General features: G+C 73.4%; 58 protein-coding genes and 1 pseudogene (1 of these 59 cut by a window edge). 30 read left to right on the forward strand and 29 right to left on the reverse strand.

Going from position 1 to position 55,706, the window contains the following annotated elements:
• Both BN6_RS36800 and BN6_RS36805 read right to left on the reverse strand, forming a co-directional pair.
• On the reverse strand, positions 1–597 hold the 5' end (the start) of the coding sequence (locus tag BN6_RS36800) for a phosphomannomutase/phosphoglucomutase (protein WP_015104950.1). It extends 756 nt beyond the left edge of the window; 597 of the gene's 1,353 nt are visible here — the first part of the coding sequence; it begins with the start codon at positions 595–597; its stop codon lies beyond the left edge, outside the window.
• A gap of 78 nt (positions 598–675) precedes the next feature.
• Positions 676–1,035 carry a DUF3499 domain-containing protein gene (locus tag BN6_RS36805; protein WP_015104951.1) on the reverse strand — a complete coding sequence of 120 codons (360 nt, stop codon included), beginning with the start codon at positions 1,033–1,035 and terminating at the stop codon, positions 676–678.
• A 126-nt stretch (positions 1,036–1,161) separates the two neighbouring features.
• Here BN6_RS36805 and BN6_RS36810 point away from each other — a divergent pair, with 126 nt between their 5' ends.
• Positions 1,162–1,608, forward strand: coding sequence for a metallopeptidase family protein (locus tag BN6_RS36810; RefSeq protein ID WP_015104952.1), 447 nt, complete (start codon positions 1,162–1,164; stop codon positions 1,606–1,608).
• Positions 1,609–1,928: 320 nt separating this feature from the next.
• On the opposite strand, the gene BN6_RS36815 is transcribed toward BN6_RS36810, so the two are convergent.
• Together BN6_RS36815 and BN6_RS36820 are read right to left on the reverse strand one after the other, a co-directional pair.
• Positions 1,929–5,261 (reverse strand): glycosyltransferase, encoded by a 3,333-nt coding sequence (locus BN6_RS36815; RefSeq protein ID WP_231904840.1) that lies wholly within the window; start codon positions 5,259–5,261, stop codon positions 1,929–1,931.
• A 108-nt stretch (positions 5,262–5,369) separates the two neighbouring features.
• The gene (locus BN6_RS36820; RefSeq protein WP_041315414.1) at positions 5,370–5,678 is read right to left on the reverse strand and encodes a WhiB family transcriptional regulator; all 309 of its coding nucleotides are present in this window, start codon (positions 5,676–5,678) and stop codon (positions 5,370–5,372) included.
• Between the two features lie 271 nt (positions 5,679–5,949).
• Here BN6_RS36820 and BN6_RS36825 point away from each other — a divergent pair, with 271 nt between their 5' ends.
• The 4 genes from BN6_RS36825 to BN6_RS36840 all read left to right on the forward strand — a co-directional run bounded on the left by BN6_RS36825 (position 5,950) and on the right by BN6_RS36840 (position 9,754).
• Positions 5,950–6,705, forward strand: a complete 756-nt coding sequence (locus BN6_RS36825; protein ID WP_041315416.1) for a site-2 protease family protein — start codon at positions 5,950–5,952, stop codon at positions 6,703–6,705.
• 121 nt (positions 6,706–6,826) lie between these two features.
• Positions 6,827–7,792 (forward strand): 2-phospho-L-lactate transferase, encoded by a 966-nt coding sequence (cofD, locus tag BN6_RS36830; RefSeq protein WP_015104956.1) that lies wholly within the window; start codon positions 6,827–6,829, stop codon positions 7,790–7,792.
• Positions 7,785–9,218, forward strand: coding sequence for a coenzyme F420-0:L-glutamate ligase (locus BN6_RS36835; RefSeq protein WP_015104957.1), 1,434 nt, complete (start codon positions 7,785–7,787; stop codon positions 9,216–9,218). The genes cofD and BN6_RS36835 overlap by 8 nt, the downstream gene beginning before the upstream one ends.
• Positions 9,215–9,754 carry an NUDIX hydrolase gene (locus tag BN6_RS36840; protein ID WP_015104958.1) on the forward strand — a complete coding sequence of 180 codons (540 nt, stop codon included), beginning with the start codon at positions 9,215–9,217 and terminating at the stop codon, positions 9,752–9,754. Before BN6_RS36835 ends, BN6_RS36840 begins: the two co-directional genes overlap by 4 nt.
• A 98-nt stretch (positions 9,755–9,852) precedes the next feature.
• On the opposite strand, the gene BN6_RS36845 is transcribed toward BN6_RS36840, so the two are convergent.
• Positions 9,853–10,254 (reverse strand): hypothetical protein, encoded by a 402-nt coding sequence (locus BN6_RS36845; protein WP_063641852.1) that lies wholly within the window; start codon positions 10,252–10,254, stop codon positions 9,853–9,855.
• A gap of 156 nt (positions 10,255–10,410) precedes the next feature.
• Here BN6_RS36845 and manB point away from each other — a divergent pair, with 156 nt between their 5' ends.
• Positions 10,411–11,490: a mannose-1-phosphate guanylyltransferase gene (gene manB, locus BN6_RS36850; protein ID WP_015104959.1), complete on the forward strand. Its 1,080-nt coding sequence runs from the start codon at positions 10,411–10,413 to the stop codon at positions 11,488–11,490.
• Complete coding sequence (locus BN6_RS36855; RefSeq protein WP_015104960.1) at positions 11,483–12,373, forward strand: DNA-3-methyladenine glycosylase family protein; 891 nt, start codon at positions 11,483–11,485, stop codon at positions 12,371–12,373. Before manB ends, BN6_RS36855 begins: the two co-directional genes overlap by 8 nt.
• Positions 12,374–12,535: 162 nt before the next feature.
• Here BN6_RS36855 and BN6_RS36860 read toward each other — a convergent pair whose 3' ends face one another.
• The 4 genes from BN6_RS36860 to BN6_RS36875 all read right to left on the reverse strand — a co-directional run bounded on the left by BN6_RS36860 (position 12,536) and on the right by BN6_RS36875 (position 16,247).
• Positions 12,536–13,390: a glycosyltransferase family 2 protein gene (locus tag BN6_RS36860; RefSeq protein WP_015104961.1), complete on the reverse strand. Its 855-nt coding sequence runs from the start codon at positions 13,388–13,390 to the stop codon at positions 12,536–12,538.
• A gap of 10 nt (positions 13,391–13,400) precedes the next feature.
• Positions 13,401–13,844, reverse strand: coding sequence for a DUF4396 domain-containing protein (locus tag BN6_RS36865; RefSeq protein ID WP_015104962.1), 444 nt, complete (start codon positions 13,842–13,844; stop codon positions 13,401–13,403).
• A 161-nt stretch (positions 13,845–14,005) separates the two neighbouring features.
• The gene (locus tag BN6_RS36870) at positions 14,006–15,130 is read right to left on the reverse strand and encodes a glycosyltransferase family 4 protein (RefSeq protein WP_015104963.1); all 1,125 of its coding nucleotides are present in this window, start codon (positions 15,128–15,130) and stop codon (positions 14,006–14,008) included.
• A gap of 67 nt (positions 15,131–15,197) precedes the next feature.
• Entirely contained in the window at positions 15,198–16,247 is a 1,050-nt protein-coding gene (locus BN6_RS36875) for a glycosyltransferase family 4 protein (RefSeq protein WP_015104964.1), read from the reverse strand.
• Between the two features lie 20 nt (positions 16,248–16,267).
• Between BN6_RS36875 and BN6_RS36880 the strand changes: the two genes are divergently transcribed.
• The 8 genes from BN6_RS36880 (at position 16,268) to BN6_RS36915 (ending at position 24,084) form a co-directional block, all read left to right on the forward strand.
• Positions 16,268–17,185 carry a glycosyltransferase family 2 protein gene (locus BN6_RS36880; RefSeq protein ID WP_231904841.1) on the forward strand — a complete coding sequence of 306 codons (918 nt, stop codon included), beginning with the start codon at positions 16,268–16,270 and terminating at the stop codon, positions 17,183–17,185.
• 77 nt (positions 17,186–17,262) lie between these two features.
• Positions 17,263–17,916, forward strand: a complete 654-nt coding sequence (locus BN6_RS36885; protein ID WP_041315420.1) for a trypsin-like peptidase domain-containing protein — start codon at positions 17,263–17,265, stop codon at positions 17,914–17,916.
• 81 nt (positions 17,917–17,997) lie between these two features.
• Positions 17,998–18,435, forward strand: coding sequence for a CU044_2847 family protein (locus tag BN6_RS36890; protein WP_197540221.1), 438 nt, complete (start codon positions 17,998–18,000; stop codon positions 18,433–18,435).
• 47 nt (positions 18,436–18,482) lie between these two features.
• Positions 18,483–20,975 (forward strand): glycosyltransferase, encoded by a 2,493-nt coding sequence (locus tag BN6_RS36895; RefSeq protein ID WP_015104967.1) that lies wholly within the window; start codon positions 18,483–18,485, stop codon positions 20,973–20,975.
• The gene (locus BN6_RS36900; protein WP_084672840.1) at positions 20,968–22,059 is read left to right on the forward strand and encodes a glycosyltransferase family 4 protein; all 1,092 of its coding nucleotides are present in this window, start codon (positions 20,968–20,970) and stop codon (positions 22,057–22,059) included. Before BN6_RS36895 ends, BN6_RS36900 begins: the two co-directional genes overlap by 8 nt.
• Before the next feature lie 165 nt (positions 22,060–22,224).
• The gene (locus BN6_RS36905) at positions 22,225–23,076 is read left to right on the forward strand and encodes a DUF5753 domain-containing protein (protein WP_015104969.1); all 852 of its coding nucleotides are present in this window, start codon (positions 22,225–22,227) and stop codon (positions 23,074–23,076) included.
• Positions 23,058–23,243, forward strand: a complete 186-nt coding sequence (locus tag BN6_RS36910; protein ID WP_015104970.1) for a DUF397 domain-containing protein — start codon at positions 23,058–23,060, stop codon at positions 23,241–23,243. Before BN6_RS36905 ends, BN6_RS36910 begins: the two co-directional genes overlap by 19 nt.
• A gap of 400 nt (positions 23,244–23,643) precedes the next feature.
• Complete coding sequence (locus tag BN6_RS36915) at positions 23,644–24,084, forward strand: Imm1 family immunity protein (RefSeq protein ID WP_041315423.1); 441 nt, start codon at positions 23,644–23,646, stop codon at positions 24,082–24,084.
• Positions 24,085–24,169: 85 nt separating this feature from the next.
• Here the strand turns inward: BN6_RS36915 and rfbD are convergent, their stop codons facing one another.
• Positions 24,170–25,060, reverse strand: a complete 891-nt coding sequence (gene rfbD, locus BN6_RS36920; protein WP_015104972.1) for a dTDP-4-dehydrorhamnose reductase — start codon at positions 25,058–25,060, stop codon at positions 24,170–24,172.
• Positions 25,060–26,049, reverse strand: coding sequence for a dTDP-glucose 4,6-dehydratase (gene rfbB / locus BN6_RS36925; RefSeq protein ID WP_041315425.1), 990 nt, complete (start codon positions 26,047–26,049; stop codon positions 25,060–25,062). The genes rfbD and rfbB overlap by 1 nt, the downstream gene beginning before the upstream one ends.
• 274 nt (positions 26,050–26,323) lie before the next feature.
• Here rfbB and BN6_RS36930 point away from each other — a divergent pair, with 274 nt between their 5' ends.
• The 3 genes from BN6_RS36930 (at position 26,324) to BN6_RS36940 (ending at position 29,980) form a co-directional block, all read left to right on the forward strand.
• Positions 26,324–27,742 carry an LCP family protein gene (locus tag BN6_RS36930; RefSeq protein WP_231904842.1) on the forward strand — a complete coding sequence of 473 codons (1,419 nt, stop codon included), beginning with the start codon at positions 26,324–26,326 and terminating at the stop codon, positions 27,740–27,742.
• Between the two features lie 101 nt (positions 27,743–27,843).
• Entirely contained in the window at positions 27,844–29,019 is a 1,176-nt protein-coding gene (locus BN6_RS36935; RefSeq protein ID WP_015104975.1) for an LCP family protein, read from the forward strand.
• Positions 29,020–29,284: 265 nt separating this feature from the next.
• The gene (locus tag BN6_RS36940; protein ID WP_015104976.1) at positions 29,285–29,980 is read left to right on the forward strand and encodes a TIGR03089 family protein; all 696 of its coding nucleotides are present in this window, start codon (positions 29,285–29,287) and stop codon (positions 29,978–29,980) included.
• Positions 29,981–30,064: 84 nt separating this feature from the next.
• Here BN6_RS36940 and BN6_RS36945 read toward each other — a convergent pair whose 3' ends face one another.
• Positions 30,065–30,463, reverse strand: a complete 399-nt coding sequence (locus BN6_RS36945) for a DoxX family protein (RefSeq protein ID WP_041315426.1) — start codon at positions 30,461–30,463, stop codon at positions 30,065–30,067.
• A gap of 141 nt (positions 30,464–30,604) precedes the next feature.
• Here BN6_RS36945 and BN6_RS36950 point away from each other — a divergent pair, with 141 nt between their 5' ends.
• Together BN6_RS36950 and BN6_RS36955 are read left to right on the forward strand one after the other, a co-directional pair.
• Positions 30,605–30,943: an ArsR/SmtB family transcription factor gene (locus tag BN6_RS36950; RefSeq protein ID WP_015104977.1), complete on the forward strand. Its 339-nt coding sequence runs from the start codon at positions 30,605–30,607 to the stop codon at positions 30,941–30,943.
• The gene (locus tag BN6_RS36955) at positions 30,933–31,412 is read left to right on the forward strand and encodes an SRPBCC family protein (RefSeq protein WP_015104978.1); all 480 of its coding nucleotides are present in this window, start codon (positions 30,933–30,935) and stop codon (positions 31,410–31,412) included. Before BN6_RS36950 ends, BN6_RS36955 begins: the two co-directional genes overlap by 11 nt.
• A 96-nt stretch (positions 31,413–31,508) precedes the next feature.
• Here the strand turns inward: BN6_RS36955 and BN6_RS36960 are convergent, their stop codons facing one another.
• The 6 genes from BN6_RS36960 to BN6_RS36985 all read right to left on the reverse strand — a co-directional run bounded on the left by BN6_RS36960 (position 31,509) and on the right by BN6_RS36985 (position 36,950).
• Positions 31,509–32,672: an acyl-CoA dehydrogenase gene (locus BN6_RS36960; RefSeq protein WP_015104979.1), complete on the reverse strand. Its 1,164-nt coding sequence runs from the start codon at positions 32,670–32,672 to the stop codon at positions 31,509–31,511.
• Between the two features lie 159 nt (positions 32,673–32,831).
• Positions 32,832–33,299 carry a 5-(carboxyamino)imidazole ribonucleotide mutase gene (purE, locus tag BN6_RS36965; RefSeq protein WP_051076094.1) on the reverse strand — a complete coding sequence of 156 codons (468 nt, stop codon included), beginning with the start codon at positions 33,297–33,299 and terminating at the stop codon, positions 32,832–32,834.
• A 17-nt stretch (positions 33,300–33,316) separates the two neighbouring features.
• Entirely contained in the window at positions 33,317–34,516 is a 1,200-nt protein-coding gene (locus BN6_RS36970) for a 5-(carboxyamino)imidazole ribonucleotide synthase (RefSeq protein ID WP_015104981.1), read from the reverse strand.
• 141 nt (positions 34,517–34,657) lie between these two features.
• Positions 34,658–35,677: an ABC-2 transporter permease gene (locus BN6_RS36975; RefSeq protein ID WP_015104982.1), complete on the reverse strand. Its 1,020-nt coding sequence runs from the start codon at positions 35,675–35,677 to the stop codon at positions 34,658–34,660.
• Positions 35,674–36,549, reverse strand: coding sequence for an ABC transporter ATP-binding protein (locus BN6_RS36980; protein WP_015104983.1), 876 nt, complete (start codon positions 36,547–36,549; stop codon positions 35,674–35,676). The genes BN6_RS36975 and BN6_RS36980 overlap by 4 nt, the downstream gene beginning before the upstream one ends.
• Positions 36,546–36,950, reverse strand: a complete 405-nt coding sequence (locus tag BN6_RS36985; RefSeq protein ID WP_015104984.1) for a GntR family transcriptional regulator — start codon at positions 36,948–36,950, stop codon at positions 36,546–36,548. Before BN6_RS36985 ends, BN6_RS36980 begins: the two co-directional genes overlap by 4 nt.
• 338 nt (positions 36,951–37,288) lie before the next feature.
• Here BN6_RS36985 and BN6_RS36990 point away from each other — a divergent pair, with 338 nt between their 5' ends.
• The 3 genes from BN6_RS36990 to BN6_RS37005 all read left to right on the forward strand — a co-directional run bounded on the left by BN6_RS36990 (position 37,289) and on the right by BN6_RS37005 (position 39,277).
• Positions 37,289–37,771: a ricin-type beta-trefoil lectin domain protein gene (locus BN6_RS36990; protein WP_015104985.1), complete on the forward strand. Its 483-nt coding sequence runs from the start codon at positions 37,289–37,291 to the stop codon at positions 37,769–37,771.
• Positions 37,772–37,979: 208 nt separating this feature from the next.
• Positions 37,980–38,624 carry a hypothetical protein gene (locus BN6_RS42740; protein ID WP_015104986.1) on the forward strand — a complete coding sequence of 215 codons (645 nt, stop codon included), beginning with the start codon at positions 37,980–37,982 and terminating at the stop codon, positions 38,622–38,624.
• On the forward strand, positions 38,621–39,277 hold the full coding sequence (locus BN6_RS37005; protein WP_015104987.1) for a hypothetical protein: 657 nt from the start codon (positions 38,621–38,623) through the stop codon (positions 39,275–39,277). The genes BN6_RS42740 and BN6_RS37005 overlap by 4 nt, the downstream gene beginning before the upstream one ends.
• A gap of 128 nt (positions 39,278–39,405) precedes the next feature.
• Here BN6_RS37005 and BN6_RS37010 read toward each other — a convergent pair whose 3' ends face one another.
• Positions 39,406–40,239: a GGDEF domain-containing protein gene (locus BN6_RS37010; protein WP_231904843.1), complete on the reverse strand. Its 834-nt coding sequence runs from the start codon at positions 40,237–40,239 to the stop codon at positions 39,406–39,408.
• A gap of 146 nt (positions 40,240–40,385) precedes the next feature.
• Between BN6_RS37010 and BN6_RS37015 the strand changes: the two genes are divergently transcribed.
• From BN6_RS37015 to BN6_RS37025, 3 genes are read left to right on the forward strand one after another with little or no spacing between them, the layout of a single operon-like run.
• Positions 40,386–42,671, forward strand: a complete 2,286-nt coding sequence (locus tag BN6_RS37015) for a sigma-70 family RNA polymerase sigma factor (RefSeq protein ID WP_015104989.1) — start codon at positions 40,386–40,388, stop codon at positions 42,669–42,671.
• A 35-nt stretch (positions 42,672–42,706) separates the two neighbouring features.
• Complete coding sequence (locus BN6_RS37020; RefSeq protein ID WP_084672964.1) at positions 42,707–43,225, forward strand: GtrA family protein; 519 nt, start codon at positions 42,707–42,709, stop codon at positions 43,223–43,225.
• Positions 43,226–43,261: 36 nt separating this feature from the next.
• Positions 43,262–43,801 (forward strand): GtrA family protein, encoded by a 540-nt coding sequence (locus tag BN6_RS37025; RefSeq protein WP_015104991.1) that lies wholly within the window; start codon positions 43,262–43,264, stop codon positions 43,799–43,801.
• A gap of 44 nt (positions 43,802–43,845) precedes the next feature.
• On the opposite strand, the gene hisN is transcribed toward BN6_RS37025, so the two are convergent.
• Positions 43,846–44,682 (reverse strand): histidinol-phosphatase, encoded by an 837-nt coding sequence (gene hisN, locus BN6_RS37030; RefSeq protein ID WP_015104992.1) that lies wholly within the window; start codon positions 44,680–44,682, stop codon positions 43,846–43,848.
• Positions 44,683–44,720: 38 nt separating this feature from the next.
• On the opposite strand from hisN, the gene BN6_RS37035 reads away from it, so the two are divergent.
• On the forward strand, positions 44,721–45,386 hold the full coding sequence (locus BN6_RS37035; RefSeq protein WP_015104993.1) for a response regulator transcription factor: 666 nt from the start codon (positions 44,721–44,723) through the stop codon (positions 45,384–45,386).
• A 1-nt stretch (position 45,387) separates the two neighbouring features.
• On the forward strand, positions 45,388–46,662 hold the full coding sequence (locus BN6_RS37040) for a sensor histidine kinase (protein ID WP_015104994.1): 1,275 nt from the start codon (positions 45,388–45,390) through the stop codon (positions 46,660–46,662).
• 233 nt (positions 46,663–46,895) lie between these two features.
• On the opposite strand, the pseudogene BN6_RS37045 reads toward BN6_RS37040, so the two are convergent.
• The 8 genes and pseudogenes from BN6_RS37045 to BN6_RS37075 all read right to left on the reverse strand — a co-directional run.
• A pseudogene (locus BN6_RS37045) lies at positions 46,896–47,144 on the reverse strand (hypothetical protein); the annotation flags it as partial.
• Entirely contained in the window at positions 47,141–49,825 is a 2,685-nt protein-coding gene (locus tag BN6_RS49365) for a TNT domain-containing protein (RefSeq protein WP_015104995.1), read from the reverse strand. The pseudogene BN6_RS37045 and the gene BN6_RS49365, both read right to left, overlap by 4 nt.
• A gap of 17 nt (positions 49,826–49,842) precedes the next feature.
• Complete coding sequence (locus BN6_RS37055) at positions 49,843–50,151, reverse strand: WXG100 family type VII secretion target (RefSeq protein WP_015104996.1); 309 nt, start codon at positions 50,149–50,151, stop codon at positions 49,843–49,845.
• Positions 50,148–50,603 carry a YbaB/EbfC family nucleoid-associated protein gene (locus tag BN6_RS37060; protein ID WP_015104997.1) on the reverse strand — a complete coding sequence of 152 codons (456 nt, stop codon included), beginning with the start codon at positions 50,601–50,603 and terminating at the stop codon, positions 50,148–50,150. The genes BN6_RS37055 and BN6_RS37060 overlap by 4 nt, the downstream gene beginning before the upstream one ends.
• 119 nt (positions 50,604–50,722) lie before the next feature.
• Positions 50,723–50,893, reverse strand: coding sequence for a hypothetical protein (locus BN6_RS47155; RefSeq protein WP_158509481.1), 171 nt, complete (start codon positions 50,891–50,893; stop codon positions 50,723–50,725).
• The gene (locus BN6_RS37065; RefSeq protein WP_015104998.1) at positions 50,890–51,819 is read right to left on the reverse strand and encodes a hydroxymethylglutaryl-CoA lyase; all 930 of its coding nucleotides are present in this window, start codon (positions 51,817–51,819) and stop codon (positions 50,890–50,892) included. The genes BN6_RS47155 and BN6_RS37065 overlap by 4 nt, the downstream gene beginning before the upstream one ends.
• The gene (locus BN6_RS37070) at positions 51,806–52,336 is read right to left on the reverse strand and encodes a PH domain-containing protein (RefSeq protein WP_015104999.1); all 531 of its coding nucleotides are present in this window, start codon (positions 52,334–52,336) and stop codon (positions 51,806–51,808) included. Before BN6_RS37070 ends, BN6_RS37065 begins: the two co-directional genes overlap by 14 nt.
• A 33-nt stretch (positions 52,337–52,369) precedes the next feature.
• Positions 52,370–53,146 (reverse strand): biotin--[acetyl-CoA-carboxylase] ligase, encoded by a 777-nt coding sequence (locus tag BN6_RS37075; protein WP_041315438.1) that lies wholly within the window; start codon positions 53,144–53,146, stop codon positions 52,370–52,372.
• A 173-nt stretch (positions 53,147–53,319) separates the two neighbouring features.
• Here BN6_RS37075 and BN6_RS37080 point away from each other — a divergent pair, with 173 nt between their 5' ends.
• The gene (locus BN6_RS37080) at positions 53,320–54,951 is read left to right on the forward strand and encodes an acyl-CoA carboxylase subunit beta (RefSeq protein ID WP_041315440.1); all 1,632 of its coding nucleotides are present in this window, start codon (positions 53,320–53,322) and stop codon (positions 54,949–54,951) included.
• The gene (locus BN6_RS37085) at positions 54,948–55,160 is read left to right on the forward strand and encodes an acyl-CoA carboxylase subunit epsilon (protein ID WP_015105002.1); all 213 of its coding nucleotides are present in this window, start codon (positions 54,948–54,950) and stop codon (positions 55,158–55,160) included. Before BN6_RS37080 ends, BN6_RS37085 begins: the two co-directional genes overlap by 4 nt.
• A gap of 96 nt (positions 55,161–55,256) precedes the next feature.
• Here BN6_RS37085 and BN6_RS37090 read toward each other — a convergent pair whose 3' ends face one another.
• Positions 55,257–55,703: a hypothetical protein gene (locus tag BN6_RS37090; protein ID WP_015105003.1), complete on the reverse strand. Its 447-nt coding sequence runs from the start codon at positions 55,701–55,703 to the stop codon at positions 55,257–55,259.
• Positions 55,704–55,706 lie beyond the last annotated feature (3 nt).

The raw sequence follows: 55,706 nt of genomic DNA on the forward strand, positions 1-55,706 counted from the left end.
CATCGGGATGACCTCGATGGGCAGCCCGTCGAACACCGACGGCACCGTGTGCCCGCCCATGCCGTTACCCGCGTCCACCACGATCTTCAACGGCCGCGAGCCCGACAGGTCGACCAGTTCCCGCAGGTAGGCGGCGTACTCGGTGAGCATGTCGCGCTCGGAGACAGACCCGAGGGCGACCGCGTCCGCATCCGCCACACCCTGCTCCACATCGGCGCGGATCTGCCCCAGCCCGGTGTCCTGCCCCACGGGCGCGGCACCGGCGCGGCAGAGCTTGATGCCGTTGTACTGCGCCGGGTTGTGCGAGGCGGTGAACATCGCGCCCGGCAGGTCGAGCTTGCCGGAGGCGAAGTAGAGCATGTCGGTGCTGGCCAGGCCGATGTTGACCACGTCGACGCCCTGGCGCGTGACGCCCTCGGCGAACGCGGCGGCGAGACCGGGCGAGGACTCGCGCATGTCGTGGCCGATGACCACGGCGGGGCCGCCGACCAGCCGCGCGAACGCCGCGCCGAACTCGCGGACGACCTCCGCGTCAAGCTGTTCCCCGACGACACCGCGGATGTCGTAAGCCTTGACGATGCCGGACAGATCGCGCACAGCCACACTCCCGGTTTGGCTCTTGACGTGGGCGTCGAAAGCCTACCGGCGCTCGCTCACGAGCCGTGCTCGGTACGTTCAGTCGTCGTTCGGATCTGGCAGAACCCGCAGGTGACCACGCCTGACCGTGCCCGCGGGCACATCCGGCGGGTCCACCGGCCGGTCGGCCCGGCCCGCCTCCCGCACGGCCTCGGCCAGCGCCGTCAGGTCGTCCACGGTGGGTTCGGGGGCCCGGAACTCGCCCTGGTAGCGGACGACCTCCCAGCCGCGCGGCGCGGTGAGCCGCAGGGCGTGCTCCTCGCACAGGTCGTAGCTGTGCGGTTCGGAGTAGGTGGCCAGGGGCCCGACGACCGCCGTGGAGTCCGCATAGGCGTACGTGAGCGTGGCGACTGCCGGGTTAGCGCACCCGGTTCGCGAGCACCGTCTCACGCTCCGCACGGCGGGGACGATATCGCGTCGCGGCTGAGGTGTGTTGGATTACCTCCGGCGCGGCGGTCGAGTTCGGCAACTGCGCAGGTCGCCGACAGCCTGTCGCCCCCGCCAACTACCCTCTACCCCGTGGTGATGGCCAGAGGTTCGCGACGACAGGGCAACCCGCGCCGACGCAACCGCGACCGTCACGGCCGAGGACTGCGCGGCCCGCTCTACCCGGCGACCCTGCCGGCGGCGCGGAGCCGGGCGGAGCGGTTCGACGCGCTGGTGCTGGAAGCCCTGGAGCCCATCGAAGCCCGGTGGCGCACGGAGCTGACGCAGCTCGACGTAGCCGTGGACGACGTGCCGGACGTGCAGGCGGCGGCCGAGGACGGGGACATCGTAGAAGACGGCAACGTCCCCCTGGCCCGCCTCCTACCAGCGGGAACAGACCGTAGGGCGAGAATCGTCCTCTACCGCCGCCCCCTCGAAGCCCGAGCGAAGGACGGCGCGGACCTGGCCGACCTGGTGCACGACGTACTGGTCGAACAGGTGGCCAACTACCTGGGCCTGGACCCCGACGTGATCGACGGCGAATAACCCCCTACGCCACCGCACACACACACCCAGCACCCCCCAGCACCCCCTCACGCAGGCCACGAACACACCCGTCGAGCTGCGCTTCCTCCCGTATGGCCTGCCCGCAGGGAACCGCAGGTGTCAAGGGGATCACCGCACCACCAACCCCGACGTCACCAGATCCCCTTGACGCCTGTGGTTGTCTTTGACCAGGCCATACGGGAGGAAGCGACGCTCTTCCTCCCCGGCGGCCTGCCGCGCGGCGAGCGCCGCTCTTGCTCTTTCTTCTTTGCTCTTCCCCCGCGACTCACCACCGCCCGCGACTCACCACCGCCCGCGACTCACCGCCGACGCGACGGAACAGCCGTCAGCACCGTGAACAGCGCAGCCGCCGCCTGAACCAGCAACAACAGTTCACGCAACGTTCCCGAAGCCTCCACCCGCACTTCCGACGCCGAGGCCGGCACCGGCACCCCGACCAGGTGTCCCCAGGCCCGGACCACGGCCACCGCGCGGCCGTCCACCACCGCGTTCCAGCCCGGCTCCTCCTCGGCCGCCACCACGAGCAGCCGCCCCTCCGGCCCCTCGGACACCCGGACTCCCACCTCGGGCGGTCCGGCCTCCACCGGGGCCATCCCCGGCACGCCCAGCGAATCGGGCGGGTTCCCGCCGGTCCGGGCCCGTCGGGCCAGCTCCGGCGACAGCAGCACCGCGTTGCCCGCCGCCAGCTGCACCCGCAGCACCGGCCGGCCGTCCGACATCGGCGGCGCGACGGCCACCAGGTCGCCCACCGCGTCGCGCAACCGCTGGGCCGCCGCACGGTCGGGCACCACCACGAACGCCACCCCCGACGCCGCGGCCTGCGCCAACGCGAGCTTCGCCGAGTCCGCCGCCCCGGACACCAGGTCCCGGCTCCACCTCTCCAACCGCGAGGCGCTGGTCACCACCGGCACAAGATCGTCATCCCCGAACACCGGCAACCTCCCGGCCACCTGCCGCGTCGGCTCTCTACCCCCCACCCCCTCAGCCCCATCCCCCTCAGCCCCATCCCCGACAACCCCATCCCCCAGAGCCCCATCCCCCAGAGCCCCAGCTCCCACGCCACCAAGCACCAGCACCGAACGACCAGTACGCGGCAACTCCTGCTCCACCGTCGACGGCAACCGCGCCGCCGAAGCCGTCAACGGCCCCGACCGCAGCCCGACGAACCCCAGGCAGGCCATCCCGACCACCCCGACCACGCCCACCACCCCCACCACCCGCGCCCACGGCACCGGCACCGCGTCCCGCCGGCACGCCGCCAGGACCACCCACAGCAGCCCCCACGACGCCATGACCAGCGGCGCTCCGGTCCAGCCGTGCGACGACGCGCCCCCGACCAGCGGCGTGACCGACACCGTCCGCAGCACGATCACCGCGAAGCCCGCCAGCACCACCACCGCCACCCCGGGCACCATCGCCCGGGACGGCCGGGTCGCCAATGCCCCCAGCGCGAACAGCACCACCAGCACCCCGACGAACTCCACCGCCCCCGGCCCGCCGGGGCGCAGGGTCAGCAAATCGACCACGTCGACCTGCGGGTTCTCCAGGTACGCGCCGACCCCGTGCAGCACCACGGACGGGTTCTGCAACACCACCGCCGGCCACGGCAGCAGCAACGCCATGGGCAGCAGGACCACGGTGAACAGCCCCGCCACCCGTCGCCGCCCGTCGCCTTCCCGCCCGGGAACCGCGACGAACCCGACCAGCGCGCCCAGCACCACCACCGCGTGCATCAACGGCGAGAACGCGCCCATCGCCGCCACCGCGAGCGCCGTCCCCGACGCCACCGGCAGCCAGGAGGCCGCGCTGCCGCCGCGCAACACCGCCGCCACGCCGGCGAACACCAGCGGCGCGAGGACGTGCACGACGACGACGTCCAGCCGCCCCTGCCCGACAGCGGCGGTGGCCGCGGGCACCAGCCCGTAGGCCGCCGCGACCACCGCGCGCACCGGCCGTCGGACCGGCAACCGCCGGGAGGCCAGGTACGCGGCCAGGCCGGCCAGCGGCGCGTCACCGATGAACAGCACCGCGACCAGCGCCGGCGGCCCGCCGAACAACACCCCCACCGTGCCGAGCACGGCCAGCGCCGCCGGCGCGGGCGCGGTGGTCCCGCCACCCACCGAGTGCCACGAGGCCAGGTAGGACGACCAGGTCGCCCCCAGGTCCTGCACCGGCAGGAGCCGCCCGCCCGACAGGTCGAGCCCGATCCGCCCGGCGTTCGCCAGGATCCCGAACACCGCCAGCCCGAGGACCAGCAGCAGCGGCGGCCCGAGGACCAGCGACCACAACATCCGGGTCCGGTCGACCTCGACGAACACCACCGCGGGTGCTCCCCCGCGCGGCGACGGCGACGGACGTGGCCGCGGCGAGGGCCGCAAGGTGCCCGGCAGCGACGCCTCGACCGGCACCGCGGTCGCCGGCAACCGCAACCCGCCCGTCACCCGGACGGGTCGTCTCCGGGACAGCACGCCGGACGGCAGCGCGGACGGGCCGACCACCCGACGCTCCACTTCGGACGGTGGCGACCAGACCGCCGGCCGCACGTCGTCCTCGGGCAACCTGCCCAGCGCGGCGTCCGCCTCGACCCGCCGCCGGATCAGGTACGCCGACGCGCTCCCGATCGCGTTGCGCAGGCGGGTGATCCGACTGGTGAACAGTCCACGAACGACACCCCTCACCGGCCGCGCGGCCCGGCCCGCGCGCAGCCGCGCGCGTCCGCCGAGCAGGTACCCGACCGCGCCGAGTTCCGCGTGGGCGTCGCCGAACCGCCGCACCACGACGAAGCCCAGCGCCCGCGCCAGGCCGAGCAGCACCACCCTCGGCAGCCCGACGACGAACGACACCGTGCCGCAGTTCACCAGGAACGTGCGCAGCCCATGCGCCCGGTCGACCCCACGCAGCGCCGGACCGGGCCGCGCGGCCACGGCGTCCAACCGCCGCACCCCGCGCGCGACCGCGCGCGCGTGCCGCATCCGCGCGACGGGCACCGACAGCACGAGGTGGCCGGCCAGGTTGACCCGCCAGCCGAAGTCGATGTCGTCGCGCAGCAACGGGAGCCGCCGGTCGTAACCGTCCAGCGACTCCCACACCTCGCGCCGGATCAGCGACCCGGCCGACGGTACCGCCAACGCCTCGGTGCTCTGCTCGAACGAGCCGGACCACGCGGCCGCCACACCGCCGATGCCGGTCTGCCGGTGCCCCGACGAGTCCGTCGACACCCCCGCTTCCACCACCAGCCGCGGGTCGGTCCAGTCCAGGCCCAGCGGACCGAGCACCGCCGCGGACGGCGACACCTCGGCCGCCGTGAGCAGCAGTGACAGGCAATCCGGTTCGGGCGCGCAGTCGTCGTGCAGCAACCACAGCCACGCGCCCGGATCGCCCCACCGCTCCACGGCGTGCGCCACCGCCGCGTGCACCGCTTCCGCGAAGCCGGTGCCGCGGGGCAGCGTGAGCACGCCGTCTATCACCCGATCGGGACCTTCGGACGCCTCCGCCAGCAGCTTCGGCGTGCGGTCCAGCGAGCCCGTGTCGACCGCGATCACGTGCCGCGGTCGGGGCCGCTGCCTGCGCAGCGCGGACAACGCCGTGCCCAGCCACTGATCCCCGTCGTGGCACACCAGGACAGCCAGCACGGGCGCAGTGCGCAGCCGTGGAGTGGCACCGCTCGTCAACTGCCGCTCCCTGTTCGTCCGACTACGCCGTGGAACTCCCACGGTAAGCCGGCGCGATCACGAAGCGGATCACACGGCGCGCTTTTTGAGCTTCCTCCGCTCGCGTTCGGACAGCCCGCCCCAAATGCCGAAGCGCTCGTCGTGCTGCAAGGCGTACTCCAGGCATTCGGAGCGCACCTCGCAACCCAGACAGATCCGCTTGGCCTCCCTGGTGGAGCCGCCCTTCTCGGGGAAGAACGCCTCGGGGTCGGTCTGCGCGCACAAGGCGCGCTCCTGCCAGTCCTGCTCATCGGTCGCGTCGAACAGATCGATCAACGCCGCCGGCTCCCTTGCCGGTGCGTCCCCGTCCACGTTGCGACCCCCGTCGAATTCCTGCATACCGTCCGCCTCCTCGCCTTCCGCTCTCCCCGGTTGGCGGACACCACTCGCCGTCCCCACAACGACGAATGACACCGATGTGATTACACCTGGGTCACAACACCCGGTCAAGCCGAGTCCACAGGACGGGGGATATTCGCGCGGTTGGCCGCAAAACCCTTGACTAGCAGCACAGACGGTGATTCAGGCGACACACCGAGCGACAACCGCTGCGCGGATGGCCCAGAACAGCCCCTATGAGCCACCGGATCGGGGAGGCCACACTGGAAGGGTGAAGCGATCAGCGGTGCGACCGAGTCCACTGTTCCTCAGCCTGCTCGCGGTGACGGTGGCAGGCGCCGTGCTGACCCTGTTCGACGACTCCACGCCGCTGGTGACCACCGGCACCGTGCTGCTCGTCCTCGGCGGCTGGGCGGTTTCGCTGTGCCTGCACGAGTTCGGGCACGCCATCGTGGCCTACCGCGGCGGCGACCACGCGGTGAAGGCCAAGGGCTACCTGACGCTGGACATCCGCCGCTACACCGACCCGATCATGTCCATCGTGCTGCCGCTGGTGCTGCTCGCGTTCGGCGGAATCCCGCTGCCCGGCGGCGCGGTCTGGATCAACCACCACGCGTTGCGCAACAAGCGCGTCGAGTCGCTGGTGTCGCTGGCCGGGCCGTTGAGCAACCTGGTGCTGGGCGCGCTGCTGAGCCTGTCGGTGCTGCTGTTCGACCCGCCCGCCGGGCTGGCCGAGGCGCTGTCCTACCTGGCGCTGTTGCAGGTCTTCGCGTTCGTGCTGAACATCCTGCCGATCCCCGGACTGGACGGCTGGGGCGTGATCGAGCCGTTCATGTCCTACCAGGCGCAGCAGTTCGGCGCGAAGGCCCGGCCGTGGGCCCCGCTGGTGCTGTTCGCCGTGCTGATCGGGTTCCCGACCATCGCGCGGGTGTTCTTCCAGCTCGCCGACGCGGCGTTCGGCCTGGTCGGCGGTGACCCGTGGCTCGCCGGCTTCGGGCAGGACACGTTCATGTTCTGGCGGAAGTAGGCCGTCGCGGGCGTCGGGCGGACCGCCCGGCGTCAAGACGGTGTGTGGTGGCGCGGCGTCGGACGACGTTGCGGCGGACCGGGTACCCGGGTGTCCGCACCCGGTGGGAGGATTGCGACCCGTGAAGGTTGTCGTACTGGTGGGCGGGGTCGGCGGGGCGCGTTTCCTGGTCGGCCTCAAGGCGTTGCTGAGCGCGCCCGGACACGAGATCACCGCGGTGGTGAACACCGGGGACGACGTGTGGATGCACGGGCTTCGGATCACCCCCGACCTGGACACCTGCATGTACACCCTGGGCGGCGGCATCGACGTCGAGCGCGGCTGGGGCCGGTCCGGCGAGTCGTGGACGGTGAAGGAGGAGCTCGCCGCGTACGGGGCCGAGCCGTCCTGGTTCGGGCTCGGCGACCGGGACATCGCGACGCACCTGGTGCGCACCCGGATGCTCCGCGCGGGCTACCCCCTCTCGGCCGTCGTCGAGGCGCTGTGCGACCGCTGGCGGCCCGGGGTGCGGCTGCTGCCGATGTCCGACGACCGGGTGGAGACCCACGTCGTGGTCGAGGACGGCGACCAGACCCGCGCGATCCACTTCCAGGAGTGGTGGGTCAAGCACCGGGCCGGGCTGCCCGCGCGGTCGTTCGCGTCGGTCGGCGCGGACACCGCCACGGCCGGCCCCGGCGTGCTGGACGCCCTGCTGGAGGCCGACGCGGTGCTGATCGCGCCGTCGAACCCGGTGGTGAGCGTCGGCACGATTTTGAACGTCCCCGGCGTCCGGGACGCGCTGCGCAAGACCGAGGCGGGCGTGGTCGGCCTGTCCCCGATCGTCGGAGGCAAGCCGCTGCGCGGGATGGCCGACGCCTGCCTGACCGCGATCGGCGTGGAGACCTCCGCCGAGGCCGTCGGCCGGCACTACGGCTCGCGCAAGACCACCGACAAGGGCGTGCTGGACGGCTGGCTGGTGCACACCGGCGACCGCTGCGACGTGCCCGGCGTGGCCGTGCGCGCGGTGCCGCTGCTGATGTCCGATGTGGACGCCACCGCCGCCATGGCCCGCGCCGCGCTGGAACTCGCGGGAGTCCCGGTTGCCTGAGTCCAACCCTCGCTCCCCCCACTCACCCGAACAGCACAACCCCCGCTCCTCCTACTCCCCCGAGCAGGACACCGCTTCGCGCCCTACCCCGCCCGGTGACCACGCCGCACCCGGTTCGCTCGTGGTGCGGCCCGTCACGGGGCTGCCCGAGTTCCGGCCCGGCGACGACCTGGCCGGCGCGCTGGCCGCCGCCGCGCCGTGGCTGGCCGACGGCGACGTCGTCGTGGTGACCAGCAAGGTGCTGTCCAAAGTGGAGGGACGCCTGGTCCGGGTGCCCGCCGACCCGGACGAGCGGGACGAGGTCCGGCGCGCCCACGTGGAATCCGAGGCGGTCCGCGTGGTGGCCCGCCGGGGTCGGACGCTGATCACCGAGAACAAGCTCGGCATCGTGCAAGCGGCGTCCGGCGTGGACGCCTCGAACGTCGCGGGCGACGAGATCGCGCTGCTGCCGGTCGACCCGGACGGCTCCGCCGCCGCGCTGCGCGCCGCGGTGAAGGCCGCGCTCGGCGTCGACGTGGCCGTGCTCGTCACCGACACCATGGGCCGGGCGTGGCGGGTCGGCCAGACCGACGCGGCGATCGGCGCGGCCGGCCTGGCCGTGCTGCACCGCTACGCCGGCGCGGTCGACGGCCAGGGCAACGAGCTGGTGGTCACCGAGGTCGCGGTGGCCGACGAGATCGCCGCCGCCGCCGACCTGGTCAAGGGCAAGCTCGGCGCGGTCCCGGTGGCCGTGGTGCGCGGGCTCGCGGTGACCGACGACGGTTCGACGGCCCGCGACCTGGTCCGCCCCGGCGCCGACGACATGTTCCGCCTGGGCGTGGCGGAGGCCGTCGCGCAGGGCCGGGCCGAGGCGGTGCTGGTGCGCCGCTCGGTGCGCTCGTTCACCGACGAGCCCGTCGACACCGCCGCGTTGCGCCGTGCCGTGGGCGCGGCCCTGACCGCCCCCGCGCCGCACCACACCCGCCCGGTGCGGTTCGTGCACCTGAAGGCGCGGCGGACGGCGCTGCTGGCCGCCATGCGCGAGCGGTGGGCGTCCGACCTGCGTGGCGACGGCTTCACCGCCGAGCAGATCACCCGGCGGCTGGCGCGCGGCGACTTCCTGCGCGACGCACCGGAGGTCGTCCTGCCGTTCCTGGTCGCCGAGGGCGCGCACGCCTACCCGGACGCGGCGCGGGCGGCGGCCGAGCACACCATGTTCACCATCGCCGGCGGTGCGGCCGTGCAGGGCCTGCTGGTGGCGCTCGCCGCCGAGGACCTGGGCTCGTGCTGGGTGTCGTCCACGATCTTCTGCGCCGACGTGGTCCGCGAGGTGCTGGACCTGCCGCCGTCGTGGGAACCGCTGGGCGCGGTCGCCGTGGGGCACCCCGCCGAGCCGCTGACGCCCCGCCCGCCCCGCGCTCTGGACGAAGGGTTCCTCGAACTGTGAGCCTGCACGCCGACGCCACGTCGGTCCTGACCAACTGGCGTCCCGGTGACCACGGGCAGGAGGCCCTGCGCCAGGCGTACCTGGGCTTCCTCGCCGCGCGCGAGGACGGGTGCCGGCGCTCCTGCGAACCCGGTCACCTCACCGCGTCGGCCCTGGTGCTGGACGCGACCGGGGAGCGGACCCTGCTCACGCTGCACCCGAGGGTGGGCCGGTGGCTCCAGCTCGGCGGGCACTGCGAGCCGTCCGACGAGACGCTGGCCGGCGCGGCGCTGCGCGAGGCGACCGAGGAGTCCGGGATCCGGGGCCTGCGCATCGAGCCGACCCCGATCCACCTGGACGTCCACCCGATCACCTGCTCGCTGGGCGTGCCGACGCGGCACTTCGACGTGCGGTTCCTGGTGCGCGCGCCGGTCAACGCGCGTGCGACGCGCAGCGCCGAGTCCGTCGACCTCCAGTGGTGGCCGCTCGACGCGATGCCCTCCAACGTCGACGACCTGTGCCCGATGATCGAAGCCGCCTTGGCCCGCCTCCGCTGATCGGCCTCAGCCGTCGCCTTCCAAGCCCTCGCCTCCAGCGGAGCCGCTCGGTCCTCGCCGCTCAGCGAAGTCCGGCCCGCTCAGTGAAGTCCGGCCGCTCAGCCTTCGCCGCTGAGGCGTTGGGTGAAGCCCTGGGGGCGTTGCTCCGGGCCTCCGGACAACCGCTGCGACAACGTCGGCCGCGAGGTCTCCACCTGCTGCACCGTCGGCACCGGACCGGGGGCGACGCGCAGCTCCGGCTGCGTTTCAGGAACCGGCACCGGGACCGGGGCCTGGGGCGGGACGGCCGGTGCGGGGCGGCCGGAGGCCACCTGGGCCGAGAGGATCATGGTCGAGTCGGGGTCGGCGGTGCGCGGGTCGGCCGCGTTCACCATCGACCGGGGGATCTGCTGGGTGGCCGACGAGTCCATCGGCGACGTCATGTTGTCCGGCGTCACGACGTGGATGCCACGTGCACGAGCACGGGCGAGCGCCGCGTCGGCCCGAGCGCGGGGGTCCATCCGGATCTCTCCTGCGTGTGCCTTGGGCCGGCGGAGGGGTGCCGGCGTGCCGATCGGTGACGCTCTTCGACGCGGACCTGGGACCGTGTCGTCAAGGTGCTCATGCCAGAGTATTCGCAATCTACGGGTGGAAGTAAGCGGAGGAGGAAAAACGGCATGTCGGAGCTGCAAAGCGCCGAGGCGGTGGTCCTGGTCGGGGGGAAGGGGACCCGGCTGCGGCCGCTGACCCTGTCCGCCCCCAAGCCCATGCTGCCCACAGCCGGGGTGCCGTTCCTCACCCACCTGCTGTCCCGGATCCGGGAGGTGGGCATCACGCACGTGGTGCTCGGCACGTCGTACAAGGCCGAGGTGTTCCAGGAGCACTTCGGCGACGGTTCGGCGCTCGGCCTCGAACTGGAGTACGTGGTCGAGGAGGTGCCGCTGGACACCGCGGGCGCGATCCGGAACGTGGCCCACAAGCTGCGCGAACGCGACGTGATGGTGTTCAACGGCGACATCCTCTCCGGCGTCGACCTGCGCGCGGTGCTCGACACCCACCGCGAGTCGGCCGCCGACGTGACGCTGCACCTGGTCAAGGTCGAGGACCCGCGCCGGTTCGGCTGCGTGCCCACGGACGCCGACGGCCGGGTGACCGCGTTCCTGGAGAAGACCGAGAACCCGCCGACCGACCAGATCAACGCCGGCTGCTACGTCTTCCGCCGCGAGGTGGTCGAGGCGATCCCGACCGGTCGGCCGGTGTCCGTGGAGCGTGAGACGTTCCCGGGGCTGCTGGCGTCCGGCGCGCGCCTCCAGGGCCACGTCGACACCTCGTACTGGCTGGACCTGGGCACGCCGGCGGCGTTCGTCCAGGGCTCGGCCGACCTGGTGCGCGGGGTGGCGCCGTCCGCCGCGCTGCCCGCCGCGGTGGGTGACGCGATCGTGCTGCCCGGCGCGAACGTCGACCCCGGCGCGGTGCTGACCGGCGGCACGACCGTCGGCGCGGGCTGCACGGTCGCGGCGGGCGCGGTGGTCGACGGGTCGGTGCTGTTCGACGGCGCCGTGATCGGCGAGGGCGCGCGGGTCGAGCGGAGCGCGGTCGGGGCGAACGCGCTGGTCCAGGCCGGGTCCGTGGTGTCGGACGCGGTGATCGGCGACAACGCGGTGATCGGCGCGCGCTGCGAGCTGATCGGCGGCGCGCGGGTGTGGCCCGGGGTCGTGCTGCCCGAGGCAGGGGTCCGGTTCTCCACCGATGCCTAGGACGTGGCGTCCCCCGTTCCCGCTGGACCTGGCCGGCGTGCTCGGTCCGCTCCGGCGGGGACCGGGTGACGTCGCGTACCGCGAGTCGGGCGGTCTCTGGCTGACCGCCACCACCCCCGACGGTCCGGCCACGCTGCACGTGACCAGGGCGGACGACGTGACGGCCGAGGCGTGGGGCGACGGCGCGGACTGGCTGCTCGACCGGCTGCCGGCGCTGCTGGGCGCGGACGACGACGATTCCGCGTTCGAGTGCCACCACCCGCTGATCGCCGAGACCCGCCGCCGGCGGCCGGGGCTGCGCCTGGGCGCGACCGGGCGGGTGTGGGACGTGCTGCTGCCGGCCGTCCTGGAGCAGAAGGTCACGGTCGTCGAAGCGCACCGCTCGTACCGCGAGCTGTGCCTGAAGTTCGGCACACCCGCGCCCGGTCCCGCACCGGCCGGGATGCGCGTCCCCCCGACGCCCCGGGCCATCCTGGGCGTGACGGACTGGGAGTGGCACCGCGCGGGCGTGGACGGCGCACGCCGCCGCACGCTGGTCGCCGCCGCGCAGGTCGCGCACCGCCTGGAAGCCGCGGCGGACCTGCGTGGCGAGGAGGGTCGGGCGCTGCTGCGCAAGGTGCCCGGCATCGGCGGCTGGACGGCCGCCGAGGTGGCGCAGCGCGCGTGGGGCGACCCGGACGCGGTCAGCTTCGGCGATTTCCACCTGGCGGGACTGGTCGGCTGGGCGCTGCTGGGCCGTCCGCTGGACGACGACGGCATGGCCGAGCTGCTGACCCCGTACGCGCCGCAACGCCACCGCGCCGTGCGCTACGTGGAGCTGTCGGGCGCGCGCAAGCCCCGTTTCGGCCCGCGCTTCTCCCCGCGCGACTACCGCGCGATGTAGCTCCGGCCCACCCCGTCCGACCGGCGACGGTCACCAGCCAACCGACCTCCGGAGCAGACCGAGGTCCGGAGCAGGCCGACGTCCGGAGCAGACCGAGGTCCGGAGCAGGCCGACGTCCGGAGCAGACCGACCTCCGGAGCGGGTGTCAACGTCCGGAGCGGGTCAGCGGCGGGTGACGAGCTTGAGCCGCAGCCCCAGACCGGCCTGCACGGCGAACCGCAGCGGGGCCCACAGCGGGCCTTGGTGGCGGTCGGCGAGGTAGCGGTAGGCGCTGCTGTGGTGGGCGGCCAGCATCCGGCTGGACGCGCGGGCCGTGGAGTGGCCGCCGATGTGGGTGACCTCCGCCTCCGGGACGTACACGTTGAGCCAGCCGGCGCGGCCGATCCGGTCGCCGAGGTCCACGTCCTCGAAGTACATGAAGTAGCGCGGGTCGAAGCCGTCGACCGAGTCGAACGCCTCACGGCGCAGCAGCAGGCACGAGCCGGACAGCCAGCCGGCGGTGCGCTCCTGGATCGACGCCTTCTCCTGGCGGTACTCGGTGGTCCACGGGTTCGACGGCCAGATCTTGGCGAACACGGCGTGCCCGAGCCCGCGGCCGAGCGCGGGCAGTTGGCGCGCCGACGGGTACACCGCGCCGTTCGGCTCGCGGATCAGCGGCCCGAACGCGCCGCCGCGCGGCCACCGCTTGGCGGCGTCGAGCAGCAGGTCGAGGCTGCCGGGCCCCCAGGACAGGTCGGGGTTGGCCACGACGACCCAGCCGACGTCGTCGGGCAGCGACGCGACGCCCCGGTTGGCGCCGGCCCCGTAGCCGAGGTTGCCGCCGGTCGGCAGGAACGTCACGTGGTCGTGCTCGGCGGCCGCGCGCTCCGGCACCCCGTCGGTGGATCCGTTGTCGGCCAGCACCACGGTGACCGGCCGCGTGGTCGCCGCCGCCAACGTGGTCAGGAAGCCGTCGAGGGTCTCACCGGGCGAGTAGGTGACGGTCACGACCGCCAGTCCGTCTCCGTAGCGCGTCACGCGGGCAACCCTAGTGGTGGTGGACGTGGTGCACGACGGCGTGTCCCTTGCCGCGCGCGATGAGCCACCGGTTGACCGGGACGGTGAGCACGAACGCGACGGCGAGCGAGAACGCCAGCGCGCCCCAGAACAGCCAGGACGCGAGGCCGGCGTCCATCGCGCCGGGAACGATGAGCATCACGGCGTTGTCGACGACCTCCATCACCAGGATGGAGACGGTGTCGGCGGCGAGCGCGGTCTTCAGGGCGGCCCGGAACCCGAGGCCGGCGCGCAGGACGCCGCGCAGGGTGAGGGCGTAGCCGAAGAAGAACGCGAGCACGACGGCCAGCACGATCGTGCCCCAGTTGGGCAGGCCGAGCGCCGTGCCGATGACCATGCCGAGCACTTCGCCGATGGCGCAGCCGGTGAGGCAGTGCAAGGTCGCCGAGATCGCTGTCTTCCACGATGCGTTCATGCGCGAGAGGATACCCCCCAGGGGTATGAAGCGGCCAGTCGCCACGCCCGGTGGCACACGATCGACGATCGTTCGACGATTCTCCCCGACGACCCCGACGACCCCGACGACCGCGCGGGCCGCGCGGGCGTCCAGCCCGATCCGGAACGCGAGACCGCAGGTCAGCGGCGGTGGGAGCGGGCGGCGCGGTCGTAGGCCAGGCGGTGGCGGGCGGCCGAGGTCGACCAGGAGAAGTCTTTCGCGCGGACCAGGGCCGCCGACGCCAGCGAGTGCCGCCGCGCCGGGTCGTCCAGCAGCTCGCCCAGCGCCGCCGCGATGTCGCCGGCCCCGACGCCGCAGTACGCCACCGCGTCCCCGCCGACCTCCGGCAGGCTCAACCGGCGGGTGGTCAGCACCGCCGCGCCGCAGGCCATCGCCTCCAGCACCGGCAGCCCGAAGCCCTCGCCCAGCGACGGGTACGCGACCACCTCGGCCCCGCCGAGGAAGCCGGCCAGCTGCCCGAACGGCAGGTACCCCGCCCGGATCACCCGGATCCGGTGCGGCACGGCGTCCAGGGCGCGCTCCACCTGGCTGTCCCACCCCGGCTGCCCGGCCAGGACCAGCGTCGGCGGGTCGACCCGCCCCCGGCACGCCTGCGCGAAGCCCCTTATCAACGCCGGCACGTTCTTCCGCGGCTCCAACGCCCCCAAGAACGCCACGTAAGGCCCGCTGCCCAACGACAACGACCGCCGCACCGACGCGACCTCGTCGGCGGTCGGCGGGTGGAAGCGCTCGGTGTCGACGCCGTGCTGCGCGATGTGCAGCAGCCGCCGATCCGCTCCGGCGACCCGCGCCAGCTCGTCGGCCGTGGCCCGGCTGGGCACGACGCACAGCTCCGCCCGTCTCAGCGCCGCCCTGGTCCACGCCCGGAAGAACCGGGCCTTCACCGACGAGTGCAGCACGGCGTCGGTGAAGAACGTCGCGTCGTGCAGGGTCACCACGGAGGCCGCCCGGTTGGCCAGCGGCACGGTGTAGTGCGGGGAGTGCACGACCTGCACGCCGAGCCGGGACGCCAGCCGCGGCAACGAGGTCTGCTCCCAGGTCAGGCGCGCGGTGCGGGTGGCGACCGCGTCGGCCGCGGTGATCACCCGCGACCGGCGGGCCAGCCGCGCGTACAGCTCCGCGTCCCGGGGCTGGCACACCACGCTGAGTCTCGCGCCGTCCGCGTCCAGCGCCGCCACCAGCGAATCCACGTACCGCCCGACCCCGCCCCGGTCCGTCGGCACGGCGGTGGCGTCGATCAGCACGCTGGGTTCGACGGATGACACGCGCAGCAGAGTACGGGTGGCGGACTCGCGGTTGCCGGAAAATGACTCAAACGGCCCGCGCTCCACCGGCTGACTGGTGCACCTCCCAGACCTGCCGCGCGGCGTTTTCCCAGGTGAATGCCTTGGCCCGAGCCAGTCCCGAAGCAATTACGCGTTCCGCCACACGTTGTTCACGCCACACCGATCGCAGCGCGGCCACCAACGCCGCCCGGTCGCCGCGCGGCACCACCAGGCCGGCCCCACCGCCCACCTCGACCAGCGCCGGGGCGTCCGAGTGGACCACCGGGACGCCCGCCGCCATCGCCTCCACCACCGGCAGCCCGAAGCCCTCGGCCAGGCTCGGCGCGGCCAGCACCGCCGCCCGCCGCAGCACGTGGGCCAACTCCGCGTCGGGCAGCCGCCCGAGCAGCCGGACGTGCGGCGCGCGCAGGTCGACCCCGCCCCACCCCTGCGGCCCGACGACCACCAGCGGCACGCCCAGCTCCGCCGTCGCCGCGACCAGCACGTCGAACCCCTTGCGCGGCTCGATCGTGCCGACCGCCAGCACGTACCGCTCGGGCAGGTCCGGCACGGCCCGCTCCTCGGTGAACCCGGTCACCCCGTTGTGCACCACCCGGACCGGGGCCGTCCCGGGCGCATACCGGCGCAGCGCCTGCGCCACGGCCTCGGTCGGCACGACGATCGCGGCGGCCTTCGACACCGCCCGCAAGATCACCTTCCGGTGCCACGCAGCGCCGCGCGCGGTCAACGTCTCGGGGTGGGTCCACGGCACGACGTCGTGCACCGTCACGACCACGCGCCCGCGCGGCGGTGCGAGCGGCGTCGGCGCGTGCACGGCGTCGCCACCCGGCCAGTACGGCACGCCGTGCTCCCAGGCGGCGATCAGCGCACGCCGGGGCAGCGGCAGCACGCGCGGCCCGCCGACGCCGGGGATGCGCGCCGCGCTCACGTCGGACTGCCTGCTCACCACGCCGGTGACCTCCCACCCCGGCGGGGCGGTGGCGGCCAGCGCGGCGGCCAGCTCACGGGTGTGGCGGCCGGTCCCGCCGGGCACCGGGGCCAGCAACTGCTCGGCCAGCACGACCAGGTTGGGCATGTCGCGTACCGTCTCACGCCGTGTCCAACCCGAGCACGACGGTGGTCGTGGTGACGTGGCGCGGCCGGGACCACATCACCGCGTGCCTCGACGCCCTGGCCGAGCAACGTCCACACCGGACAGTCGTGCTGGACAACGCGTCCGACGACGGCACCGCCGCGCTGGTCGCGGCCCACCCGAGCGCGCCGACGACGGTCCGGCTGCCGCGCAACGCGGGCTACGCGGGCGCGCTGGCCGCCGTGCTCCCGCACGTGGACACCGAGTTCGTCGCCTGGTTGAACGACGACGCCGTGCCCGACGCCTCCTGGCTGGAGCACCTGGAGACCGCCCTGCGCGGGACGCCGGAGGCCGCCGCCGCGACCTCGTCGTTGCTGCTCGCGGACGGTTCGACCCAGTCGGTCGGCGTCCGGTTGACGGCCGACGGCCACGGCGCGGACCTGGTGCCGGCCGGCCGCGAGGTGTTCGGGTTCTGCGGCGGCGCGGCCCTGCTGCGCACCGACGTGCTCAAGGCGTGCGGCGGCGTGCCCAGGAGCTTCTTCTGCTACTACGAGGACACCGACACGGCGTTCCGGCTGCGGCTGGCCGGGCACCGGGTGGTGTCGGTGGGCCCGGCGCGGGTCCGGCACCGGCACGGCGCGAGCACGAACCCCGGCTCCCGGCTGTTCCACCGCTGGAACGAGCGCAACCGGCTGCTCATGCTGCTGCGCTGCGCCCCGGCCGGGGTCGCGGTCGCCCAGCTCGCCCGCTTCGCCGCGCTGACCGCCGTCCTGCCGTTGCGGAGCGGCCCGAAACCCGGGAACTTCCGGCTGCCGCTGCGGCTCCAAGTGCTGGCGGAGGTCCTGCTCCGACTGCCGGCCACGGCGGTGCAGCGGGTCGCGATCGGCCGCCGTGCGAAGGTGTCCCGCGCCGCCGTGTGGCGGGAGTGGGCCGGCCGATAGGGGAATCGGGTGGAACTCGCCGAACGGTCACTGGTCAGGGTGTTCCGGAACGGCGAACCGCACGGGATCGGCTTCTGGTGTCCGACGCCCTCGCGCTGACCTGCGCACACCTCGTACCCCCGCACAACGCCCCACCCGACAACGCCCCACTTAACGAGACCCCGCTCGGCGAGACCCCGCTCGGCGAGACCTCGGCCGGCGAGGTCGAGGTGGACTTCCCGCTGGTGGGCGAGCGGACGTCCGCGACGGTCAGGTTTCGCGACGACGCGGCGGACGTCGCCGTACTCCGCCTCGACACCACGCTGGCCGGGGCGCGGGCCGTCCGGGTCGTCGCGCACGACGGCATCCGCGACCACCGGGTCCGCACGTTCGGCGTGCCGCGCAACCGGCCGGACGGCGCGTGGTCGCAGGGCGCGGTGGTCGGCATGGTGGTAGAGGTCGAGGCGCGCCGGGAGCACCGCACCGGTTACGCGCTGTCCGGCGCGGCCCTGCACGAGGCGTGGCCGGACCTGCTCGGCCCGCTCGCTCTCGACGTGGCCCGCAACCGGCTGGTGACGCTCGGACCATCCACTGTGGAGCCGGTGCACGAATCGCCGGTGCGGCACTGGGACCGGCTGTGCAGCGCTGGGGAGCGCAACCGGCCGTGCCCGGCCACGCCAACGCGGGCGACCGGCACGGCGGGATCGAGTCCGCCGATCCGCGGGCCTCGTTCACCGCGTTGTGCGGTGTGATCGACCGCAGCGGGCTCGGCCAGGATGATCGGGAGGTGCCGGCCGGGTCGTTCACCGGCCCGGTCTGTCGGGAGGAGTGACGTGGCGGAGTACGTCGAGGTGCGCACCGAGGACGGCGACCTGGTGCCGTTCGAGCTGGACGAGGAGTACGACGGGCCGGTGCGCGCGGGTCGGCGCTGGGACGCCGCCGTGGAGAAGGTGGACGAGACGCTCGAAGCGGGCATCGAGCGGGCGAAGAAGGTGGCGCGGGCGGTGGCCACCCGGATCGGCAGCATGCCGCACCCCCGGCCGGACAAGGTGGCCGTGGAGATCGGCCTGAAGGTCAGCTCCAGCGCCGCCCTGGCGATCGCCAAGTCCACCGCCGAAGCGCACATCAAGGTCACCGTGGAGTGGCAGCGCGACAGCCTGCCCGCGCCGCGGCCCGCCGAGGACGAGGACGACAAGGGCGACCGGGACGGCGGGAACGGTGCCGGTGGGGACGACGCGAAGGGCGGCGGACAGGCCGGATCAGAGGCGTAGGCCACCTGCGTCACGTGCCCGGGACCCCGATGAGGCAGGCTTAGCGCGTGGAGCGAGCAAGCCTGCCTGACGCATCCGTGGTCGTCGTGAACTACCGCGGCGCCGACGACACCATCACCTGCCTGCGTGCCCTGTTCGCCGACCTGTCCTACCCGGCGGAGAAACTCCAGGTCATCTGCGTCGACAACGCCTCGGGCGACGGCGGCGCGGAGCGGATCCGGGCGGCCGTGCCGCAGGCCCTGGTGGTCGACTCGGCGGAGAACCTCGGTTTCGCCGGCGGCTGCAACCTGGGTGCCCGGCACGCGACCGGCACGGTGCTCGCGTTCCTGAACAACGACGCCCGCCCCCACCCGGACTGGCTGCGCGCGGCGGTGCGGGTGCTGCGCGCCGAGCCGACCGTGGGCGCGGTGGCGTCGAAGGTGCTGGACTGGGACGGCCGGGCGATCGACTTCGTGGACGGCGGCCTGACCTGGTTCGGCATGGGCTACAAGCGGCACGCCGGGGAGCCCGACGACGGGTCGCACGACGTGCCGCGCGACGTCCTGTTCGGCACCGGCTCGGCGCTGGTCGTGCGGGCCCGGCTGTTCCGGGAGCTGGACGGGTTCGACGAGCGCTTCTTCATGTTCTACGAGGACGTCGACCTCGGCTGGCGGCTGAACCTGCGGGGGTGGCGGGTGCGCTACGAGCCGACCTCGCTGACCTACCACAAGCACCACGCCTCCATGTCCACAGTGGACACCAGCCGAGAGCTGTTCCTGCTGGAGCGCAACGCGTTGGCCGCGCTCTACAAGAACGCCTCCGACGAGACGCTGGCCAGGGCGCTGCCCGCCGCGCTCGCCCTGGTGGTCCGCCGGGCCACCGCGCGCGGCGAGATCGACCCGCTCCAGCTGGAGATCACCCGCCGGCCCGCCGACCCGGCCGACGACGCCGCACCGGTGCCGGTGTCGCGCCAGGCGCTGGCCGGGTTCCTGGCGATCGACCAGTTCGTCGAGCTGCTGCCGTCGCTGGCCGAGTCGCGCCAGGTCGAGCAGGCGGCGCGCCGGGTGTCCGACGCCGACCTGGTCCCGTTGATGCGCAAGGCGTTGGAGCCCGCGTACCCGCTGGAGCGCTACCTGGCCGCGCACGACGTGCTGGTGGACGTGTTCGGCATCGAGGAGCTCTACGGGCGCCCGCGCCGGGTCCTGATCGTGACCGGCGACGCCATCTCGGAGAAGATGGCCGGTCCCGCGATCCGCGCGTGGAACATGGCCGACGTCCTCTCCGACGAGCACCAGGTCCGGCTGGTGACGTTCAACCCGCTGTGCTCCCCGCCGGACGCGCCCTTCGAGGTGCGGGGGATCAAGCCGCGCGAGGTCGACCCGCACCTGGCGTGGGCGGACGTGATCGTGTTGCAGGGCCACGCCCTGGAGCTCCTGCCGCAGCTCAAGACGCCGCAGTCGACCAAGATCGTCGTCTGCGACATCTACGACCCGATGCACCTGGAACTGCTGGAGCAGGGCCGCGACGCCACCGACGAGCAGCGCGCGAAGGACCTGGTCGGCGTCACCCGGGTGCTCAACAACCAGTTGGCGCGCGGCGACTTCTTCCTGTGCGCCTCGGAGCGGCAGCGGCACTTCTGGCTGGGCCACCTGGCGTCCATGGGCCGGCTCACCCCCTCCCTGTACGACACCGACCCCACGGTGAAGTCGCTGCTCGCCGTCGTCCCGTTCGGGCTGTCCGGCAAGCCGCCGCAGCGCACCGGCCCCGGCCTGCGCGACACGCTGGGCATCGCGCCGGAGGACAAGGTCGTGCTCTGGGCGGGCGGCGTCTACAGCTGGTTCGACCCGCTGACCCTGATCCACGCCGTCGACCGGCTGCGCGGCGCGCACCCGGACGCCAAGCTGGTGTTCCTGGGCATGAAGCACCCCAACCCCGAGGTGCCGGACATGGGCATCACCGGCCAGACCCGCGCGCTGGCCAAGCGCCTCGGGCTGGTCGGCACGAACGTGTTCTTCAACGAGGCGTGGGTGCCCTACCAGGAGCGGCAGAACTGGTTGCTGGACGCCGATTGCGGGGTCACCACGCACTACGAGCACGTGGAGACCACCTTCGCGTTCCGCACCCGGGTGCTGGACTACCTGTGGGCCGGGCTGCCGATCGTGACCACCGACGGCGACTCGTTCGCGGACCTGGTGGAGCGCGAGGGCCTGGGCGTGGTGGTGCCTTCCGAGGACGCCGAGGCGCTGGCGGCGGCGTTGGAGAAGGTCTTGTACGACAAGGAGTTCGCCGCGGGCTGCAGCGAGCGCATCGCCGCGGTCCGGGAGCGCTTCGCCTGGGAGGCCGTGCTGGCGCCGCTGGTCGACTTCTGCCGCAGCCCCCGGCCCGCCGCGGACCGGCTGCCCGGAGCGGCCCCGATGGTCCGCAACCGGCCGTTGGGGCGCAAGGAGAAGTTACAGCGCGACGTGCGCCTGATCCGGGAGTACCTGGACCAGGGCGGGGCGGCCGAGGTCGCCAAGCGCGCCACCGGCCGGGTCCTCAAGAAGCTGCGCGGCAATGGTTGAGCCGCTCAGGGTGCTCATCGACGGCACCCCCCTGCTCGGGCACCGGACCGGGATCGGCCGCTACACCTCGGCGCTGGCGGAGGAACTGGCGTCGATGGGCGACGCCGTCGACGTCCGGGCGGTCGCCTTCACGCTGCGCGGGTGGCGCGCGCTGCGGACCGTGCTGCCGCACGACGTGACCGCGCGCGGGCTCCCGGTGTCGGCGAGGTTGCTGCGGCAGTTCTGGCTGCGCGGGCCGTTCCCGCCGGTCGAGCTCCTGGCCGGACCCACTGACGTGATGCACGCCACCAACTTCGTGCTGCCGCCCGCGATCCGCGCGGGCGGCGTGGTCACGATCCACGACCTGGCGTTCCTCGACGCGCCCGGGGACCTGCCGCCCTCCGACCGCAGGCTGCCCGAGCTGGTCCGCAAGTCGGCGGTCCGCGCCGACATCGTGTGCACGCCGACCCAGGCCGTCGCGAACGTGGTCACCGAGCGGTACGAGGTCGACCCGGAGAAGATCGTCGTCACGCCGCTGGGCGTGGACCCGGCGTGGTTCGCCGCCCGGCCGCCGGGCGACGACCTGCGCGCCCGGCTGGGCCTGCCCGCCGAGTACGTGCTCTTCGTCGGTGCCGGCGGCCCGCGCAAGGGCCTCGCGACGCTCGTGGACGCCCACGCCACGCACCCCGTCCTGCCGCCGCTGGTGCTGGCCGGGCCCGGCCACGCCGGGAAGGACGGCCGGGTGCTGCGGACCGGGTACCTGAAGGACGTCGACCTGCGCAGCGTGGTGGCGGGCGCGACGGCGCTGGTGCTGCCGTCGCGCGACGAGGGTTTCGGCCTGCCGGTGCTGGAGGCGTTGGCGTGCAACGTCCCCGTGGTGTGCACGGACGTGCCGGCGTTGCGCGAGGTGGCCGGCGGCCACGCCGTGCACGTGCCGGTGGGCGACGCGGAGGCGTTGGGCCAGGCCCTGGTGGACGCGGTGGAGACCCCGCCGGAACCCGCCGAGCAGGCGGCACGGCGGGCGCACGCGGCCGAGTTCACCTGGCGCAAGACGGCGCAGAAGACCGTCGAGGCCTACCGCCTCGCCGCGTCCGCCCGCCGCTGACCCGCCGGCGCACCCGACCGGTCCGCCGACGCGGGCGGGCGGCCCGGTGCCGCGCCGTGGGCTCTGAATCGGTGGAACACAATTCTGCCAAGCTGTCCTTGCCAGTCGAATTCAGCGTCAAGACTTGGAACAAATTTCCAAAGATCACCGTGATCGGGGGACGCGATGACTCCGAAACAGCGCCGACTCGCCCGCCGGCTGCGCCAGCTGCGCACCAACGCGGGTGTCGGCATTGACGACGCCGCGGCGCACCTCGGCTGCAAGCACCCGAAGATCACCAAGATCGAGCTGTGCCAACTCGGCGCGAAACCCGACGAGGTGCGCCGGCTGTGCGAGCTGTACGGCGCGGGCCGGGCGACCGTCGAGAGCATGGTGACCCTGGCCCGCACCGCCAAGACCCGCGGCTGGTACCAGAGCTACGACGACGCGGCCAACCCCGGCAACATCGAGTTCGTCGACCTGGAGTCCGACGCGGTCAGCGTCTCGGCGTTCCAGATCGACCTGGTCCCGGGCCTGCTCCAGACCCCGGACTACTCGCGCGCGGTGATCCGCGCCGCCCACCCCGACCTCGCCGAGGACGTGCTGGCGCAGCGGGTCGAGCTGCGCGCCAAGCGCCAGGACCGCGTGCTGGACGGGAGCCTCGCGGTGTGGGCGGTCATCACCGAGGCGGCCCTGCTGCGCGCGACGGGCGGTCGGGAGGTGCACCTGGCCCAGCTCGCCCGGCTCACCGAACTGGTGGCCCGGCCCAACGTCCAGTTCCAGATCATCCCGAACCGCGCGGGCGAGCACATGGCAATGGGCGTGCCGTTCTCCTGCTTCCGATTCGACGACGGATATGGAACGGCGGTGGTCGACCACTTGAGTGGAACGTTGTTCTTGGAGGAAGAACAGGACGTCGACCGGTATAGGCTCGCCTTTCACCATCTGTGTGGTGTCGCGTCGAGCCAACCGGATTCACTGGCTCTGCTTCGCCGCTACCTCGAAGAGGAGCACAGCGAATGGGAATGCCGGAGCTGACCTCGAGAACCTGGCGGAAGTCGAGCTTCAGCGGCGGCAACTCCGACTGCGTGGAGGTGTCGCTCGCCCCGACCGGTGTCGGCGTCCGCGACAGCAAGAACCCGCAGGCCGGCCGGCTTACCGTGCCCCGTGCCACCTGGCGGATCTTCCTCGCCGCCCTCCGCTGACCCACCGGTCTCCACGGCCCCCGGCGCACTGCGGAGGGGCCGCCAATTGAGACGGCCAATGCTGCGCAGAGTAGAGCGCCGGCGACCGTGCGACAGCCGACGTGGGCGTAGCGGCGGAAGGCGCTAGGAAGTCCGCACCGGGCGCTCCCCCGCTCCGCTGGTGAGCACGCTCCACGAGATCTGCCGCGAACCGGTCACGGCACAGACACGGCGCAGAAAGCGCTGGCGCTCACCATCGGAGCGCTGCGCGGAGACATCAGGAAGTCGCCCGTGGTCGGACATGACGGAAAGGCTCCCGCATTCATTGTCCGCAAAACAGTGTGCGAGGCCGGCTCCACTCCAACGGCGCAACCCCCGCCTCGGGTGGTCACTCAGCGCGTTCACTGCGATGATGCCGCCCATGAGCTTCACCGCTGTGTGGCCGATCAACGACCCGGAAGACGCCGAGGCCGCCGACGAGTCGACCGTCGACAGCCCGCAGGACGTGGACGCGCTCCTGCGCCGCCTCGCCGAGCCCGGTGCCGGGCCCGCGGTGATCGAGCACCAGGACCGCCCGCTGCTCGACGACACCGAGGGCCTGCTGGGCGCTCCCGGCCAGACCAAGATCCCGGACCACGACGTGGCCGCCGCGATCCACGCCGGCTTCGGCTACCTCACCTACGCCGACCCGGACCACGACTACTCGACCCTCGTCGGCGACCCGGGCTCCCCGGAGTACCGCTCCGAGTACGTCGACTACCCGGCCGGCACCGGCGTGCCCGTCGAGGCGCTCGGCGCGGCGCTGAAGGACTTCCTCGCCACCGCCGCGCGCCCGACGTGCGTCGAGTGGCAGAACGCCTGAGAGGCCCCGGACCGCCGACGAGGGCCGGTCGGACGACCGGCCCTCATCAGGACGCCCCCGTGACCGGGGACCGCGAACCGGAGGGTCAGGGGACGGCGTGCGTCGCGAACGCCTCCCGCAGCGCTTCCCGCCACGGCCGCAGCGGGGTCAGCCCGGCCTCGGCCCACGCCCGACCGGACAGCACCGAGTACGCGGGCCTGGGCGCCGGGCGCGGGAAGTCGTCGGTGCCGCAGCCCCGCACCCGCTCCGGGTCGGCCCCGAGCTCCTCGAACACGGCCTGCGCGAAGCCGCGCCACGTGGTCTCGCCGCTGCCCGTGGCGTGCAGCACCCGCGACTCGGGCCCGGTCCGCACCACCCGACCGGCCAGTTCGACCAGCCCCGCCGCCAGGTCCAGCGACCACGTCGGCGACCCGTGCTGGTCGTCCACAACGGACAGCGTCTCGCGCTCGCCCGCCAAACGGGCGATCGTGCGCACGAAGTTCGGCCCACCCGCGCCGTACATCCACGAGGTCCGCACGACCCAGGACCGTTCCCACGTCCGGAGGATCCGCTGTTCCCCCGCGAGCTTCGTACGCCCGTAGGCGGATTGCGGTCCCGTCTCGTCCTCGGGCTCGTACGGCCGCGTGCCGTCGCCCGGGAAGACGTAGTCCGTGGACACGTGCAGTAGCGGCACGTTGTGGTCGCGGCAGGCCGACGCCAGCAGGCCGGCACCGACCGCGTTCACCGCGAACGCGCGTTCCTCGTCGGTCTCCGCCGCGTCGACGGCGGTGTACGCGGCGGCGTTGACCACCACGGGCTTGAGGTCGTTGTCCCGCGCCGACGCGGCGAACGACGCCACCGCGTCGGTCACCGCCGACTCGTCGGTGACGTCCAGCTCCGCCGACGACGGGGCGTGCACCAGGCCGTCGGTCGGGACCGAGGCCACCAGGTCGTGCCCGAGCTGGCCGCGGCCGCCCGGTACCAGGAGTGCGAGCATCAGCCGGCCAGCGCCGCGCGCTGCTTGAGCGGCTCCCACCACGACCGGTTGTCCCGGTACCACTCGACCGTGGCGGCCAGGCCGGTGGTGAAGTCGACCTTCGGGGCGTAGCCGAGCTCGGTGGCGATCTTGGTGATGTCGACCGAGTAGCGGCGGTCGTGGCCCAGGCGGTCGGTGACCGGCTCGACCGCGGACCAGTCCCGGCCGGTCGCGGCCAGCAGGCGCTCGGTCAGCTCGCGGTTGGTCAGCTCGGTGCCGCCGCCGATGTTGTAGACCTCGCCGCTCCGGCCGCCTTCCAGCACGAGCTGGATGCCGCCGCAGTGGTCGTCCACGTGCAGCCAGTCGCGGACGTTGAGGCCGTCGCCGTAGAGCGGGACCTTGCCGCCGTCCATGAGGTTGCTCACGAACAGGGGGATGACCTTCTCCGGGAACTGGTACGGACCGTAGTTGTTCGAGCACCGGGTGACGCACACCGGCAGCCCGTGGGTCCGGTGGAACGCCCGCGCCAGCAGGTCGGACGACGCCTTGGAGGCCGAGTAGGGCGAGTTCGGCTCCAGGGCGTGCTCCTCGGTCCAGGAGCCCTCCTCGATCGTGCCGTAGACCTCGTCCGTGGAGACGTGCACGAACTTCGCGACCTCCGCCTCCAGGGCCGCTTGGAGCAGCGTCTGGGTGCCCAGCACGTTCGTGAGCACGAAATCGGCGGACCCGGAGATCGACCGGTCCACATGCGACTCGGCCGCGAAGTGCACGACGACGTCCGTCCGGGCCATCAGGTCGGTCACCAGCTCGCGGTCGCAGATGTCGCCCCGGACGAAGGTCAGCCTGGGATCGTCGGCGACCGGCGCGAGGTTGGCCTCGTTCCCGGCGTAGGTGAGCTTGTCCAGCACCACCACCTCCGCGTCGGCGTAGACCGGGTACGCGCCGCGCACCATCTCCCGCACGTAGTGCGAGCCGATGAAGCCGGCCCCACCCGTCACCAGTACGCGCATGGTCAATGCCCTTCCACAACTGTCGTCCATCGCAGTCTGTCACGGTGTTAACCCGTGCAACCCACCCTGCCGTTACAGCGTCTCCCGTATTAAGTGGAACAGCAGGCCGGAACCCCGGCCCGCCACTAACCTGGGACAGCAGTCGCGGGACACGGGGGAGGCACCACCAGTGGACACCAGTCCGCCCAAAACGGCCGCGAGACCGGCTGCTTTGCGTGTTCTCGTGGTCACTTGGCGTTCACTGATAGCCCTCGTCTCGGCCGCGGTGCTCGTCGTGTCCTGGTACGGGTGGACCTATCTGCGGGACATCAACGAGGGCATCACCACCACCGACGTCATCCCGTCGGGGATCGCCGATCAGGGCGCGGCCCGCAAGCCGCTCGACGGCGCGATCGACATCCTGCTCGTGGGCGTGGACAGCCGCACCGACGCGCAGGGCAAGCCGCTGTCCGACGAGGTGCTGGCGCTGCTCAACGGCGGTGTGGCGGACGGCACGCTGAACACCGACACGATGATCCTGGTGCACGTCCCGCAGGACGGCACGCGGGCGGTCGCCATCTCATTCCCGCGCGACTCGTACGTGGAGATCGCCGACGGTTTCGGCAAGCACAAGCTCAACTCGGCCATGCTGCGGCAGAAGACCGAGACCTCGCAGCGGCTGCGCAACGAGGGCGTGACGGACGAGGCGCGGATCGAGCGCGAGTCGACCCAGGCGGGCCGCCGCACGCTCATCAAGACCATCGAGGGCCTGACCGGGGGCGCGGTCACCGTCGACCGGTACGCCGAGGTGAACCTGGCGTCGTTCTACGAGGTGACGCAGGCCATCGGCGGCGTCGAGGTGTGCCTGAACGCGGCCACCCGCGACTCCGACTCGGGCGCGGACTTCCCGGCGGGCCGGCAGACCATCGCGGGCGCGGGCGCGCTGTCGTTCGTCCGGCAGCGCGGCGGGCTGCCCGGCGGCGACCTCGACCGGATCGTGCGCCAGCAGGTGTTCATCGGCGCGCTGGCCCGCAAGGTGCTCTCCACCGGCACGCTGACCGACTTCGACAAGCTCGACCAGCTCGTGACGGCGGTGAAGAGGTCCGTGGTGCTCAGCGAGCGGTGGAACATCACCGAGTTCGCCGAGCAGATGCAGGGCCTGGTGTCGGGCAACATCCAGTTCCGCACCATCCCGGTGGGCGACCCGACGGACACGTGGGGCGACGGCAACGTCCTGCCGGTGAACCCGGCCGAGGTGCGCCAGTTCATCAAGGGCCTGGCCGTCGACCCCGCGCCGAAGTCCGGGTCGGCCGCGCCGACGACCACGGCCGGCCCGCCGCCGTCGGCGGTCACCGTGCAGGTGGTCAACTCCTCGGGCATCGCCGGCAAGGCCATCGACGTGCTGGAGATGTTGGTCACCAAGGGGTTCAAGCGCGGCGAGGCGATCAGCGGCGACTACCGCGACGGCACGGTCGTGCGGTACCCGGCCGGGGAGCGGGCCAACGCCGACAGGGTGATCTCCGCCCTGGGCGGTAACGCCGCGGCGACCGAGGACGACTCCGTGCCGAGAGGGCAGGTGCAGGTCAACGTGGGCGCGGACTTCGCACCCACCGGCGAGACCGATCCCGTGACGGCCGGCGGTGCCACGACGGTGGCGCGGACCTCCGCGTCCGCTCCGCCGATCACCGCCCAGGGTGTGGTCTGCGTCAACTGAGGACCGCACCGCACGCCGGTTGCCGCGGCCGACCGGCGGCAGGTGGTTAGCCTGGTCGGACAAGGCCGCCGGACCGGCCGCGCAGACTAGGAGGACCGCCCGTGAAGGCCGCGGTGATGACCGGACGCACGCTGCTGGCGCTGCTGTCCGCGGCCGTGCTCGTCGTGGCGGGGTACAGCTGGGCGACGCTCAAGCGCGTGCAGGAGAGCGTGAACACGACCGACGTGCTCAGCGAGCTGTCCGACATCCCCAACGCCCCGCCGGCCGACGACGGCGCGCTGGACATCCTGCTCGTCGGCAGCGACAGCCGGACCGACGCGCAGGGCCGCCCGCTGCCCGACCGGGTGCTGCGCGAACTTCGCACCGAGGCGACCGACACGCTCAACACGGACACGATCATCGTCGTGCGGGTGCCGCGCAACGGCGGCAAGGCGCACGCCGTGTCCATCCCGCGCGACACGTACGTGCCGATCCCGGACCACGGCGACGAGAAGATCAACTCGGCGTACGGGGTCACCAAGTTCTTCACCATGGAGCGGCTCGCGGCCGAGGGCGGCCACGACCTGGAGGACCGCTCCAAGCTCGGCGACCAGGCTGGGCGGCGCGCGCTGGTGCAGGTCGTGCAGGACCTGACCGGCGTCCGGGTGGACCACTACGCCGAGGTCAACCTGTACGGCTTCTACCTGTTGACGCAGGTCGTCGGCGGGGTCGAGGTGTGCCTGAACAACGCCACCAGCGACCCGGACTCGGGCGCGAACTTCCGGGCCGGCGTGCAGACCGTCGCCGGCGGCGACGCGCTGGCGTTCGTGCGGCAGCGCAAGAACATCCCGGGCGGCGACCTCGGGCGGATCACCCGCCAGCAGGTGTTTCTCAAGTCGGCGGTGTCGCAGCTGCTCTCCGCCGGGACGCTGGCCGACCCGGGCAAGCTCAACGGGCTGCTGGAGGCGATGTCGAAGTCCGTCGTGGTGGACGAGAAGCTCGACCTCGCCACCCTGGCGGGCCAGGTGCAGAGCCTGGCGGGCGGCAACGTCGAGTTCACCACCATCCCGGTGACCGGCGTCGGCGAGCGCAACGAGCGCGGGCAGAGCATCGTGACGGTGGACCGCGAGCAGGTGAAGGCGTTCGTGGCGCAGGTGCTGGGCGAGAAGACCCCCGCACCGGCCCCGACCACGACCCCGCCGACGACCACGTCCGCGCGCAAGTTCGCCGGCGGCAAGCCGGTGACCCTGGACGGCCCGCGCCGCGTCCTGGCCCAAGGTCCGCCCTGCGTCGACTGATCCCTGTCTTCCGCGCGGACGACCGGGCGAGCCGCAAGCCGGCCGGCGCTCGATGGGGCGGTGAACCCGCTCGGCATCCGCTGGGCGGTCCCGGCGCGGACCGCAGGGAGCGTGGCGAGCCCGTGACACCGGACGGCCCGCGCCCCCAGCGCCGGCCGGGTGGTCCTCGTGCGGACGGCGGGGCCGGCCCGTGACACCGGACGGGCGCGCGGCGTCGGCTGACCCCGGCTGGGGCGGTCGTCGCGCGGATGGCAGGGTTGGTGGCATGACCGTCACGGAAACCCTGCTGACGCCGCTGTTCGCGGCGGGTCCCGGCCGTCCGCTGATCACGCACTACGACGACGCCGCGGGCACTCGGGTCGAACTCTCGCGGGCGACCATCGGGAACTGGGCGGCGAAGACGGCCAACTGGCTGCGCGACGAACTCGACGTCGAGGCCGGCGACCCGGTGGCGGTGCTGCTGCCCGCGCACTGGCAGACCGCGGGCGTGCTGCTGGGCGCGTGGTGGTGCGGCGCGGCCGTGACGGACGACCCGGCGGGCGCGAAGGTGGCGTTCGTGGCACCGGGCGGCACCGCCGGCGGCGCGGACACCGTGGCGACGGTCTCGTTGCACCCCATGGGTTTGGGCTGCGGGGCCGAGCTGGACTACGTGGACGAGGTGCGCGTCCACGGCGACGAGTTCCTGCCGTGGGCCCCGGTCCCGGGCAGCACGCCCGCGCTCGGCAAGTCCACTGTGGACGAAGTGGTGGCGGAGGCGCGGCAGCGCGCGAACACGTTGGCGATCGGCCCGTACACGCGGGTGCTGTCGACCGTGGAGTGGGCGCAGCCGGACGGGCTGCTCAACGGTTTCCTGGCCGTGCTGGCCGGTGGCGGTTCGCTCGTGCAGTGCAGCAACGCGAACGCCGACCTGCTGCCCGCGCGGCGGGCCAGTGAGCACACCACCCTCGACCTGGTCGGCTGAGCGCTCCCCCGCGGACTCGACGGCGCGAACGCGGCGGGCGGGTGGTCACCTGGACCCCCCGCCCGCCGCGTCGACGTCGTGCGGTCAGGCGGGTTGCCTGCGCCGGATCAGCCGGTCGACGGTGAGCGAGCCGCCGTTGAAGCCCAGCGCGAGCGCGGCGACGCCCAGCGCGAGCACCAGCTCGTAGCCGCCCTGGCCGAGCAGGCCGTTGGGCAGGTGCACGATCAGCAGCGCGCCGGCCATGTCGATCGCCAGCAGGATCCCGACGACGGGCAGTGCCGCGCCCGCGATCAGCAGCGCGCCGCCACCGAGTTCCACCAGGGCGGCGAACCAGGCGGAGAGCGTCGGGAGCGGGACGCCCATGCCCTCGAAGGCCTGCGCGGTGCCGTCGAGCCCCCACTCGGTGATCTTCTGCCAGCCGTGCGCGATGAACACCACGCCGACGCCGATCCGCCCGATGAGTGCCGCCACGTCCCGAACCATGCCCGTCCCTTCGCCAGTGGATTGGTCCAGTCCGACGGTATATGAATCTTCAACGACTTCCAGGCGGTCGCCGGGGGTTGACAGCATCTCGACAGGCGCATATAAAACCAAATGGTTAGATAACCGTTGGGTTAGGTGAAGATGGCAGACGACCCGCTGAGCACCACGTTCGCCGCGCTGGCCGACCCGACCAGGCGTGCCATCCTGGCCCGCCTGGCCGAGGGCGCGGCCACCGTGAAGGAACTGTCCGCGCCGTTCGCGATGAGCGGGCCCGCCGTGTCCAAGCACCTGAGGGTGCTCGAACGGGCGGGGCTCATCACGCGTGGTCGCGACGCCCAGTGGCGTCCCCGCACCCTCGACGCGACGCCGTTGCGCGAGGTCGCCGAGTGGACCGACGGCTTCCGCCGGTTCTGGGACGACAGCCACCGCCGCCTGGACGCGTACCTGGAACGGATGAAGGAGCAGGAAGATGACCACTGACACCGCCTCCGCGTGGAGCACGCCGTCCGATGTGGAGGTCGCGGTGACCCGCCGCTTCGACGCGCCCCAGCGGCTGGTGTTCGAGGCGTTCACCTCGCCGGAGCACATCGTGCACTGGATGCTCGGCCCGGAGGGCTGGACGATGCCGGTGTGCGAGGTCGACCTCCGGCCGGGCGGGACGTGGCACATGGTGTGGCGGCGCGCCGACGGCACCGAGATGAGCATGACCGGCACCTACCTGTCGGTCACGCCGCACTCGGAGACCGTGCAGACCGAGGCGTGGGGCGACGACTGGCCGGAGACCGTGAACACCACCCGGTTCGTCGACGAGGGCGAGCGGACGACCGTCGTGCAGACGATGAAGTACCCGTCCCGGGAGGCCCGTGACCGGGCCATGCAGACCGGGATGACCGAGGGCGCGGACACCAGCTACGACCGGCTGGAGGCGTACCTGGCAACCCTCGCCTGAGCCGTGCGGGCGGTCATGGTCACCGGACAACGGCGCAGGGCCGCACCGACGAGTCGGTGCGGCCCTGCGCGGTGATCCGGCGGGTGGTCCGGCGGGTCAGCCCTTGAGCAGCGCCCGGCTCATGACGACGCGCTGGATCTGGTTCGTGCCCTCGTAGATCTGGGTGATCTTGGCGTCGCGCATCATGCGCTCGACCGGGAAGTCGCGGGTGTAGCCGGCGCCGCCGAACAGCTGCACGGCGTCCGTCGTCACCTCCATCGCGACGTCGGACGCGTAGCACTTCGCCGCCGCCGTGATGAAGCCGATGTCCGGCTCGCCGCGCTCGGCCTTCGCCGCCGCGACGTAGACCAGGTGCCGGGCCGCCTCGATCTTCATCGCCATGTCCGCGAGCATGAACTGCACGCCCTGGAACTCGGCGATCGCCTTGCCGAACTGCTTGCGGTCCTTGACGTAGGCGACGGCGGCTTCCAGCGCGCCCTGCGCGATGCCGACGGCCTGCGCGCCGATGGTCGGGCGGGTGTGGTCGAGGGTGCGCAGCGCGGTCTTCAGGCCGGTGCCGGGCTCGCCGATGACGCGGTCCTCGGGGATCGTGCAGTTCTCGAAGTGGATCTCCCTGGTCGGGGAGCCCTTGATGCCGAGCTTGCGCTCCTTCGAGCCCACGACGAAGCCCGGGTCGTCCTTGTGCACCACGAACGCCGAGATGCCCTGCGACTTCTTCGGCGCGTCCGGGTCGGTCACCGCCATCACCGTGTACCAAGTCGACTCGCCCGCGTTGGTGATCCAGCACTTGGTGCCGTTGAGCACCCAGTGGTCGCCGTCGAGCCGGGCGCGGGTGCGCATCGACGCCGTGTCCGAGCCCGCCTCGCGCTCGGACAGCGCGTAGGACGCCATCGCCTCGCCGCTCGCGATGGACGGCAGGACCTGGCGCTTGAGGTCGTCGGAGGCGGCCAGCAGGATCGGCATGGTGCCGAGCTTGTTCACGGCCGGGATCAGCGACGACGACGCGCAGACGCGCGCCACCTCCTCGATCACGATGCACGTGGCGACCGAGTCGGCACCTTGGCCGTCGTACTCCTCGGGCACGTGCACGGCCGCGAAACCGGACTTGACCAGGGCGTTGAGCGCTTCGACCGGGAAGCGTTCCTGTTCGTCGACGTCGGCCGCGTGCGGCGCGACCTCCTTGTCGGCGAGCGCCCGGACGGCCTCGCGCAGCGCGTCGTGCTCCTCGGCGAGCTGGTAGGTACCGAAACTCGGGTCCACGTTAAGTTACCTCCCGGTAGGGCCTCTACCGAGATGTTAGCGCGCGTTCACCGGCTTGAACCCCGTGCCTTGGGCAACAGGGCCCGAACCGACTACACCGGCACCGGCCGACCGGCTCAACGACGCCCCGGACCAGCCAGGACGACCCGGCCCGGACCGCTACAGCGACGCCCGCAGCGCCTCGTCCTTCTCCAGCACGAGCCGCTCCAGCGACGCCTGGAAGGCCGCCATCCGCTCCTGGAGCGCCGGGTCCGACGCGGCCAGCACGCGCACCGCCAGCAGGCCCGCGTTGCGCGCGCCGCCGACCGACACCGTCGCCACCGGCACGCCCGCCGGCATCTGCACGATCGACAGCAGCGAGTCCATCCCGTCGAGGTACTTCAACGGCACCGGCACGCCGATCACCGGCAGCACCGTGGCCGAGGCGACCATGCCGGGCAGGTGCGCCGCGCCGCCCGCGCCCGCGATGACCACCCGCAGCCCGCGGCCGGCGGCCGACGCGGCGTAGTCGAGCATCCGCTGCGGGGTCCGGTGCGCGGACACCACGCTGACCTCGAACGGCACGTCGAACTCGGCCAGTGCCTCGGTGGCCGCCTTCATCACCGGCCAGTCCGAGTCGCTGCCCATGATCACGCCGACTGACGTCACTGCTGTCCTCCGTGGATGTCGTACCCGTCCGACCACACGCCGTCGGACAGCCAGTGCGCCGCGAGCCGCGCCCGCTCCCGCACCTCGTCCAGCCGCTCGCCGAGCAGCGTCACGTGGCCGATCTTGCGCCCCGGCCGCTCCGCCTTGCCGTACAGGTGCACGTGCGCGTCGGGGAACCGGGCGAACAGGTGGTGCAGCCGCTCGTCCGGGCCCATCCCGGGCGGCTCCGCCGCGCCCAGCACGTTCGCCATCACGACGGCGGGCGCGGCCAGGTCGGTCGCGCCCAGCGGGTAGTCCAGCACGGCCCGCAGGTGCTGCTCGAACTGGGAGGTGCGGGCGCCCTCGATGGTCCAGTGGCCGGAGTTGTGCGGCCGCATCGCCAGCTCGTTGACCACCAGCCCGTCGGCGGTCTCGAACAGCTCGACGGCCAGCAGGCCGACCACGCCCAGCTCGGCGGCGATCCGCAGCGCCAGCTCCTGCGCCTGCTCCTGCACCGGCGCACCGGAGGTGTCCGGCGCGGGGGCGAGCACCTCGACGCAGATCCCCTCCTTCTGCACGGTCTGCACGACGGGCCACGCCGCGCCCTGCCCGAACGGCGAGCGCGCCACCAGCGCGGCCAGCTCGCGGCGCATCGGCACGCACTGCTCGACCATCAGCGGCGTCCCGGCGGCCAGCAGCTCGGGCACCACCCGCTGGGCGCTCTGCGGGGTGTTGAGCATCCACACGCCGCGCCCGTCGTAGCCGCCGCGCACCGCCTTCAGCACGCACGGCCAGCCGTGGTCCGCGCCGAACCGCAGCACGTCCGCGGTCTCCAGCACCGCGCTGAACGGCGGCACCGGCAGCCCCAGCTCGGCCAGCTTGACCCGCATGACCAGCTTGTCCTGCGCGTGCTCCAGCGCTTCCGGGCCGGGGTGCACCTTCACGCCGTCGGCGACCAGCGCCTTGAGGTGGTCCTGCGGCACGTGCTCGTGGTCGAACGTGAGCACGTCGCACGACTTGGCGAACGTGCGCAGCGCGTCCAGGTCGGTGTGCTTGCCGTACTCGACGTCCCGCGCGACCAGGGCGGCGGGGTCGGAGTCCGATTCGGCGAGCACCCGCAGCGACTGGCCCAGCGGGATCGCGGCCTGGTGGGTCATGCGGGCGAGCTGCCCGCCGCCGATCATGCCGACGACCGGGAGACGAGTTCGGGAGTCCACGGGAAGCGGATTCTACCTGGGAAAACGGAGGCCGCCGACCACCCCGCCGGCAAGGGCGGGAACAGGCAGGCCCCGCGCACCCCCGAAGTGCGCGGGACCTCCCTCGGCGGGGTCGGCCGCGGTGCGACCGACCCTGGTCCGTCAGGCGCCGTGCGAGCGGCGCACCCACTTGAACGCCAGCGCCACCAGTCCGGCGGCGAGCAGGACGAAGATCGTGAACTCGACGAGCTGGAACGGCACCAGCCGGTCGACGGGGTGGTAGTCGTGGAAGTACTGCACCACGCCCCTGTCCGCCAGGCACTTGTAGTAGCCGTCAGGCTGGTCGTACCCGTTGGTGCACGCCCACGGGAAGGCCACCTCGTTGCCGGCCGCGTCGGCGTAGCCGTTGTCCACGGCCATGGTGCCGTTGAGCAGCCCTACGGTGGCGTCGGTGTCGACGTTGCGGGTGTCCAGCGGCTGGAAGACCCGCTCGGCGGGCCAGTAGTACCGGCGCCACAGACCGCCCACCAGGGAGCGGACCACCACGAAGATCCCGAGCGTCCCGGCCATCGCGACCAGCGTCCGCCGGGTCACCGCGCTCAGCGCCAGGCCGAGGGCGAACCCGAACGCCGCGTAACCGGCCTGCACGAGCGGCACGGCCTCGAACGGCTGGGTGGCGAACGGCTGGAACGGCAGGTGCCCGGACGCCAGCCCGAACCTGCCCCCGGCCTCCTCGTTCATCGCCCGCAGCAGGGTCGTCACGGCCGCGCCGAACCCGGCCGACAGGCCGACCGCCGGCACGCCCAGCAGCACCACCTTGCCGAGCAGCCACCTGCTCGGCGTCAGGTCCTGGCCCCACGCCACGACGTAGGTCTTCTGCTCGTACTCGACGGCCAGCAGCGGTGCGGCCCAGAACACGCCGATGAGCCCACCCGCCGCGATCGGGGCCAGCGCGAAGAACTGCGTCGCGCCGGAGAAGCTGATGTCGACCAGCGGGAACACGTGCGCGGTGCTGCCCGAGGACCGGACGATCACCGCCATGACCAGGGCGGTCAGCGAACCCAGCACGGCCAGTGCGCCGAGGGCGAGGTATTGCCAGCGGTGCTGCCGCCAGGCCAGCCACGCGAGGTCGCCCCAGCCGACCCGGTCCCGCACCGGCGTGGGGGTGGTGGTGGCGGTCATGCGTCGAGTCCCTTCCGGGTGGCCGCGAGCTGCGCGAGCACGTAGTCCTCCAGCGTCACCGGTCGTTGCACCCACGGCCCCGCGACCACCGGCCGGGGCCGCCCCTCGGGCAGCTCGACCAGGAACGTCGACTGGGTGCCGCGGTGCCGGGCCTCGACGACCTTGCCGAGCACCGGCGGGGTCTCGGAGGCGGGTCCGGCGTAGGACACGTGCCGGGTGAGCAGTTCGTCCAGGTCGCCGCCGGCCAGCAGCCGGCCGTGGGCGAGCAGGAGCAGGTGGTCGGCCACGCCGCCGAGCTCGGCCACCACGTGGGTGGACAGCAGGACGGTCATCCCGGTCTCGGCGACCTCGGCCAGCAGTTCGGCGGTCACCTCGCGGCGGGCCAGCGGGTCGAGGTTGGCCAGCGGCTCGTCGAGCATCAGCACGTCCGGCCGGGCCCCGACCGCCAGCGCGAACGCGACCTGCGCCTGCTGGCCGCCGGACAGCTTGCCGCACGCCCGGTCCAGCGGGACCTCGAACCGCTCCAGCCAGCGCTCGGCGCGGTCCGCGTCCCACACGACGTTGAGGCGGGCGCCCAGGCGCAGCATCTCGGCGGCGGTGAAGTGCCGGTAGACCGGCTTCTCCTGGGACACGAACGCGACCCGGCCGGACGTCCCCGCCGACCCCTCGTCGGCGGGGAGCAGGCCCGCGAGCACGCTCATCAACGTCGTCTTGCCCGCGCCGTTCGCGCCGACCAGCGCCGCCACCTTGCCGGCCGGCAGCTCGAACGAGCAGTCGCGCAGCGCCCACTTGGCGCGGTAGCGCTTGCCCAGGGCCTGCGCCCGGACCGCCGAGCCGGTCGTGTCGACGGGCTCCGCCACGGTAGTGGTCATCCGACCGCCACCCCTTCCCCCTCGGTCTTCCCCGCGGTCACCACGGACCGCACCAACGCGTCGATGTCCTCTTCGTCCAGACCGGCCTCGCGCGCCTCCCGGACCCACTCGGCGAGCCGCGCGCGCAGCGCGTCCATCACCTCGGGCGCGGTCGAGCCCAGACCGGCCTTCACGAAGGTGCCCGAGCCCTGGCGTGCCTCGACCAGGCCGGACAGTTCGAGCTCGCGATAGGCCTTGAGCACGGTGTTCGCGTTCACGCCGCCGCTCCTGACCACGTCGCGCACGGTCGGCAGCCGGTCGCCCGGCCCCAACCACCCCAGCCGCAGCGCCTCGCGCACCTGCCGCACGAGTTGCAGGTAGGCCGGGAGGCCGCTGGACCGGTCGATTCGGAACTCCACCACCCGCCCCCAAAATTGTTCTAGTCAACTAAGACACTGCAACACGGTCCAGCACCGTCCGCCGGTTGTCAAGACGCCGCCGGAGCGGGCCCTGCGAGCGATCACCACGGTGGTCGACGACCGGAGTCACCCCACGGAGTCAGCCCACGAAGTCCACCCCACGGGGGCACACCGCTGTCGCACAGAACGGGGAACGGCCAACCGCGTCCGTAACCGCGCCGAGCCCCACTTCGACCTGGCCGGGTCAATTGTTGCCACCGTGGCCTTACTCGCCGCTCGAAAAATGCCGCCGGCGCTTTTAATCATCGGTGCAGGTGATCCCGAATTCGGAGGAAATGCGAATGAAGTTCGGACGTATCCTCGCCGCCGTCGCCGTCGCCGCCACGGCGTTGCTCGTCGCTCCGGCATCCCACGCCGCCACACCCGACGCCCCCCAGAACGAGTGGGAGATCGAGAGTGTCACCAGGCCAGGTGACGTGTGGGACCAGAGCAACTGGGCCTGGGACCCCGAATACCCGATCGTCGCCCACCCGCGCCACGGAGAGGACAACCAGACCTGGTACATCTCCGATGACGGCACCATCAAGAACAAGCGTTACGAGTGGTGCGCCACCGCGGTCGGCGGCGACTTGGCGGGCCGGCGGTGCAACGGCTCCGAAGACCAGCGGTGGGTCGGCCATTCCTACGACAACTACCACTCCTGGCTGTTCGAGTTGGGTGATTCCGGCCGGTGCGTCACGCACAACGGCGTCTACAAGGAACTGACCCTCGCCCCGTGCGAGCGCGAGCGGTCCGACCAGCGCTGGATCATCCACAAGCGATGACCGGGTGCGCGTCGGCCGGGTGCGCCCCGGCCGACGCGCCTGGACCGGCACCCGGGCAGGTCCTTCCGCAGTTGGGCAGGTTCTCCGCAGTTGGGCATGTCCTTCGCGCTCGCGGTGCGCGAGGATTCGGCACGTCGACGCTGCCGGGCACGGTGGCGTCCCGTGTCCGACCGCGTGCGCGGTCGCCGAGCGGTGAGCCGGGTCCCCGATGCGCGAGCTGCCCTTGGTCGCCCTGCTGCTGGTCACCGCGTGCGCCGAACCTCCGCCGGCCGGGTACCCGCCGGAGACCGGCTCGCCGGCCCAGGTCCGGGAGACCGAGGTCGAGTCGTACGACCCGTGGGGCGATGGCCTGGTCAAGATCGTCGTGGAACGGCGGGCGGTGTGCGCGGAGCCCTCGAAGGTCGCGCTCCGGCCGGACGCCTGGGAGTGCCGGGTCTCCGGTGACGACCCCTCGACCGACGGCGGCGTCCACGACCCGTGCCTGGCCCACCCGACCGAGCCCAAGGCCGCGTGCCCCGAGGGCGCGGAGGGCCGCAGCGCCTACTACGTGATGACCCTCGACGCCCCGCTGCCGCCGCGCTCGCCGCCGATCGCCGAGACCGCGCCGTGGATGGTCGAGCTGTGGAGCGGCGACCGGTGCATCCGACGCCGGGACCTGCCCGCCGGGCTGCCCACCCGGGACGGGCTCGCCATCACGATGACGTGCGCCCCGGCCGACCCCCGCCGGTCGTCGCGGACCGGTGCCCACGGCTGGGGCGAGATCGACACGACCAGCCGGCCGTGGACCCTCCGGGTGTCGGCGAAGACCTCCGAAACCCCCGTGCCGGCCGCGATCAAAGTCGCCTACCGATGAGACGGGACGTCGTGCGCACGCACCTTCTCCTGGCCGCCGTCCTGCTCGTCGCGGCCTGCGCGCCCGGCGACGCCCCGGTGGTCCCGCCGCCGAACGCCTCGCCGGGCGACGTGCGGCAGACCGAGGTCCGGTCGTACGACCCGTGGGGCGCCGGCCTGGTGACCGAGACCATCGACCGGCGCGGGGCGTGCGAGAAGCCCTCGCGGGTCGTGCAGCGGTCCGACGCCTGGCAGTGCCAGGTACGTGACGACCACCCGGCGTCCGACGGCAGCCTCCACGAACCGTGCTTCGCGCACCCCACCGAGCCGAGAGCGGCCTGCCCGGAGGGGGTGGACGAGCGCTCCTTCACGGTGGTGACCCTCGCCGAACCCCTGCCCCGCCGGTCGCCGCCGGTCGCCGAGGTCGCGCCGTGGATGGTCGTGCTGTGGACCGGAGACCGGTGCGTCCGCGTCGCCGACGTGCCGATCGAGTTCCCGAGGCGGGAGGGCCGCCCCCTCACGATGATGTGCTCCCCGCTCAACCCCCGGATCCCCTCGCCGGCGGGCGACCGGGGATGGGGTGGGGTCGACACGTCCACCACGCCGTGGACATTGCGGGTGTCGGACGGGACCGGGCCGGAGAAACCCGCGATGGTGATGGTGGCCTACCGGTGAAGCGGGCGGACCGACAGGCCGGACCGCCGGCCGTCGGCGGCAAGGGGTGAGACCCGCGACGTGGGGGGTCACGTCGCGGGCCTCAGGGGGGAGGGGAGATTTCGAGCGGGCGCTGGACAGGGGGTGGATCAGCGCCCGAACCCGGCTAGCAGTTCCGTGGCCTGCTCATAAGTGGCCGGCAGCTCCTCCAGCCAAACCTCCGCCGGTCCGGTTGGGGCCACATGGGGGTCCACGGCCAGCCGATCGGCCGTCAACAACCGGAGGTTGCCGACCGTGCGGATCAGCCGCTCGTCCCGCCTGACCAGCACCGCGGCCAGCGAGGGACCGATGGACGCGATCGTCTGCCCGGAGTCGAACACCTCGCGCAGCGCGTCGGCCAGCAGCGTCATCGCCACCACCCGCGACCAGCCGGAGGCCCGGCTCAGGTCCAGCGCCACGAGCACCAGCACGTGGTCCTGGCGGCCCGAGGTGCGCGCCTCGGCGTACACCTCGCGCAGCCTGGTGCGCAGGTACGCGCCGGTGGCCAGCCCGGTCAGCGGGTCGTCCGCCGCGCTGCCGGCCGCCTGTCTGCTCATCGCGTCGCCCCAGCCCAGCGCCGTGGCGCGGAGCATCCGGGACGGGATGGCGTCGACGTTCGGCGAGATGATGCCGGTGGAGCCCGGCGGTTCCTCGATCACCGCGTGCAGCGCGGCGAGGTCCAGCAGGGTCTCGGCCAGGCCCGCGCCCGCCTCGGCCCGCGCGCTGCCCAGCTCGTACAGCTCGGCAGCGGGGTCGGCGGCGCCCAGCACCGCCGCGCAGACCTGGTCGATCTCGGCCAGCGGCCAGTCGGCCGGGAACGACCACCCGGCCGCCATCGTCGCCGTCCGCCACCTCGACCGCAGGGCCCGTGCCTCGTCCGCGCCGGACCGGCGCGTGATCGCCGGCTTGCCGGCCTCGCCGGCGGCTGCTTCCCGCACACCCACCCGGATGCCTCCTCGACCTGGGGATTCGAATACGGGACGTCGCCGCGGCTGATCCATGACGGCACTCCGCCACCCCAGTCGGGGGGTTCCGGGTGACGGTCCGCCGGCCGGTAGGTCACACTGAGCGCGCGAGGGAGGGAAAACACGTGGCGACCGTTCCTGCTGAAGTCCAGGGACCGAGCGACGCGGAGCTGATCGACTCCGTGCGCGGCGGGGCGATCGACGCCTACGGGCAGCTCTACGAGCGCCACGTGAGCGCGGCCTACAACCTGGCCCGGCAGCTCGCCCGCTCGTCGGCCGAGGCCGACGACCTCGTCTCGGACGCGTTCGCCAAGGTGCTGGACACGCTGCGCGCCGGGCGCGGCCCGGACTCGGCGTTCCGCGCCTACCTGCTCACCGCGCTGCGGCACACCGCCTACGACAAGACCCGCCGGGACAAGAAGGTCGACCTCGCCGACGACGTCACCACCGTCGCCGGCGCCGAGGCGACCTCGGTGCCGTTCCGGGACACCGCCGTGGCCGGGCTGGAGCGGTCGCTGGCCGCCAAGGCGTTCGCCCGGCTCCCGGAGCGCTGGCAGACCGTCCTGTGGCACACCGAGATCGAGGGCCAGTCCCCCGCCGAGGTCGCGCCGATCCTCGGGCTCACCGCCAACGGCGTGTCCGCCCTGGCCTACCGGGCCCGCGAGGGCCTCAAGCAGGCCTACCTCCAGGTGCACCTGGCCGAGACCCAGGCCGAGCGCTGCCGCGCCACCGTCGACCGGCTCGGCGCGTGGACCCGGGGCGGCCTGTCCAAGCGGGAGACCACCCAGGTCGAGGCGCACCTGGACGAGTGCGCGGACTGCCGTGCACTGGCCGCCGAACTCGCCGACGTCAACGGCGCGCTGCGCGCCTTCGTCGCACCCCTGGTCCTCGGGCTCGGCGCCGGCGGCTACCTGGCCGCGACCGCCACCACCGCGAAAGCCGCGACGGCCGTCGCGGTGGGTGCTGGTGCCGGCGGCGTGGCCGGAGCGGCGAGTTCCGCGCCCCGGCAGCTGTTCGGCGTGGCGGCCTCGGTGGCCGCGCTGGCCATCGCCGTGGCGATCGGGCTGGCCTCCGGCGGCGAGAACGAGGTGCCCGTCGCGCAGGCGACGCCACTGCCGACCAGCCAGGTGCAGCCCACCCGGCCGACCCAGCCGACGCCCCCGCCGCAGACCCCGGACCCGCCGGCCACCCAGGACCCGCCGCCGCCCGCGCAGCCGCCCCAGCCGACGCCCGAGCCGCAGCCCGAGCCGCCGACGCCCACCCCGCAACCGGAGCCGACGCCCGAGCCGCAGCCGGAACCCGAACCCGAGCCCGAACCCCAGCCGGCACCGCCGTCGCTGGTGCCGACGGTGCCCAGCGGGTTCACCCTCACCCCCGGCTCGGCACCGGTCGAGCTGCCGATCACCGTGCGCAACACCGGCGGCACGACCGCGCCGCCGGCGAGCGCGTCGCTGCTCCTGCCGCCCGGCGTGCGGTCGGTGGGCCCGGCCGCCCGGCTGGTCGGCGAACGGCTGGTCCGGATCGACGGCGCGGCCGACCAGACCGTGCCGTGCCCGGCCGGCGAGGGCGAGATCACCTGCGTGACCGGCCAGGGCATCGCGCCCGGCGGGTCCGCCACCTTCCTGTTCCGGCTGCGCGCCGACGACGACGCGGTGGCCGGCGCGATCACCGGCACCGTCTCGGCCGGCACCACAATCACCGTGGGCATCCGGGTCGACGTCGCCATCCGGCCGATCGACGACGACCTGGACCTCCAAGCGCACAAGTGGCACCACGGGTTCTGGGAACCCCGGATCGACATCAAGGCCACCAACACCGGCGGCCGGGCCGGGACGCTCCGGCTGGAGGTCGTCGCCGACAAGAACCTGACGCTGGTCGCCCTGCGCCCGGACTGCGAGCGCGACCGGCACCGGATCGTGTGCGAGCGCGCGCTGGAGCGCGGCGAGTCGTTCCGGCTGTCGGTCTGGGCGTTCGGCCACCCTCATCGCGGCGGGCACGTGACGGTCACGGCCACCCTCGGCTCGGCGGCCAAGTCGGTCTCCGTGCCGGTGTGGCAGCACCCGGGCCACGACGACGTGGTCCCCGACCCGGACCTCGACCAGCCCGGCGAGACCACCACCGTGCCGCCCACCACCACGCCCACGACGGTGCCGCCGGCCACCACCGAGCCCACCACCGAGCCGCCGGCCGGGACGCCGCCGACGCAGGACCCGACGACGCCCGCGCCGACCGTGCCGCCGACCGAGACCCCGCAACCACCCGTGACCACGTCACCACCGGTGGTCACCGAACCTCCGCCCACCACGACCCCGCTGCCGCGCACGGAGCCCCCGTGCCGCCCGGCTCCGCCGTGGTGGCCGCCCGGCCTGGAGGACCTGCTGCCGCCGGGGTTCTGCCGGCCCCCTCGATGATCGGCTCCGCCCGCCGTCGGTAGGCTGCCCCGGTGCTGCCACTAGTGCGCAGGATCTTCAGCCGGCTCCCCGAACCCGTGCGGTTCCTGGTCAACAAGCACCGGGAGCTGATCAGGTTCGCCCTCGTCGGCGGCACGACGTTCCTGATCGACAACGGCGTCTGGTACGCGCTGAAGCTGACCGTCCTGCAGGACAAGGTGGTCACCGCGAAGGCGATCGCCGTGCTGGTGGCGGTGATCTCGTCCTACGTGCTCAGTCGCGAGTGGTCGTTCCACACCCGGGGCGGGCGTGAGCGGCACCACGAGGCCGCCTGGTTCTTCGTGGTCAGCGGGGTCGGCATCGGCGTCACGCTGGTGCCGCTGACCGTGTCGCGGCACTTCCTCGACCTGCACAGCGAACTCGCCGACTTCGTCAGCGGGTCGGTCATCGGCATGCTGCTGGCGACCGCGTTCAAGTACTGGGCGATGCGCAAGTTCGTGTTCCCCGAGGCCGACGCGCGCCCCGACGTGCGCCCGCTGCGGGTCGTCACCGACGACCGGCGCGACGTGGCCTGACCGGCGTTTCCGGCCGTCCTCCGTAGACTCGGCCGGGTGTCCGTAGTCGAGAAGGTCGTCCGCCGCCTGCCCGAGCCCCTGCGTTCGCTGGCGCTCAAACACAGAGAGCTGCTCAAGTTCGCGGTCGTCGGCGGCACCTGCTTCGTGATCGACACGGCCATCTTCCTGGTCCTGAAGACGACCGTGCTGGCCGAGAAGCCGGTCACCGCGAAGATCGTGGCGACCCTGGTGGCCACGATCGTCTCCTACGTGCTCAACCGCGAGTGGTCGTTCCGGACCCGCGGCGGGCGTGAGCGCCACCACGAGGCGGCACTGTTCTTCCTGGTCAACGGCATCGGCATCGCCCTGAACTCGCTGCCGCTGTGGGCGTCGCGCTACCTGCTGCACCTCCAGGAGCCGCACATCAGCCGGATCGGCGAGGAGGTCGCCGACTTCGTCAGCGCGCAGATCATCGGCACCCTGATCGCCATGGCGTTCCGCTGGTACGGGTACAAGAAGTGGGTGTTCCCGGAGGCCGACGCCCGCCCCCGCGGCAAGCGCTCCTACGACGACGAAGAACACCTCGGCCACTCCTGACCCACCACCCGGCGCACCGGGCACGCCCAGGTCCGGGTGCCGGCTCAGGCCGTGTCGTTCGTGCCGTCGCCGTCGGTCGCCGTGCCGTTGTGGCCGTCCGGGTCAGCGGCGGCGTGCTCGCCGGCGAGCAGGGACAGCGCGGCGTCGTGCAGCAGGCCGTTGGTGGACAGCACGTTCCCGCCGTCGAACCGGTCCACGCCGGACAGGTCGCTGAACCGGCCGCCCGCCTCCCGGACCAGGACCTGGAACGGGGCGACGTCCCACGGGTTCACCACCGCCTCCGCCGCGACGTCGATCGCGCCCTCGGCCACCAGGCAGTGCTGCCAGAAGTCGCCGAACGCCCGGTTCTCCCAGCACGCGTCGGCCAGCCGCAGGTACGCCTCGCGCGAGTGGTGCTCCACCCACGACCCGAGGTGCGTGGTGGACAGGTAGGCGTCCGACAGGTCGGCCACCCCGGACACGGCGATCCGCCGCTCCCCCGCGGCGTCCCGGGTGAACGCGCCCTGCCCGGCGGCGGCCCACCAGCGGCGGCCCAGGGCGGGCGCGCTGACCACGCCGACCTGGGGCGTCCCGTCGACCACCAGGGCGATCAGGGTGGCCCACACCGGCACGCCGCGCAGGAAGTTCTTGGTGCCGTCGATCGGGTCCACGACCCACGTCCGGCCCGCGCCCACCTCGCCGCCGCGCTCCTCGCCCGCGACCTGGTCGCCCGTCTCCGCGAGCACCTCGCGCAGGGCGTCCTCGACGGCCACGTCGGCGTCGGTCACGGGCGTGCGGTCGGGCTTGCGCCGCACCACGAGATCGCCGGCGCGGAACCGGGCGGTGGTGATGGCGTCGGCGGCGTCGGCCAGTCGCAGGGCCAGCGTCAGATCGGTGGACACGCGGGGATCGTGCCACGCCTACGCTGGGTGGCGTGAGCGTGGTCTTGTTGGCCGAGGACGATCCGGCTATCGCGGAACCCCTCTCCCGCGCGTTGCAGCGGGAGGGGTACCAGGTGCAGGTGGTCGGTGACGGTCCCGGCGCGTTGGAGGCGACCGCGCACGGGGGCATCGACCTGCTGGTGCTCGACCTGGGGCTGCCCGGGATGGACGGGCTGGAGGTGTGCCGCCGGCTGCGCGCGGGCGGGCGGGGCATCCCGGTGCTGATGCTGACCGCCCGGTCCGACGAGGTGGACTTCGTGGTCGGGCTGGACGCGGGCGCCGACGACTACGTGGCCAAACCGTTCCGGCTGGCCGAGCTGATGGCCCGGATCCGGGCCCTGCTGCGCCGCCGCGCGCCCGGCACGTTGGAGGTCAACGGCGTGCGGATGGACCTCGCGGCGCGCCGGGTCACCGTGGACGGGCAGGAGGTGCAGCTGGCGAACAAGGAGTTCGAGCTGCTCCGGGTGCTCATCCAGCGGGCCGGGCAGGTGGTGCACCGCGACGAGATCCTCTCCGAGGTGTGGAACGACCCGGAGCTCAAGAGCAGCAAGACGCTCGACATGCACATGTCGTGGCTGCGCCGCAAGCTCGGGGACGTGCGCTCGATGGAGCGCCGCATCGCCACCGTGCGCGGCGTCGGCTTCCGCTTCAACACGGTCGACTGACGTGCGCAGCCGGATCCTGCGGGCGATCCTGCTGGCCGTCGCGGTCACCGGGTTCGTCCTCGGCATCCCGCTCGGGTACGCCGCGCTGCGGCTGGTGGACGACGGGGCACGCACCGACCTCGCGGCCCGCGCGCAGCGCATCGCGGCGTCCATCGACGACCAGATCGCCTCCGGCCTGGCCATCGACCTGGAGCCGGTGGAGATCGTCGTGCCCGACGGCGGGCACCTGATCGTGACGACGACCGGCGGCCGGCAGGAGTTCGGGACGTCACCGGGCGAGGACGCGCTGGCCGTGGAGGTGCCGATCGCGCAGCAGGGCACCGTGCGGCTGGAGACGTCGTCAGGGCCGATGCGGACGTCGCAGTACCAGGTGGCGGCGCTCGTCGTGCTGCTCGTGGTGCTGTCGGTGGGCACCGGGACCGTGGTGGCGACCGTGACGGCGCGCAAGCTGGCCAAGCCGCTGCGGCACGTGGCGGTGCGCGCGGCCCGGCTCGGCGCGGGCGACTTCCGGCGCGACGACCGGCGGCACGGCGTGCCCGAGCTGGACCTGGTGGCCGAGGCGCTGGACCGGTCGGCGGGCGCGCTGGCGTTGCTGGTGCAGCGCGAGCGCGAGCTGGTCGGCGACGTGTCGCACCAGCTGCGCAGCCGGCTGACCGCGCTGCAACTGCGGTTGGAGGCGTTGGCCGAGCACCCGGAGCCGGAGACGGCGGCCGAGGCGCGGGCCGCGCTGGAGCAGGCCGAACGGCTGGCCGGCGTGCTGAACGAGCTGCTGGCGGCGGCCCGCGCGGCGCGGGCCGTCGGCGCGGAGCCGTTGGACCTGGGGGTCGAGCTGTCCGCGATCGCCGAGGAGTGGCGGGAGCCGCTGCGCGGCGTCGGGCGGGCGCTGCGGGTCCGGGTGCCCGAGGGCCTGCTGGCCCGCGCCACGCCGGCGCGGCTGCGCGAGGCGATCGGGGTGCTGCTGGACAACGCCCTGCGGCACGGCGAGGGCCAGGTGGTGGTGTCCGCGCGCAGTGACGAGGGCACGGTCGTGGTCGAGGTGGCGGACGGCGGCGCGGGCGTGCCCGACGAGCTGGCCGGGCACATCTTCGAGCGCGGCGTGTCCGGTGGCGGGTCGACCGGCGTAGGGCTCGCGCTGGCGCGGGCGCTGGTCGACGCGGACGGCGGGCGGCTGGAGCTGTCCACCGCCCGGCCCGCGACGTTCGCCGTCTACCTGCCGGTGCCCAAGGCGGACGACATGGTCGGCGTGACCTGGCGCTCCGACCTCACGCCTCGCTAGTCCCCGTCCCCCGCGGACCGCGCGGGCACGGCCGCCGGCGGTGCGGCCTGGACCGGCACGGGCCCGGTCGCCGGTTCGGCCACCTGGACCGGCACCGGTCCGGTCGGCGACTCGGCCGCTTGAACCGGCACAGGTCCGGTCCGCGCCTCGGCCGCCGCAGGTTGTGCGGTCGCGGGTTGCGCGGTCGCGGGCTGGTGGGGCTCGGCCCGGGTGGGCGGTTCGGGGGCGGGTTGGGGCAGCAGGCCCACCGCGCCACGCACGACCTGCGCCCACACCAGGCGGCCGAACAGGTAGTGGCAGGCCACGTCCTCGCTGGTGAAGCGGGCCCAGTCGTACCGGTTGCCCTGCTCGCGCCAGAAGACCTCGAAACCCTCGTGGTCGGCGACCAGGCACCAGGCGTTGTCCGCCTCCGCCCCGACCGACACGACCTCCGCGGGCACCCCGACGGCCAGCAGCCAGCCCTGGATCGACTCGGCGTTCATCGGATCTCCTCCAGGTAGCCCAGCGCGGCCAGCTCGGCCACCGGGTACGTCGTCCGGTACCGGACGCCGCCGCCGTCCTGCCCGAACCACTCGGCGGACAGGGTGAACCACACCGGCAGCTCGCGGGTGACGCGGTACCGGTGGTACCCGGCGTCCAGCGCGGCCGGCGGCAGCGAACGGCTGGTGAACGGCGTGCCGGGCTCGGACAGCACCCGCCCCTCGGGGGTGCCGAACCGGTCCAGCTCGACCCCGGCCGCGAGCACGCCCGGCTGCCCGGCCTCGTACCCGCCCTCGGGGAACAGCTCCGCGGGCGGCCACGCGTACTCCGGCGGGTCGAGGCGGACCAGGAACCGCCGGTCCCAGTCGCGTTCGTGCAGCCCGGCCTGCGGGTCGTAGCCCTCGGTCAGCGCGGCGTCCGGCACACCGCCGGGACCGTGCGCGAGCCGGGGCCGGACCCGGGCGGACGCGTCGACCAGGTGCCCGTCCGGGTGGCCTTGGGGCTCGAACCGGAGGCCGGGCGCGAAGTCCTGTTCCTCGGGCGGCGCGGGCAGCTGCCGGGCGGGCGCGGACTGGGCGGGTGGCAGCGTGCCGCCGGGGAACATGTGCAGGAAGAACAGCGCGACCGCCTCGTCGGACGGCTGCGCGCCCTGCCCCGCCCGCTGCGCCGCGACCACCTCGGTGGGCACGATCGCCGACCCCGGGCCAGCGCCCAGGACTCCGGACATCGGCCCGTAACCCGTGCCGGGCGCGAACCCGCGCCCGCCGGTGACCGCGCTGGGGTCGGGGAAGCCCTGGCCGGGCAGCTGACCGGGCGGGAAGCCCGGACCGCCTCGGACGAGGGTGTCGCGTCCGCCGGTCGTGAGCGGCAGCACCGCGAAGCCCAGTGCCGCGTCGTCGCGCGCCTTGGCCGCGACCTCCTTCGCGGCCTGCGCCGCGTCCTTCGCCTGTGCGGCGGCGTCCTTGGGCTGGACGGGCTGACCCGCGTCCTTCGCCTGTGCGGCCTGGTTTCCCTGACCCGACTGGCCCTGACCCGACTGGCCCGATCCGGACTGACCCGACTGGCTCGATCCGGACTGGCCGGGCAGTTGGCCGCCGTCCTTGGTCAACACCGGGCCGCGCTGGTCCGCGCGCTGGCCACCGGCCTGCTGCGCCTGGCCCTGCTGACCGGCTTGCGCCTGGGCCGTCGGGGCCTGCGCGGCGGCACCCGCCGACGCGGCAGCCGCCGGAGCACCCGTGACAGCACCACCGACAGCGCCACCGACGGCACCACCGGCACCACCCACGGGACCGGACGACACACCGCCGGGCGTACCGAACCCGGGAGCCTGCGGGGTGTTCGCGGCGGGAGCGGCCGGCTGCGGCGCGGGAGCGTGGGTCTCGACCGGCAGCACCGGTCGGTCCAAAACCGCCGCCGACGACGAGGTCACCGTGTCCGCCGCCCGGACGACCGGGTCCGCGACCGGCCCGACGTGCACCGGCCCGTCGCCCGTCACGGCACCGGTCACGGCACCGGTCACCGCGCCCGTCACCCCGGTCACCGCGCCCGTCACCTGGTTCACCAGCCCGGGACCGCGATCCGGGCCAGGTCCGTTGCCCAGTCCGTTGCCCAGTCCATTGCCCGGCCCGTCGCCAGGTCCGTTACCGCCTTCGTGACCACGACCGGGCGGGGTGTCCGCACCGCCGTGGACCGCGCGGTCCACGGTGTCGGCCACGCCGTCGACGGTCCGGTCCACCGTTTCGACCGCGCCGTCCACGACATCGCCGACCGTGCCGAGCACCGGGTCCACGACCGCCGCGACGGGCTGCACGACCGCGTCCACCAGGCCACCGACCAGGCCACCGACCAGGCCGCCACCCTGCTGACCGCCGCCGAGCAGGTTGCCCAGCAGACCGCCGCCGCCACCCGAACCGCCGTCGCCCGAACCGCCCTGGCCAGGACCGCCCTGGCCAGGAGTGCCCGGCCCGGGAGCGCCCGGCCCCTGGCCACCGGAACCGCCCTGACCCGAGCCGTCCGGAGAACCGCCGTCCTGGCCGCCACCGAGGAGGTCGCCGAGCAGTCCGCCCTGGCCACCGCCGCCGATCAGGGTGCCCAGCGGGCCCCGGTCCGGAGCGGGAGCGGGGGCGTCGGCCGGGGCGTGCACGCCGGGGTTGGCGTCCACCGGGGGCCGGCCGCCGATGTGCACGCCCGAGTCGAGGCGGATCGCGTCGGTCAGCGTGCTGGTCAGGTGGCCGACGTTGGCCGTCGCGCCCTTGAGCACCGCGTCCAGCCCCAGCAGGGCGGTCGGGTGGCCGGCGGTCGCGGCCTGGTTGGCGGCGTCGGTGTTCTTGGCCAGGTTCACCAGCTCGCGCACCAGCTCCACCTTCGCCGCACCCACCTGCTGGGCGGCGTGGTCGAGCCGGTCCGCGGCAGCGGTGCAGCCGCGCACGGCGTCGTCGAGCCGGCCGTCGGGCGCGGTGAACGCGTTCCAGTGCCGGCGGGCCGCCTCGCCGGTCGCGCCGGTCATCGCCGACAGCGCCCGGCCGGCCGCGCCGTCCGACTCGCCGGCCAGCGTGCCCAGCTTCGCGCCCGCCTCCCGCCACGCGGTGGCGGACGAGTGCAGCTTGTCCTCGTCGGCCTTCGGCCAGGTGACGCCGGCTCTGGCGGCGACCTCGGCGAGTTCCGCCGGCAGCTCGATCCCCATGTCGGTGGCCCCCTGTGTCAGACCGCGCGGAACGCGGCGCTGTTGCCGTCTTCGGCGGCGCGGTAGGTGCGGGCGGTCTCGGTGAACCGGTCGCCGACGCCGCCGAAGCCCGCGCCGAGGTCGCCGACCCCGGTCAACGCGGCCGACGCCGGTCGGACGTGCGACGAGGCGAAGCTCTGGCCGATGGCGTCGTCGCCCCAGCACGCGCCCAGCGCGTCCAGCGCGCCGCCCAGGTCGCCGAAGATCGTCCCGGCCCGCTCGGCGAAGGTGCCGAAGTCGGCCGCGCCGGCGTCGATCTTGGCGAGGTCGGTCTCGAAGCCGGTCATCTCGGTCCCCCGGAGGTCTCGACGTTGAGCCAGTCGCGCTGTTCGAAGTCCTCGTCGTCCTCGACGACGCGGGGGCGCTTGGCCGGCGGCGGCGCGATCTCGTCCGGCCGCAGGTCTGCCGTGCCGCGCACGAGCGCCTCGGGGTCGGTGCCGGCGGGCAGCACCGGGCCCAACGTCCGGTAGGTGCGCTCGGCTGCCTTGGCCGCCGCCTCCTGCGTGGTCCGCAGGATCACCTGGGCCAGCTGCGCCGGGCGCAACCGGTAGGCGGCGTCGGTCAGCTCCAGGTCGGTCAGGGTGCCCTGGGCGCCGACGGTCGCGGTGACCGTGCCGTCCGGGCTGGTCGCCGCCGCGGTGATGCCGGCCAGGTCCCGGTGCACGGACGCGAGCTGGTCGCGGCTGCGGCGGTAGTCGGCCAGCAGTTCGTCAACCTGGGCGCGGTGATCGGTCGTCACACGGCCACCTCCGGTCTGGGCCGTCGCCGGGCATGGTCGTCGGTCGCGCGTTGGACGTTACGACCGGGAAGCCGGTTCCCGCCCGGCCGCGGACAATTTCACCGCATGCACGCGAGCGGCTACACCGGGCGGCCTACCAGCGCGCGGTTCGCGCCCTCGCGCTCCACCACTTGGAAGACTGCGCCGGCGAACCGCAGGGCGGGGTCCAGCAACACCACGCCCACACCCGCCGCCGCGCGCACCTCGGCGTTGCACTGAAGGGATCGGGCGCACCAGCGCCCGGCCTTCACCCCCGCAGGGCCCGCACGACCCTCGACGGGCTCGGGCGGCCCAGCCGCTCGGCCATCCACGCGCTGGTGTCGCACAGCTTGTCGAGGTCGACGCCGTGCGCGATGCCCAGGCCGTCGAGCATCCACACCAGGTCCTCGGTGGCGAGGTTGCCGGTGGCGGACTCGGCGTACGGGCAGCCGCCCAGGCCGCCGGCCGACGAGTCGACCGTCCGCACGCCGGCCAGCAGCGCGGCGTAGGTGTTGGACAGCGCCTGCCCGTAGGTGTCGTGGAAGTGCACGGCCAACTGGTCGACCCGGTCGAACCCGCTGATCAACCCGGTCACCTGGCCGGGCGTGGCGACGCCGATCGTGTCGCCCAGCGAGAGCTGGTCACAGCCCAGGTCGAGCAGCTTCTTGCCGACGCCGACGACCTGGTCGCGCGGCACCGGGCCCTCCCACGGGTCGCCGAAGCACATCGACACGTACCCGCGCACCTTGAGCCCCTCGGCCTTGGCGCGGGCCACGACCGGGTCGAACATGCCGAACTGGTCGTCCAGCGTCGAGTTCAGGTTCTTGTTGGCGAACGTCTCGGTGGCGCTGGCGAAGATGGCGATGTGCGAGACGCCGGCCTTCAACGCGCGGTCCAGGCCGCGCTCGTTGGGCACCAGCACCGGGTACTCGACGCCGGGCCGCCGGTCGAGGCCGGCCAGCAGCTCCTCCGCGTCGGCGAGCTGCGGCACCCACTTGGGGTGCACGAAGCTGGTCGCCTCCAGGATCGTGCCGCCGGCGTCGGCGAGCCGGTCCAGGAACTCCAGCTTCACCGCGACCGGGACGACCGAGTCCTCGTTCTGCAGGCCGTCGCGCGGACCGACCTCCCAGATCGTCACCCGGTCCGGCAGGTCCTCGCCGACGACCCGGTCCGGCAGTCCGACTTCACGCGCGCCCATCGGTGACCCTGTTCTCCGGCTGGAAATCGTCGTCCGGGTTGTCGTTGATCTCCCGGTAGAGCAGGGAGTGCACCTGCTCCACGCCCGGGATGTCGTCGAACTCCAGCGGCTCGTCCGACGCCGACTCGATGATCAGCGTGCCGCAGCCCAGGACCCGGTCGAGCAGGCTGTGCTCGAAGCGCACGCTGTTGATCCGGGTCAGCGGGATGTCCAGGCCGGTGCGCTTGAGCACGCCCTCCCGGTACATCACGCGGTCGCTGGTGATGATGAAGTGCGTGGTTCGCCAGCGGACCACGGGTGCCAGCGTCAGCCACGCGACCAGGGCCAGCGCCACCACGGCGATGATCACCCAGGCGATCGACGCCCAGGACAGGTCGGAGGCGAGCGCCGCCAGCGCGGACGCCGCACCGACCACGACGAGGAACACCACGACCGGCAGGAGCAGCATCTTCCAGTGCGGGTGCTTGTGGATCACGACGTGCTCGCTCGGGCTGAGCAGGTCGTCCGGGTAGGCCACGACGGTCCTTTCGCCAGGCGCGGGTGCCGGGCCTCACCGTACCCGGAGGTGCACCACGTCCCCGGCGGAAACCACGTGGTCCTTGCCGGCGTCGTCGCGCAGCACCAGCGTGCCGTCCGCCTCGACGGACCGGGCGGTGCCGGCCAGGTGGCCGCCGGGCAGCTCGACCCGCACGGACCGGCCGACGGTGCCGCAGTGCGCGCGGTACTCGTCGAGCAGCCCGGTGGCGACCGGGTCGCCGCCGGCGTCCCGCCAGAGGCGCTCCAGCCGGTCCAGCTCGGTGAGCAGGGTGACCGCGACGCCGGCGCGGTCGACCGGGCCGCCGGCGTGCTCTTCCAGGCTGGTCGGGGCGAGCCCGCCGACGCCCGGTTCGACGTCGGGCGGCAGCGCGGCGACGTTCAGCCCGATGCCGACCACGACGGCGTGGTCCTGGGTGATCTCGGCCAGCACGCCGGCCGCCTTGCGGTCGCCGACCAGCAGGTCGTTGGGCCACTTCAGGTCGGCTTCGACGCCCACCGAGGCGGCCGTGCGGATCAGGGCGACCCCGGCCAGCAGGGTCAGCCACGGCAGCCGGGCGGCCGGCACGGCCGCGGGCCTGAACAGCACGCTGAGGTAGAGGCCGCCGCCCGGCGACACCCAGCCCCGACCGCGCCGGCCCTGGCCCGCGGTCTGCTCCTCGGCGATCAGGACGGTCCGGTCGCGGGTCGCGTCGCGGAGGTCGGCGTTGGTCGAGCCGGTCGAGGCGACCACGTCGAGCTGCCCGTACGGGCCGACGAGCCGGCTGCGGAGGTCTGCGGCGTCCAGTGGCATGACCGGAGCGTAGGAGCGACCCGCCCCACGCGCTTCGTCGGAGCGGTGTGGAGGTGGGGCGGGCCGCGTGATCAAGCCTGCAACCTCCAGTGCGGTAGAGGTCAACACCCCCGGCGTGAGGTGGGCTACTCGCGGGTCACTTGGCGTTGTGGTCCTGGTTAAGCTGCCCGGTCATGAGCAGTGCGACCGCCCCCGTCGGCGAGGAGCCGGACGTCCACACCACGGCCGGCAAGCTGGCCGACCTGTACCGCCGCAACGACGAGGCCGTGCACGCCGGGTCCGCGCGGATGGTGGAGAAGCAGCACGCCAAGGGCAAGAAGACCGCTCGCGAGCGGATCGACCTGCTGCTCGACCCGGGCTCGTTCGTGGAGCTGGACGCGCTGGCCCGGCACCGCTCGACCAACTTCGGCCAGGAGCGCAACCGCCCCTACGGTGACGGCGTGGTGGCCGGCTACGGCACCGTCGACGGCCGCCCGGTGTGCGTGTTCAGCCAGGACGTCACGGTGTTCGGCGGTTCGCTCGGCGAGGTGTACGGCGAGAAGATCGTCAAGGTGATGGACCTGGCGATCAAGACCGGCCGGCCGATCGTTGGGATCAACGAGGGCGGCGGCGCGCGCATCCAGGAGGGCGTCGTCTCGCTCGGCCTCTACGGCGAGATCTTCCGCCGCAACGTGGCCGCGTCCGGCGTCGTGCCGCAGATCTCGCTGATCATGGGCGCGAACGCGGGCGGGCACGTGTACTCGCCGGCGCTGACCGACTTCGTGGTGATGGTCGACCAGACCTCGCACATGTTCATCACCGGCCCGGACGTGATCAAGACCGTCACCGGCGAGGACGTCGGCTTCGAGGAGCTGGGCGGCGGGCGCACGCACAACACCAAGTCGGGCAACGCGCACTACCTGGCGGGCGACGAGGACGACGCCGTCGCCTACGTCAAGGAGCTGCTGTCCTACCTGCCGGCCAACAACATGTCCGACGCCCCGGTGTTCGAGGCCGCCGACGACCTGGTGACCGGCACCGTCGAGGACTCGGTCACCGACGAGGACCGCGAGCTCGACACCCTGATCCCGGACTCCGCGAACCAGCCCTACGACATGCACGAGGTGCTCACCCGGGTGCTGGACGACGGCGAGTTCCTGGAGGTCCAGCCGCTGTTCGCGCCCAACATCCTGGTCGGCTTCGGCCGGGTCGACGGCCGCTCGGTGGGCATCGTGGCCAACCAGCCCACCCAGTTCGCGGGCTGCCTGGACATCGACGCCTCGGAGAAGGCCGCGCGGTTCGTGCGGACCTGCGACGCGTTCAACGTCCCGGTGCTGACCTTCGTGGACGTGCCGGGCTTCCTGCCGGGCACCGACCAGGAGTGGAACGGCATCATCCGGCGCGGCGCGAAGCTGATCTACGCCTACGCGGAGGCGACCGTCCCGCTGGTCACCGTGATCACCCGCAAGGCGTACGGCGGCGCGTACGACGTGATGGGCTCCAAGCACCTCGGCGCGGACGTGAACCTCGCGTGGCCCACGGCCCAGATCGCGGTCATGGGCGCGCAGGGCGCGGCGAACATCGTGCACCGCAAGACGCTGGCCAACGCCGTGAACGAGGGCCAGGACGTCGACGCGCTGCGCGCGCAGTTGCAGCAGGAGTACGAGGACACCCTCTGCAACCCTTACGTCGCGGCGGAGCGCGGTTACGTCGACGCCGTCATCCCACCCTCTTACACGCGGTCGTACGTCGCGCGGGCGCTGTCGATGCTCCGCGACAAGCGCGAGGTGCTGCCGCCCAAGAAGCACGGGAACATCCCACTATGAGCGAGCGCCCTTACCTGCGCGTGGTCCGGGGCAACCCGGACGACGCGGAACTGGCCGCGCTGACGGCGGTGGTGGCGGGCCTGGCCACCGCCGGCGGCGAAACCGACGCGCCGACCCACCGCTCAGCCTGGTCCGACCGCTCCCGCCTGGTCCGCTCACCGCTGGCGCACGGCCCTGGCGCGTGGCGAGCGTCCGCCCTCCCACGCTGACCGGCCCTGCGGACGAACAAGTGCTGATGACGGTGGTGGCGCCGGACTCGCGGTGAACCCGGCACGGCAGTCGGTGCTGGAGGGGCCGGCCGCGGGTCAGCAGTCGACGCGGCGGCTGCTGACCTGGACGCCGTCGCCGAGCACCATGACCTCGCGGCAGCGGGTGCCGTCGGGCAGGTGCAGGCGCACCCGCATCCAGATCCCGCCGCCCGGCGGGTGCAGGCGGGTGTCGAGCACCTCCACGCCGTCCGCGGTCACCGCCGAGGGCACCCGGGCCGGGTCGCCCTGGGCTCGCGCGGAGTCGGTCACCGTGTCCATGATCCGGTACTCGACCAGGTCGGAGCCGTTCGCGAACGGCCAGAGGGGCACTCCGTAGCCGACCGGGTCGGCGGACACCACGACCGCCGCCAGCCCGCCCACGAGGGCGAGCGGCGCGATCCACCACCACCGCCGCCGACCACGAGCCCGATCGGTCCGGCGGACCACCAGAGCCCGGCGCTGCAACACGTCTTCGAGGTTGCCGAACCCGCGCGCGGCGCGCATCGG

Source organism: Saccharothrix espanaensis DSM 44229 (assembly GCF_000328705.1).
Classification (GTDB): Bacteria; Actinomycetota; Actinomycetes; order Mycobacteriales; family Pseudonocardiaceae; genus Actinosynnema; species Actinosynnema espanaense.

What these genes read in the sequence shown, in the direction of transcription:
- BN6_RS36875 (WP_015104964.1), bottom strand. Translation starts at nt 16,247, where the DNA reads ATGCCCAACCTGGTCGTGCTGGCCGAGCAGTTGCTGGCCCCGGTGCCC.
- BN6_RS42740 (WP_015104986.1), top strand. Translation starts at nt 37,980, where the DNA reads ATGCGCGAGCTGCCCTTGGTCGCCCTGCTGCTGGTCACCGCGTGCGCC.
- BN6_RS37065 (WP_015104998.1), bottom strand. Translation starts at nt 51,819, where the DNA reads ATGGGCGCGCGTGAAGTCGGACTGCCGGACCGGGTCGTCGGCGAGGAC.
- BN6_RS37090 (WP_015105003.1), bottom strand. Translation starts at nt 55,703, where the DNA reads ATGCGCGCCGCGCGCGGGTTCGGCAACCTCGAAGACGTGTTGCAGCGC.
- BN6_RS36940 (WP_015104976.1), top strand. Translation starts at nt 29,285, where the DNA reads ATGACCGTCACGGAAACCCTGCTGACGCCGCTGTTCGCGGCGGGTCCC.
- BN6_RS37005 (WP_015104987.1), top strand. Translation starts at nt 38,621, where the DNA reads ATGAGACGGGACGTCGTGCGCACGCACCTTCTCCTGGCCGCCGTCCTG.
- BN6_RS37080 (WP_041315440.1), top strand. Translation starts at nt 53,320, where the DNA reads ATGAGCAGTGCGACCGCCCCCGTCGGCGAGGAGCCGGACGTCCACACC.
- BN6_RS36990 (WP_015104985.1), top strand. Translation starts at nt 37,289, where the DNA reads ATGAAGTTCGGACGTATCCTCGCCGCCGTCGCCGTCGCCGCCACGGCG.
- BN6_RS36950 (WP_015104977.1), top strand. Translation starts at nt 30,605, where the DNA reads ATGGCAGACGACCCGCTGAGCACCACGTTCGCCGCGCTGGCCGACCCG.
- manB (WP_015104959.1), top strand. Translation starts at nt 10,411, where the DNA reads ATGTCGGAGCTGCAAAGCGCCGAGGCGGTGGTCCTGGTCGGGGGGAAG.
- BN6_RS36945 (WP_041315426.1), bottom strand. Translation starts at nt 30,463, where the DNA reads ATGGTTCGGGACGTGGCGGCACTCATCGGGCGGATCGGCGTCGGCGTG.
- rfbD (WP_015104972.1), bottom strand. Translation starts at nt 25,060, where the DNA reads ATGCTCGCACTCCTGGTACCGGGCGGCCGCGGCCAGCTCGGGCACGAC.
- BN6_RS36905 (WP_015104969.1), top strand. Translation starts at nt 22,225, where the DNA reads ATGACTCCGAAACAGCGCCGACTCGCCCGCCGGCTGCGCCAGCTGCGC.
- BN6_RS37085 (WP_015105002.1), top strand. Translation starts at nt 54,948, where the DNA reads ATGAGCGAGCGCCCTTACCTGCGCGTGGTCCGGGGCAACCCGGACGAC.
- BN6_RS36915 (WP_041315423.1), top strand. Translation starts at nt 23,644, where the DNA reads ATGAGCTTCACCGCTGTGTGGCCGATCAACGACCCGGAAGACGCCGAG.
- BN6_RS36810 (WP_015104952.1), top strand. Translation starts at nt 1,162, where the DNA reads ATGGCCAGAGGTTCGCGACGACAGGGCAACCCGCGCCGACGCAACCGC.
- BN6_RS36955 (WP_015104978.1), top strand. Translation starts at nt 30,933, where the DNA reads ATGACCACTGACACCGCCTCCGCGTGGAGCACGCCGTCCGATGTGGAG.
- BN6_RS36980 (WP_015104983.1), bottom strand. Translation starts at nt 36,549, where the DNA reads ATGACCACTACCGTGGCGGAGCCCGTCGACACGACCGGCTCGGCGGTC.
- BN6_RS36820 (WP_041315414.1), bottom strand. Translation starts at nt 5,678, where the DNA reads ATGCAGGAATTCGACGGGGGTCGCAACGTGGACGGGGACGCACCGGCA.
- BN6_RS36845 (WP_063641852.1), bottom strand. Translation starts at nt 10,254, where the DNA reads ATGGACCCCCGCGCTCGGGCCGACGCGGCGCTCGCCCGTGCTCGTGCA.
- BN6_RS36865 (WP_015104962.1), bottom strand. Translation starts at nt 13,844, where the DNA reads ATGAACGCATCGTGGAAGACAGCGATCTCGGCGACCTTGCACTGCCTC.
- BN6_RS37075 (WP_041315438.1), bottom strand. Translation starts at nt 53,146, where the DNA reads ATGCCACTGGACGCCGCAGACCTCCGCAGCCGGCTCGTCGGCCCGTAC.
- BN6_RS36975 (WP_015104982.1), bottom strand. Translation starts at nt 35,677, where the DNA reads ATGACCGCCACCACCACCCCCACGCCGGTGCGGGACCGGGTCGGCTGG.
- rfbB (WP_041315425.1), bottom strand. Translation starts at nt 26,049, where the DNA reads ATGCGCGTACTGGTGACGGGTGGGGCCGGCTTCATCGGCTCGCACTAC.
- purE (WP_051076094.1), bottom strand. Translation starts at nt 33,299, where the DNA reads ATGGGCAGCGACTCGGACTGGCCGGTGATGAAGGCGGCCACCGAGGCA.
- BN6_RS49365 (WP_015104995.1), bottom strand. Translation starts at nt 49,825, where the DNA reads ATGGGGATCGAGCTGCCGGCGGAACTCGCCGAGGTCGCCGCCAGAGCC.
- BN6_RS36900 (WP_084672840.1), top strand. Translation starts at nt 20,968, where the DNA reads ATGGTTGAGCCGCTCAGGGTGCTCATCGACGGCACCCCCCTGCTCGGG.
- BN6_RS37055 (WP_015104996.1), bottom strand. Translation starts at nt 50,151, where the DNA reads ATGACCGGCTTCGAGACCGACCTCGCCAAGATCGACGCCGGCGCGGCC.
- BN6_RS36855 (WP_015104960.1), top strand. Translation starts at nt 11,483, where the DNA reads ATGCCTAGGACGTGGCGTCCCCCGTTCCCGCTGGACCTGGCCGGCGTG.
- BN6_RS36910 (WP_015104970.1), top strand. Translation starts at nt 23,058, where the DNA reads ATGGGAATGCCGGAGCTGACCTCGAGAACCTGGCGGAAGTCGAGCTTC.